The 57,671-nt window shown below is 41.2% G+C and carries 41 protein-coding genes (1 of these 41 running past the window's edge); 11 read left to right on the forward strand and 30 right to left on the reverse strand.

All coding sequences use genetic code 11. The features are described from left to right. Window positions 1–121: 121 nt before the first annotated feature. From KN811_RS18205 to KN811_RS18255, 11 genes are all read right to left on the reverse strand, one after another. Window positions 122–403 (reverse strand): hypothetical protein, encoded by a 282-nt coding sequence (locus KN811_RS18205; protein ID WP_187964980.1) that lies wholly within the window; start codon window positions 401–403, stop codon window positions 122–124. Then, complete coding sequence (locus KN811_RS18210) at window positions 400–1,479, reverse strand: hypothetical protein (protein WP_187964981.1); 1,080 nt, start codon at window positions 1,477–1,479, stop codon at window positions 400–402. The genes KN811_RS18205 and KN811_RS18210 overlap by 4 nt, the downstream gene beginning before the upstream one ends. Before the next feature lie 380 nt (window positions 1,480–1,859). Further along, window positions 1,860–2,312, reverse strand: coding sequence for a hypothetical protein (locus tag KN811_RS18215; protein WP_187964982.1), 453 nt, complete (start codon window positions 2,310–2,312; stop codon window positions 1,860–1,862). A gap of 5 nt (window positions 2,313–2,317) precedes the next feature. Next, window positions 2,318–2,938 (reverse strand): hypothetical protein, encoded by a 621-nt coding sequence (locus KN811_RS18220; protein WP_187964983.1) that lies wholly within the window; start codon window positions 2,936–2,938, stop codon window positions 2,318–2,320. A 72-nt stretch (window positions 2,939–3,010) separates the two neighbouring features. Next, window positions 3,011–3,457 (reverse strand): hypothetical protein, encoded by a 447-nt coding sequence (locus KN811_RS18225; RefSeq protein WP_187964984.1) that lies wholly within the window; start codon window positions 3,455–3,457, stop codon window positions 3,011–3,013. Between the two features lies 1 nt (window position 3,458). After that, window positions 3,459–7,430, reverse strand: a complete 3,972-nt coding sequence (locus KN811_RS18230; RefSeq protein ID WP_187964985.1) for a DUF6443 domain-containing protein — start codon at window positions 7,428–7,430, stop codon at window positions 3,459–3,461. A gap of 853 nt (window positions 7,431–8,283) precedes the next feature. Further along, window positions 8,284–11,655, reverse strand: a complete 3,372-nt coding sequence (locus tag KN811_RS18235; RefSeq protein ID WP_187964986.1) for a hypothetical protein — start codon at window positions 11,653–11,655, stop codon at window positions 8,284–8,286. A gap of 1 nt (window position 11,656) precedes the next feature. Further along, window positions 11,657–11,872 carry a hypothetical protein gene (locus KN811_RS18240; RefSeq protein WP_187964987.1) on the reverse strand — a complete coding sequence of 72 codons (216 nt, stop codon included), beginning with the start codon at window positions 11,870–11,872 and terminating at the stop codon, window positions 11,657–11,659. Between the two features lie 139 nt (window positions 11,873–12,011). Beyond that, window positions 12,012–12,530, reverse strand: a complete 519-nt coding sequence (locus tag KN811_RS18245; protein ID WP_187964988.1) for a hypothetical protein — start codon at window positions 12,528–12,530, stop codon at window positions 12,012–12,014. Then, window positions 12,531–13,418, reverse strand: a complete 888-nt coding sequence (locus tag KN811_RS18250; RefSeq protein WP_187964989.1) for a hypothetical protein — start codon at window positions 13,416–13,418, stop codon at window positions 12,531–12,533. Beyond that, window positions 13,415–14,413 carry a hypothetical protein gene (locus tag KN811_RS18255; protein ID WP_187964990.1) on the reverse strand — a complete coding sequence of 333 codons (999 nt, stop codon included), beginning with the start codon at window positions 14,411–14,413 and terminating at the stop codon, window positions 13,415–13,417. Before KN811_RS18255 ends, KN811_RS18250 begins: the two co-directional genes overlap by 4 nt. Before the next feature lie 537 nt (window positions 14,414–14,950). Between KN811_RS18255 and KN811_RS18260 the strand changes: the two genes are divergently transcribed. The 7 genes from KN811_RS18260 to KN811_RS18290 all read left to right on the forward strand — a co-directional run bounded on the left by KN811_RS18260 (window position 14,951) and on the right by KN811_RS18290 (window position 22,342). After that, complete coding sequence (locus KN811_RS18260) at window positions 14,951–15,364, forward strand: type IV pilin-like G/H family protein (protein WP_187964991.1); 414 nt, start codon at window positions 14,951–14,953, stop codon at window positions 15,362–15,364. Window positions 15,365–15,528: 164 nt separating this feature from the next. After that, on the forward strand, window positions 15,529–16,083 hold the full coding sequence (locus KN811_RS18265; RefSeq protein WP_216334945.1) for a hypothetical protein: 555 nt from the start codon (window positions 15,529–15,531) through the stop codon (window positions 16,081–16,083). Window positions 16,084–16,087: 4 nt separating this feature from the next. After that, window positions 16,088–17,500 carry a GspE/PulE family protein gene (locus KN811_RS18270; RefSeq protein WP_187964994.1) on the forward strand — a complete coding sequence of 471 codons (1,413 nt, stop codon included), beginning with the start codon at window positions 16,088–16,090 and terminating at the stop codon, window positions 17,498–17,500. A gap of 12 nt (window positions 17,501–17,512) precedes the next feature. Further along, a complete protein-coding gene (locus tag KN811_RS18275) occupies window positions 17,513–19,744 on the forward strand; it encodes a type II secretion system protein GspD (protein WP_187964995.1) in 2,232 nt (743 codons plus the stop codon). Between the two features lie 90 nt (window positions 19,745–19,834). After that, on the forward strand, window positions 19,835–21,037 hold the full coding sequence (locus KN811_RS18280; protein WP_187964996.1) for a hypothetical protein: 1,203 nt from the start codon (window positions 19,835–19,837) through the stop codon (window positions 21,035–21,037). Next, on the forward strand, window positions 21,034–21,546 hold the full coding sequence (locus KN811_RS18285) for a hypothetical protein (protein ID WP_187964997.1): 513 nt from the start codon (window positions 21,034–21,036) through the stop codon (window positions 21,544–21,546). Before KN811_RS18280 ends, KN811_RS18285 begins: the two co-directional genes overlap by 4 nt. A gap of 229 nt (window positions 21,547–21,775) precedes the next feature. Further along, window positions 21,776–22,342, forward strand: coding sequence for a hypothetical protein (locus tag KN811_RS18290; RefSeq protein WP_187964998.1), 567 nt, complete (start codon window positions 21,776–21,778; stop codon window positions 22,340–22,342). A gap of 13 nt (window positions 22,343–22,355) precedes the next feature. On the opposite strand, the gene KN811_RS18295 is transcribed toward KN811_RS18290, so the two are convergent. The 17 genes from KN811_RS18295 to KN811_RS18375 form a co-directional block, all read right to left on the reverse strand. After that, window positions 22,356–22,715 (reverse strand): DUF3592 domain-containing protein, encoded by a 360-nt coding sequence (locus KN811_RS18295; RefSeq protein ID WP_187964999.1) that lies wholly within the window; start codon window positions 22,713–22,715, stop codon window positions 22,356–22,358. Window positions 22,716–22,717: 2 nt separating this feature from the next. Next, window positions 22,718–26,950 carry an RHS repeat domain-containing protein gene (locus KN811_RS22050; RefSeq protein WP_187965000.1) on the reverse strand — a complete coding sequence of 1,411 codons (4,233 nt, stop codon included), beginning with the start codon at window positions 26,948–26,950 and terminating at the stop codon, window positions 22,718–22,720. A gap of 388 nt (window positions 26,951–27,338) precedes the next feature. After that, the gene (locus KN811_RS18305; RefSeq protein ID WP_187965001.1) at window positions 27,339–32,366 is read right to left on the reverse strand and encodes a hypothetical protein; all 5,028 of its coding nucleotides are present in this window, start codon (window positions 32,364–32,366) and stop codon (window positions 27,339–27,341) included. A 19-nt stretch (window positions 32,367–32,385) separates the two neighbouring features. Next, the gene (locus KN811_RS18310; RefSeq protein ID WP_187965002.1) at window positions 32,386–33,021 is read right to left on the reverse strand and encodes a hypothetical protein; all 636 of its coding nucleotides are present in this window, start codon (window positions 33,019–33,021) and stop codon (window positions 32,386–32,388) included. Then, on the reverse strand, window positions 33,008–33,544 hold the full coding sequence (locus KN811_RS18315; RefSeq protein WP_187965003.1) for an OmpH/Skp family outer membrane protein: 537 nt from the start codon (window positions 33,542–33,544) through the stop codon (window positions 33,008–33,010). Before KN811_RS18315 ends, KN811_RS18310 begins: the two co-directional genes overlap by 14 nt. 7 nt (window positions 33,545–33,551) lie before the next feature. Continuing rightward, the gene (locus tag KN811_RS18320) at window positions 33,552–34,412 is read right to left on the reverse strand and encodes a tail fiber protein (protein WP_187965004.1); all 861 of its coding nucleotides are present in this window, start codon (window positions 34,410–34,412) and stop codon (window positions 33,552–33,554) included. A gap of 83 nt (window positions 34,413–34,495) precedes the next feature. Continuing rightward, the gene (locus KN811_RS18325) at window positions 34,496–35,527 is read right to left on the reverse strand and encodes a hypothetical protein (protein ID WP_187965005.1); all 1,032 of its coding nucleotides are present in this window, start codon (window positions 35,525–35,527) and stop codon (window positions 34,496–34,498) included. Between the two features lie 481 nt (window positions 35,528–36,008). After that, a complete protein-coding gene (locus KN811_RS18330) occupies window positions 36,009–36,521 on the reverse strand; it encodes a hypothetical protein (protein ID WP_216334946.1) in 513 nt (170 codons plus the stop codon). 1 nt (window position 36,522) lies between these two features. After that, window positions 36,523–40,839 (reverse strand): DUF6443 domain-containing protein, encoded by a 4,317-nt coding sequence (locus KN811_RS18335; RefSeq protein WP_187965007.1) that lies wholly within the window; start codon window positions 40,837–40,839, stop codon window positions 36,523–36,525. Between the two features lie 21 nt (window positions 40,840–40,860). After that, window positions 40,861–41,589, reverse strand: coding sequence for a hypothetical protein (locus tag KN811_RS18340; protein WP_187965008.1), 729 nt, complete (start codon window positions 41,587–41,589; stop codon window positions 40,861–40,863). A 6-nt stretch (window positions 41,590–41,595) separates the two neighbouring features. Continuing rightward, window positions 41,596–44,919, reverse strand: a complete 3,324-nt coding sequence (locus KN811_RS18345) for an RHS repeat domain-containing protein (protein WP_187965009.1) — start codon at window positions 44,917–44,919, stop codon at window positions 41,596–41,598. Then, complete coding sequence (locus KN811_RS18350; RefSeq protein ID WP_187965010.1) at window positions 44,916–45,515, reverse strand: hypothetical protein; 600 nt, start codon at window positions 45,513–45,515, stop codon at window positions 44,916–44,918. The genes KN811_RS18345 and KN811_RS18350 overlap by 4 nt, the downstream gene beginning before the upstream one ends. Further along, window positions 45,512–46,327: a FliH/SctL family protein gene (locus KN811_RS18355; protein WP_187965011.1), complete on the reverse strand. Its 816-nt coding sequence runs from the start codon at window positions 46,325–46,327 to the stop codon at window positions 45,512–45,514. The genes KN811_RS18350 and KN811_RS18355 overlap by 4 nt, the downstream gene beginning before the upstream one ends. Window positions 46,328–48,280: 1,953 nt before the next feature. Then, window positions 48,281–48,499, reverse strand: a complete 219-nt coding sequence (locus tag KN811_RS18360) for a hypothetical protein (protein ID WP_187965012.1) — start codon at window positions 48,497–48,499, stop codon at window positions 48,281–48,283. A gap of 58 nt (window positions 48,500–48,557) precedes the next feature. Further along, a complete protein-coding gene (locus tag KN811_RS18365; RefSeq protein ID WP_187965013.1) occupies window positions 48,558–48,848 on the reverse strand; it encodes a type II toxin-antitoxin system RelE/ParE family toxin in 291 nt (96 codons plus the stop codon). Continuing rightward, window positions 48,848–49,087 carry a hypothetical protein gene (locus KN811_RS18370; protein ID WP_187965014.1) on the reverse strand — a complete coding sequence of 80 codons (240 nt, stop codon included), beginning with the start codon at window positions 49,085–49,087 and terminating at the stop codon, window positions 48,848–48,850. Before KN811_RS18370 ends, KN811_RS18365 begins: the two co-directional genes overlap by 1 nt. 255 nt (window positions 49,088–49,342) lie before the next feature. Next, a complete protein-coding gene (locus KN811_RS18375) occupies window positions 49,343–49,843 on the reverse strand; it encodes a hypothetical protein (protein ID WP_187965015.1) in 501 nt (166 codons plus the stop codon). A 701-nt stretch (window positions 49,844–50,544) separates the two neighbouring features. On the opposite strand from KN811_RS18375, the gene KN811_RS18380 reads away from it, so the two are divergent. The 4 genes from KN811_RS18380 to KN811_RS18395 all read left to right on the forward strand — a co-directional run bounded on the left by KN811_RS18380 (window position 50,545) and on the right by KN811_RS18395 (window position 57,065). Then, window positions 50,545–50,742 carry a hypothetical protein gene (locus KN811_RS18380; RefSeq protein ID WP_187965016.1) on the forward strand — a complete coding sequence of 66 codons (198 nt, stop codon included), beginning with the start codon at window positions 50,545–50,547 and terminating at the stop codon, window positions 50,740–50,742. A 55-nt stretch (window positions 50,743–50,797) separates the two neighbouring features. Then, a complete protein-coding gene (locus tag KN811_RS18385) occupies window positions 50,798–54,088 on the forward strand; it encodes a SusC/RagA family TonB-linked outer membrane protein (protein ID WP_187965017.1) in 3,291 nt (1,096 codons plus the stop codon). 66 nt (window positions 54,089–54,154) lie between these two features. Next, on the forward strand, window positions 54,155–55,519 hold the full coding sequence (locus KN811_RS18390; RefSeq protein WP_216334947.1) for a RagB/SusD family nutrient uptake outer membrane protein: 1,365 nt from the start codon (window positions 54,155–54,157) through the stop codon (window positions 55,517–55,519). After that, window positions 55,509–57,065: a TlpA family protein disulfide reductase gene (locus KN811_RS18395; RefSeq protein ID WP_187965019.1), complete on the forward strand. Its 1,557-nt coding sequence runs from the start codon at window positions 55,509–55,511 to the stop codon at window positions 57,063–57,065. The genes KN811_RS18390 and KN811_RS18395 overlap by 11 nt, the downstream gene beginning before the upstream one ends. Window positions 57,066–57,138: 73 nt before the next feature. Here KN811_RS18395 and KN811_RS18400 read toward each other — a convergent pair whose 3' ends face one another. Both KN811_RS18400 and KN811_RS18405 read right to left on the reverse strand, forming a co-directional pair. Further along, a complete protein-coding gene (locus KN811_RS18400; protein ID WP_187965020.1) occupies window positions 57,139–57,468 on the reverse strand; it encodes a hypothetical protein in 330 nt (109 codons plus the stop codon). Between the two features lie 194 nt (window positions 57,469–57,662). Beyond that, a protein-coding gene (locus tag KN811_RS18405) for an AraC family transcriptional regulator (protein ID WP_187965021.1) crosses the window boundary here: on the reverse strand, window positions 57,663–57,671 show its 3' end. 963 nt of this gene lie beyond the right edge of the window; 9 of the gene's 972 nt are visible here — the last part of the coding sequence; the start codon falls outside the window, past its right edge; it ends in the stop codon at window positions 57,663–57,665.

The following is a 57,671-nucleotide window of genomic DNA, read 5'->3' on the forward strand; positions in this document are numbered from 1 at the left end:
TCAAACTCTTTTAAAATCCTGGCGATTTGCTGGGGTGAAAATTTACTCTTTTTCATTTTTTGAACTGAGGTTTAAAATTAATCATTTTTATAATTTTAAACAGTTCAGTTTTTAGGGAAGCTTACAGATCCGTATAAATCTTCTCAGAAAAAACTTTATCTCCATTTAAATAGACCTCTACTAAATCTCCATCAAACCCATCTTCAAAAAGCAGGACAGCAATATCCTTTTTGTTGTCTGTACAATTCGATTTTTCAATCTCTAAATCATAAAGCACTGAATCAATAGAACTTTGTTGTATGGAATCTTTAATGGTTTTCTTTTTTTCCTTGCAACACACCAATATGATTACTCCCACTAAAACTAAGAGACCTTTTTTCAATACTGACTTTAAAATAATCATAGTTTTGGGTTTAATATTTTGTTCATAGTATTTTTAAGTCTCTGTTTCGAGAGCCTTATTTGACGTTTAAAATCGACTATAGACGGGGTATTGACTGTATTCTGTAATATGGATAACTGCCCTCCATTAATTCCCCCTCTTTGTCTATTCTCACTATTCGAACGTCTCATTAGATTATTAGGTCCCACAGTAAGACCTCTTGGTGATTTAGTCGAACTTTCGACTTGGTGTTTTAACCCGACCGTATGTCCAAATTCATGTGCCCCAGTAAATGGCAATCTACCTTCAGTTACGGGTTCTCCGTAGGACGCCCCTGATTTACCTGGTATCAAAATTTGCATTCTGTTTACTTCTGCATCTCCAATAACATCTGTACGGCCTTCAGCGGAAGTTGGCTTGCCCGTTTCCGGCTTAATAACTTGGTCTGTAAATTCTATAAAGAAGTCATTTTCGGGGTCTGCTTCTGCTAAAAATTCTAAGGATACGGATGTACTTACCTTATTACCATCACTGTCCGTACCACTAAAATCATTTTCTATTTGACCGGCAATATTATTAGCATAGTCTATTACTTTGTCTATTGAAGCGTTTGAACTATTTAAAACTTTAATTTGGGCATCATATCTTATATTGTTCTGACCGTTCTTGTCTAACCATTCATGCCTACTTACCTCTAACCCTTCAAGTTCAATTCCTATACCTAGCTTGTTTTCCTGAAAGGCATACGTTGAGTTATAAACATAATCCTCGGCCAATGGGTCTATTTGCCAAAACCTACCTATGGCCGGATCACTCATACGGTATTCCCATTCATGAGTATTTAAGCCTAAGTCTTCAGTAAATTCCTGTCCCTGGTAGGTTTTCAGATTGTTTTTTACCCCGGACATAACTCCATTATATCCCCGGTGTTCTAATCCAAAAGGATAGTAGTTCTGTTCCCTTCTGATCTCCGAAGCTCCTACCACACCCTCTCCATTATCATCGGGCTCTACATAACCTTCAGGAATAAAGAACAGTTTGAGTTGGCTGTTCTCATAGATATAATTCCCTGCATACTCCGTGGTAGTGGTCTTCATGCAGGCCGATTATCCCAATCTCTAAAGGCTCTGTTGTTGTCCTTTGAAACTGGTTATTGACGGAAACGCTTTTACAGCCTGTTAATACTACGATAAGGAAAAGAGAGTAGAATATTCTATGCATACACCTGTATTTTGTTGAACCTAAAACCTGTGAAGTAAAAATAGGAAATTTCAGTGAGCTTTCCATGGTCAAAAAGCCTATAAATAAGGAACAAAACCTTCTTTAAATTGGTTCCCAAAAACAACGCAAATATAATCATTTTGTTGGTTCCAAAATTAGTCAGGAGAGAGCTACCAGGCGTTACAAACGCTCAGAAAACAGGCACTCGTTATCGCTTTGCTCAAACGAGCGCCAGTGGGAGGTTTTACTATAACGCTTATTTTATTAGCTCATATTCCTTTTCAGGCTTAAATACGGTTATAATATCATCAAAACCTTCAATATTTACGTAATATTCTTTACGGAATAAATATCGCCATCTACTAATACCCAAATTCTTCTTTGTCTTGTTGCCAAAAATTCTATTGTCATAGTAAATTTTTATGTAATCTGATTCCCTATAATAATAAACTGGAAAAACAATCCTATGCTTTCCTTTTATTGCCATTAAAGGGATTCCTTCTGTTGTCAGAGTATCTTTTAATATTATTCTACCATTCTCTGTCGGAAGCAAATAAGCCTTGCCATCGTTCTTGATAAAGTAGTATTGCACACCGTTGACAGGCTCATTGTTTATGTAGAGAGTTGTTTTAATCTTTATCTCATCATTTTGCGCCAATATCTTAAATGACGCCAAAAGTGCTATTATTTGCAACAAAGCATTTTTCATAATCATTATTTTAATTTTTTAAACGCTTTATATTTAATAGACGTAACACTTCCCGAACCAGTATAGAAGTTTACCCTATCTGTGCCACGTGTATCAACTTGAATGGCTGTCGCACTATATCCTGCACTTTCCATTCCTTTTTGATATTTCACATCAGCAGGAGAAGTCCCTCTCTTTGCACTTGTTGTTGTGGGCTGTCCTGTTGTAGGGTCAGTTCCTTTTACTTCTCCACTTGTATGTACGTGCCAGTAGTCTGCCAACTCACTTGCATTAGGTTTAGAGACCCCATTAAATAGGGTAATCGAAGCATTGTTAGTACCTGTCTTTTTTGCGCCAGAGTCCCAAGCAACCGCCGTGACTTTACCATTAGCATCTATTTCTGTGTGTCCGCCTTCTTCGTGTAAGCCTGCATCTCCTGCTCCCTTAGAAGTATCTTTACTTTGTGCATCAACAGAGGTAATTACGCCCCCAACCGTTTCTTCACCTCCATTAAGGGTGACTTTATCTACACTTGATAAATCAATTGCTGTATTTCCAGCTTCAGTTTGCTTTTCTATGGACTTTGCTTGTTTTCTATCTATAACTATGTGTATTTTTCCGTCAGTTTTTCCGTCATCACCTATCAAATCACCTTTTTTGTTATAAATAGGGTCGTCTAAAACCGCAACGGGGTATTAACAACATTTTATGTCATGGTTTTATTCCTCTTCATAGATCCTAATCAATTCATCTTTCTTTACTAAATACGTCCATACAACAGGGTTAAAACCTGTTTCTGCCGCTTTAGAATTTTCGTCTGGGACACCAAGTAATTCAGCAGTATCCAAACATTTTACATCAACTAAAGAGTCAAAAGAATTATAAAAGAAAACTTTATTTTCTTCGATTGTTATATATCCATCCATATACTCTTTATTATAATAACATTCTTGAAAAATGTCCACAAATTTTTTATCTTCCTTAATTGAAAAGTTAACATAATATATGTCGGTTTCAGTCGCAATTTCCAAGCTGTCTGCTCTTTTTTCACAGTATTCAATATATTTTTTTATTTCTATCATTAAATCTTCTCTGATGGTATTACAATCATTCATACAATTAACCATCATTAAACTAACTAAGAATATAATTAAATATTTCCTCATTTTATTTGTATTTTCCTGTATAAAAATCACTTGATTTCTTTATATTCTTGATAAATCTATCTCCATAGGTTGGGGTGTACCTGTACATATTACGAGAAGGCTTATGATAGATATAATAAAGAGGAAGAGGCAACCCTTTTTTATCAAGTTCTTCTTTGTGATTATATTGACGATTTTTATCCCCAGTAAAGGGGAATCCTTTGCTTTTATATCCTGATGCTCCTTTGGTTTTTGGATGACTATGTATATCAAAGAGCAAATTTTCAATCTCATATCCTCCGAACAATCCAAGATGATAACCATTACCTGCATAATTTTCAGCATGTGAGGTTAGTACAGCATAAGAATGCGCATCGTTGTCTAACTGATAACCTTGTACACTCCATTCAACATCCGAATTATCAGCAGCAAACTTAAAAACATCAAATGCATCGCTTATACTTTGAGTGACTCCATAATCTACTCCAGTATTGTCAGAGGCCAATTCCGATAAAAAACTTTTTCCAGATTCTTCGTCAACTTTTGCAGTTGCGTATTCTTGATCGGTACTTGATTCAACTATATTTTTATCATCGTCTATGGCATACAACCTATCCACCTCATTTCCATTCTCATCATAATAAGTAGTAGCATCCAACCAAACCACATTTCCATCCTTTTCTAAACCATATGTATCCAATAATCCCAAAGGATCAATCCTTAAAACAGGATTGTTCTGTGTAAAGTTATATGGTGTAAGACTGATTCGTTCCTCCGCTAACGGATCAACATTCATAAACCTCCCTATTGTAGCATCATAATTCCTAAATTCCATCTCATATAAATTCAATCCCAAAGATTCTTCTAATTCTATTCCATTAAACTTCCATCTTTGAGCTACACTGTTTCCAAGAGGTGATGTTTGAGGATTATATCCTCTATGTTTTAATCCGAAAGGATAATAGTTATTTTCCTCTATGACTTCCAGTTGCGGAGCACTGGTAGTACCCATATTAGCATAGGATAGTCGAATGTTTCCCAAGTGGTCTTTATACTGGTACATATACTTGAACGTATTGTTCTCCTTGGTCACATACCCCTCCGGATGACTGAAAAATGCCAAAGAACCATTTTCGTAAATGTAACCATTTGCATACTCAATAGACGTGGTCTTTCCATTGTCTACCGCTACCTTTTTGAGTTTGACGCCATCCGCCCCGTAAATATACTCAATATTCCCCGTATGTTCCGGGTTGTTTACCGTAACCTTAGTTGGCAGGTTTAAATGGTTGTAGGCAATCCCGGTGATCCCCTTATTGGCATCCGATGTTAAGTTGCCATTGGCGTCATAGGTATAATCATTATTGGTATTGGTGCCATCTTTAAAACCATAGCTCTTGTTTCCCGTATCTATTACCCTGGATAATCTGTTGGTAGAGTTATAGCGATAGTCCAATACATCCATATCCGTATAGCTATCACTGTTCTGCCAGCCTGCCCGGGTCAGATCCGTAATATTACCGTTCTTGTCATAGGCTATGTCCTTCACCGTATAATGGTTCTTCGCTGTACTTCCTGCATTATTAAACAAACCTGAAGTAATTCGGTTCAACGCATCATAGGTATAAGCATACCGCCTCAGGGTATTGTCGTTTTTGGTCTTCCAATACGTCTCCGCGATATTGCCGTTATACAAAGGAGAAACTGCCCCACTGCGACTGGTGTTGTAGTTGATCTGAAAACCGAACAAACTATTCCCCAGGTTATCCACATCATTGATCTCCTTTAACCAACCTCTTACATTGTAGGTGTATTTTACCGTCTGTAAAGGTTTACCCGGAGTATTCCCCACCTTCTTTTCCTTTAATTGCCCCAGATCATCATAAATGTTCTCCGCAATAAGTTCTCCCGATGGGCTGATCGATGCACTGAAACTCACACTACTGGTAGCCTTAATATGAAAACCAGGGGTTAACCTAATACTTTTACCCGCCACTTTATCGGTTGTGCCGGTAACTGCACTGTTCAACACCAGGTCCTCTCCTGAGGTACTCCCCCCACAATCCCCGTTAATACACTGTAATTGCCGTATCAAACGCCCCGCATGGTCGTATTCAAACTTATCTATGGTCACTATAGGTTCATTGCTGCCCTTGGTATGGGTCGTTTTGCTCTCCAATACTTTACCGGTAAAATCCAGCTTGTATTCCACAATGTCCGTGGTGTTCAGGTAAGGGTTCTTACTGGCCGTATAGATCACCCTGCCCTTGTTATCATATCCCGTAATGCTCGTGATCCAATGGTCCGTACCCAATACCCTGACCTTGCTTACCGTAGCTAGCCCCTTGGTATTGGTGGCCCTGGGCTTGCCGTAGATTGTAGCAGGAACACTCAATCCCGCCGTCCCCACATAGGTGTCATAATAATTGATCGTATGGAGCTCATCCATCGTCTTGGGAATGGCTTTATTACTATAAAATACGGGTACTTCCGCATATTCGGTAGCTGTGGGCTCCTGGATCTCGTATTGCGTAAAGGTCTTGTTATTGGCAGCATGCTGTAAGGCTTTCCTTCCGTTTGAATATTTCTTTACTCCTGTATAAGCTACCCGGCCAAAAGCATCGTATTTCGTGAACAGCCATTTATCATCGAATCTTAATAAAGAGTCCTGGGTCAACACCGGTTGATCCAGCTTGTTGTAAACAATATACTCCCAGGCCTTGCCGGGAATTTTCTTTTCTACCAAACGATTCCTCCCGTCATAAACATATTGGTAGCACAACTCTTTTAGTTTTGTAGCATTGGGCTTGGCCGAATGGGCTTCTGCCTTGGGCGGTAACACATAAGTCAGGTTGCCGTAAGCGTCATATACATAATACGTATCATGTCGCTGGGCATTGTTATATGTCCGTTTCAGCACTACCCGGCCCTGTTTGTCCTTGAATTCCTCTGTGCTGTAGTCCTTGCCCGTCCCGCTATGGTTTTCATCGTAGGTAATCGTTTTATACAATTTGCCGGCTTTATAATCCCCGTTATCAATATCAGTATTTAGTACCAATGAGGGTATATAGGTTATAGCTGTATTGCTTTCAAACACTGTAAGATCCACCTCATAGCGTCTAACTTCGGTAGCAGTGTTGGTCCCATAGTCAAATTCAATCTCATGACCACTGCTCAGCTTCCAGGCCTTGCCCGGGGCGGCCTGCTTCTTTACACGATTTAAAGGCGAAGCTTCAAACTCCTTTTGGGAGTAAGCATTGACCTCGGAAATATCCATCCCCAGGAAGTCGGGGGCATAGTGGGACTGGTAATATCCCCCGGTACTATCGGCAATATTCCCATTCCGGAAAGTACCATAATTCCCCTTCCTCCCCAGTACAAAAGGTAAATATTCCTTATCCTTCCGACCAAAGCCATCATAACCGATATGGTGCACCACATCCTGCATCCTGGGAGACTGACGAACGGAAACTTCCTGCTTGGGACGGCCCAAGCCGTCGTAATAGACTACGGATTCCAGGACATCCTCATTCTTCTTAATTCCCCCGGGGCTGGTCATTCCCTTTTGATAACTGCGCGTATAAATGTAGTTCTCGTTACTAAACACGATAAGTTTATAATCTTCATCCAGGCAACCATTAACTTCTCCCCATACATCCGGGCAGTTATCCCCGGCCTCTTTCACATAATTATCCGGCGGTGTACAGGATTCCTTCATATCTGACAAATCCCCGAAACCATCTCCGTCAAAATCTGCATACCAGGTTTGTTTTTGATTGATCGTATAGTTTATAGTCCGTGCAGCACTCCAGCAACCCGAACTGTTGTTACGGGCTCTCAGGTAATATACCGTTCCACTGGTCCGAATGATGCTCGCAGAGGAATTCGAAGTACTGGTCCCGCCGGAACTGCTCTGCCAATACCACGTTACTCCACCGGGTGGTGTGCTTCGAGTTAGGGTTGTCTCTTCACAACTTTTTACTATAGTTGGCATACCAGGAGGAGCAAGTTTATTTACCGTATAATTAATCGTTCGTGCAGCACTCCAGCAACCCGAGGTATTATGCCTTGCCCTTAGGTAATATACTGTGCCACTGGTCCGGGTTATACTGGTCATATTATTAGAAGTGCTCTCCCCTCCCGGAGAGCTTTGCCAGTACCAGGTTATCCCACTGGGTGGTGTGCTTCTTGTTAATATAGTCTTTTCACAAGTGTTGGTTATATTGGGGGCAGAAGGTACTGCCGGTATATCCGGGACCGTTACTTTTACCGACGCCAAATCAGTACTCCAGCCCCCACTATTATGAGCCCTAATGTAATATGTGCCGGAACTGGTAGCCTCAAAGGTAAGGCCAGATCCTAAATTTGTACTTTTACCATCCGGACTGGTTCCCTGCCAATACCAGGTGACTCCACTGGGAGGAGATCCAACCCGGGATAATTTTACTTTTCCACAATTCGTATCGCTTACACGTGGACTTGAAGGCTTCGCAGGTTTTGCTCCATTTACAACAACCCGTAGTATCTCCACAAAAGCATCCCCGTTTACATAAAATTCCACACGTGCATAACTTATGTAAATATCCTTGTCCCAAGTAATCCGAGTTGATGTTCCTCCCGAAGAATTAACAGTACCCCCATCAGCTGACCATACAATATCAGTAGGATATCCTCCCGGATCCGTGTTATTATCTCCAATGAGATAATATGAATATGTCGAGCCCTTACTTACACTAGATGTCCCTTCTAACTTATATTGTCCATGTAATGAACATATTCCGGAAATAAGAATAAAATATATCAGGAAATAAAATTTAAACTTTTTCATAATTTACAAGGTGACATAGTTAATTCTTATAGTGATACTTATATTCTTCCAATAACCTATTCGTTTCGTCTTTGATAAATTCCAGGCGGTTAAATGTATCGTAAGTGTAAGTTGTCTTTTTACCTCGCAGATCGGTAATGGTACTCACTCCTATTAAAGGTTTATAGGTGTAAGTCGTGACCCGAGCCTTAGGTAAGGCTTCCCGAAGATCATTTAAAGCTTCTATTAAATTTTCCTCTATACCGCTATTGGAAGCATTCTTTGCTGCGCTTATCAAAGCGGGAGGAATATTGCTGTAAGAGGTTACATTTTCTATCTTAGCAATAGGATACCGGCCATTATAACCCCATAAATAAACAATATGAGGAGCTCCGATTAAGGAAAGTTCTTCAGGGTTGCCATATTTATCGTATTTGTGATACACCATACGGGGTTTTAGCTTTGTTGTTCCCTTAGAGGTGAATATCGTATCTGGCACGATCAATTCATTTCCCAAATCCTTATATGTTATCCGACTGGTAGAAAGTTTTTTGCCATTCTGCCAGGTTTCCTCCTGTATAGGTTCTGCAATACGATGTAAGTTACCCTCTTTTAATTTGTTAATGGCATTGTATTCCTCAGGGGTTAAATTGTCTCCATCCAATGAAGAATTGCTAGTAACATCATCAGGATAAAAAGTTTTGGAAATAAGTGTCTTACCTCTACTGTTTTTTTCTTCCCTACGAGTTAGTTGTGCGTGTTTTGCATTATCAAAATAATTTGTCATTGTAACATTTACAGGGTTTTCACCGTTCTCATCAAAATTCTCTTCAATTGATTTTTCCAAATAATACCACGAGGATATAAGTTTATAAGAAGATATTTCAAATCTTGCAGCCCATCTGGAATACGATCCCGCTGTCACAACCATTTCTGGCAGAACACATTGTATACGCCGTCCCAAGGCATGTTTTTCATTGGGATGAACAGGAGGAGTATAGTGCCCTCCGGATTCCGAAGGATTTTGAACATAATCCGGTGGGGTATAAAGAAATTTATACTTGTTTTCTACCCTTTTTCGTTTAATATATTTTTCTTTTTCGGAATTATATTCATAATAATTTTTTTCCCGGAGTAATCCCCTTCGCCAGTCATAGCTGGTTGGTGGAGTCGCAGGATAAGTAACATAAGATTTTAAATCTCCCACAAAAGAAAATCTGTAATCTGTATATCCCATGTCCTCCGGACCTTCCCGGATTTCCCTGACATGAGAGTACATTACATGATACCCTTGAAGTCCCATCAGAGGTTGGATACTTTGTGAGTGTTGTACCCAGTAACGTGCAGATCTTTCTACAACAGACTGAGTACTCTGATTAAATTCCCTTTTCCGTTTGGTATAACTAAAAGAATACTCTGGTTTATTCGATATCTTACCGCTGGAAATAGTATTATTTTCAGGTAAAGTATACCGATAACTTCTTTTCATGGCTGGCTCATCACTTCCATTTTCTCCATATTCTATAATACTCTTTATCCGTAGTCCTCCAAGTTTAACGTTTTTGTATTCCGTAGACGGCGGGTTAACTGTTGTTTCGGTCCAACTAACAAAAATATGCCCTAAATCAAAATCTCCTATCTGTTCTACGTGAAGTGTATAATTTCCCGGAGATAAATTAAGTGGTTGCATTTCAGAATCTCCGTCATGCGATTGGAAAGTAAGAAATGTATCAGGCCCTGTAATCCACACATCAAACCTTTTATCTGCCACCGCAGGAGGAGGAGTGGTCTGATATCTTACAGCCATACTTGCCGGGTCTACATTGCTGGGAATTGTAAAATCACGTGTTCTATGTGAAACCGAGCTTTCAGGATCATAATACAAAGAAGCACTTCTATGAACAGTTTCATCATTATCAATTTTTAATGTATCCCGGGCTTCATTGAGTTCATAATCAAAAACGGTACTCCCTCCGGTTGGGTAAATAATTTTTTTAAGGACTCCGTCTTTGGTATATTCCAAATTGGGATCTCTTTCCCCTCCCGTATCAAAACCTATTTGCGGTTCTTTGAAGTAGCGCCCTCCCGATGAGGAGTAATACCCCCAATGATCTCCTGATTCGCTTAACCTGTTTGGCAATCTATTAGTTCCATAATATTCAAAAACGTGTGCCGGCTCCCCATCTCTTTTAACCGAATTCAACTTCAAACGATAACGATTGGCACTGGGAGATTTGGTACAAGGGTCCCCATCTTCATTCAGGTTAAAGTATCCGTGATTAAGGGTAATATCTTCCGTTTTGCCAGACCGGGTAATCCGGATCTTTTTCAGGGCATTCCCTCCGGTGAGGTTAACCGAGCCCCAAGTTGCTGCTGGTTGATCCAATCTGGGACACGATTCATATATAAAATCAATTCTATCCATATTACTGGATGTAATTGATTTTATGGATTTTTCATGCACTATGGAAGTACTTTCTAACCTAGTCTCTAAACTTGCGGGAAACCCGTAATTCTGATTTGACATGGCCCGATATCTCACATATGAAACGGGATTTTGATAGGTATACCCTATATCGCGATATGTGAAAGTAATGGTTTCTCCTCTTGTTGTTTTTATAGAAGACAAGTAATACGAATAATTTCTTATTGTATACCCTCCCCCTCCGAAGTCGGGATAACCTGAATAACCAGCATAAATGGTATTAGTCAACTCTGAAACATCATAAACAAAAGTATTCCCCTTCTCATCTTTAATGGTAAAAGAAGATCGGGAGTTCTGAATTTCAATAGGTTCAAATGGAACCGGGTTAGCTTTTCCGTCCCTTGAAAAAAAGAACTTTCCATTTCTATTTCCAAAACTGTAATAAAAAATATCTGGTTGTGTATCCAATGCTGTGGATGAAGGATTAGGACTCCCATCCGAATTTACTATAGGATTTCCCATCAATTCCATACACAAAATATAATCTTCATTGGGTTCGTAAGTCCCAGCGCCGGTATGAACTAATTCCGGATTCAACATCCTGTCTTCCGGGAAAGAAAATCCACCGCTTAAATATCCATAAGAATCCAAATCAGGAAGGCCTACCACTGAACTGGATATCATCCCTCCCGCTTCCAATGACCATCCCAACCCTACACTACTCGCCATCTCATTTACTCTTATCCCTGAAGAATTATACTTTAACAGGATGGGTAAAGTATAATCTTTTAATTTAATCTCATATATCGGGATGCTGATAGCAGGAATTCCAGTCGTCAAACTAACAGGAATTTCCGTAGACTTAAATAACGCTGAAGCTTCTGGAGAGGGTGGAGTTATTTGAGGATCTATTCTTTCAATTATTTGCGCAGTCATAAAAAATGGTAAACAAAAGCACAATAAGTTATTCAATAGTAGTTTTCTCATTTTATTTTTTTAATTTCTTTATTTCTGTTTTCAACTCAATAACATATAATGTCAACTCCTCTACCTTCTCCAACAATTTCAAATTCATTTCTTTAAGATTAATCCCTTCCTCTTCCATTTCCTTTGCCGAAGGAATCCCCGGCAAATGCCTTTTTTCCTTAATATGAGCTTGTACTTCTTCCAGGGAACGTAAATTTATTGTCTTCTTTAAACACATAATCCGGAGCTATGGCACCAGCCAGGTCTACCTTAACTTCCTAGGTGTGTATTTTGCCTTTCACAGTAAGTTCGGAATCCTAAGAAGTGGTTCCTATACCCAATTGTCCGCCTTCTGGCGACAAATAAATTTTGTTAGCCTAAGCAGTGTTACTGGTAAAGAAAGTCGCATTATTAATACCTTCGGTGGATTGTATTCTGAAAGATTTACTATTAATCATTGATCTTAGAGCCAATCCTGAAGTTCCATCAGTCCCGGTTTGTATAAATTCCCAGGGACGTTCGGTATCGAATTTTAACAAAGAGGCTCCTTCTCCCCTTTGGTATATATCCAGTTTGCTTTGAGGGCTTATAATCCCTATTCCTACATTTCCTCCGGTACTCGGAAATACAATAAAGTTCCCGGTCCCAGTACGAATATTAATGTCCCGGTTATCATAGATGAATATAGAAAAATCATTCCCGTTCCCATAAGCCGCATTAGTATTATTCCACATAAAACCGGCATAGTATTCGCCGGAAGTTCCAAACCGAAGATGTTTATGCGGATCCCCTGTTCCAAACTTCGGATTTAAATATTGGGCGTCTACAGTCTGTCCCCTGGAAACTGAAACCGTTATTGTTATCAAGAAAAAGGTGAGTGTAAACCTCTTCATCATCTATTGTGTTTTAAGCTGGTCTATTTCCTGTTGTTGTTTTATGTTTTGTTCTCTTAATCCCTTTACCTGTTTTTGTAATTGAATCGTATATAAGGTGAGTTCTTCAATCTTCTGTAACAGTTTGGCATCCATCTCTCCCAAACGAATACCGTTTTCTTTTACTTCTTTTGCACTTGGGATATCCTTCAAATGACCTTTTTCATTAATATGCTGTTCTACTTCTTCTATAGTTGGTAAGGGATAATCTTCATCAAACACAAAATCACTCCAGCCATTGAGGTCTACTTTAACTTCCTTGCTGTGGACCACACCATTTACTGCCAGTTTTGCATCTGGACTGGAAGTCCCAATACCTACATTACCATTATACCCCAGGAAGAAATTGTCCTCACCATAATTTACCCGGCCCACGGTAGCCGAAGCCACAACATTGCCTCCTCCGTCGGGTAATGTTCCACCTATAATTTCCCCTCCGTTCCACGCAGACTTATTCAGGTATACGGATAACACGGGAATATCTTTGGTAAAATTGACTTCGAGATAGGATTGGGTACCATCGTAGGTGATCCGGGCTTTGGACCAAAGGCCTCCGTTACTCAGTGAAACGACATTAAGCCCGCCATAATTGGTAGACCAGCCTTTAAACCAGGAGATCTTGACGACTCTCGGGGTTGTGGCTCCTCCCCTGGTGTATAACACGATTTCGTGGTATCCCCGACCTGCTGACGCATCCAGTGTGGCCACCCTTTTCCAGCCTGCAGCATCTACGATAACATTTTTAGTGACTTCCGTCTGGGCATTTCCATTTAAAAAGGGAATAAACAATAGCCCTATCAATAATATCCTGTTTATCACTATTTTGGACATAAAATGTACTTGTCTTTTCATTCTTTTTTCTTTTTAAGTTGATCAATTTCTGCTTGTTGTTTCCTGTTTTCTTCTGCTAAACGGTCAATCCTGGTATACTGCAGCTGGTTTTCCTTTTTTAATTCAAGGACATATAAGGTCAGCTCCTCGATCTTCCGCAGTAACCTGGCATCCATGTCTCCAAGGAGGATCCCGTTTTCTTTTACTTCCCCGGCACTCGGAATATTTTTTAAATGCCCTTTTTCCTTAATATGCTGTTCCACCTCTTCCAGAGTAGGCAGGTCATATCCTTGTTCAAAAACGAAGTCGCTCCACCCATCCAGGTCCACTTTGACCTCTTTACTGTGTACCGTTCCGTTTACGGCCAGCTTAGTGTCGGGATTGGCCGTCCCTATACCTACATTACCCTTTTCGTAATATAGTTTGCTGCTCCCCGATTGCCAGGAATTGGCAGATACCTGCTGATACAGTCCGGCATAAGGAATTGTCGCTTCCGGATGAATAAAATACAACTCCGAAACCCCTAATCTTCCATTGTTTCCGGTTGCTGTGTAAAAGGTAAAACGCAGTTTGGTATACCTACCTGGGACAGGGATCTTGACCAGGAATTTATAACCGGAATAATCCATACCGGAATAATCGGCAATAATCCGCCAGGTGTTAGCCGTATTGTGGGTATCATATCCCTCGATCTTAAACCTATTGGCGTTCCAGTAACGTGTAGACCATCCTATCCACCCTCCCTGCTGGGTGTGTGTCGGAGGTAATCCTTCTATAAGTATAACCGTAGGGTCTGACATTTGAAGAGGAGCAGCAGTGTATGAAGGTGCAAATCTCCCGTCAAATAACATATTGAGATCAAGAGAAGCACTTCCGGTCTGTGTCACCATATAACGGTCCCGGGCATTAAATAAAAGATTGTGTTCCAGCCCTACAGGATTTCGGTTGGTGGTAATAACCTGGGCATAAGACGCCAATACCCCGAAAAACAATAACAACAATGTAATTTTCTTCATTAGGTCAATGGTTTTAAATGTTTTTAGTCAGGACATAACAGCCTGGCCCTCCCGGAATGCCCGGAAAGTCATATCGTATCGGTAGAAGTAAGTTTGTGTTTTCGGGGCTATACAGCTCTAAGGGGGAAAGAGGTAATTTTCACTTCATAGGCTTTTGGAACTTAAATAATTGAGTGCGGTTGCTTTTCCCTGCAAGGGATCAAAGGTTAAGATTATTTTTTGATTAAAAAGTCATAGTAATATTATAGAAAAATTAAAGCAAAAACAAAAACTTGTACTCTATATTTATAAATCGTAAATATTACTTTTCCGAAAACCACTACATCAACACAAGAATTAAATAACTGAAAAACAGTAATTTAATAAACATGAAAATTACATCATTTTTAAAATCACCCAATGGTTCATACTGGTCAAAACTTCCTTAAATAACACCCTGCATTTATAAATCTGGACTACTACTGCCGATTTTTCAGTTTCTTCATAGGCTGTGCTATATAAATTTTAGTATTTTTAACCCAAAACACTTTTGTTGTTATGCATGCATCCAGGCTAACCAGAAAGATCCCCGCTTTTAATCTCCAGGAAATGTTGATCGTTCTGGCTATTATCGGTATTTTATTGCTTATAGCCCTGCCCAACCTGATGCCACTTATCACCAAAGCCAAAAGTGTGGAAGCGCAAACCCAGCTGAAAGCCCTCTACAACGCACAGACCACCTACAGGTATATGTACTCCAAATTCACAACCGATTTTAACGAACTGGATTTTGAGCCGCCGAAAACAGTCAATAACAATGGTACTGCCAATTATAAATACGAGATCATAGAGGCCACGAACTCCACCTTTAAAGCCAGGGCTGAAGCAATTACTGATTTTAACGGTAACGGGGTTTTTAACGTCTGGGAAATCGACGAGAACGGTGTCCCCAAACAAACCGTCAAAGATTAGGTTTCAGGGGTTAACCTGAAAGGAATTATATACAAAAGCAGTATATCCCTAAATTTTATTTTTCAAAGCCACTACTTCCCCCTTCCCCGGATTTTGAAAAAATGGGATATCCTGACAAAAAATGCACACGGGACTGCATTCGTTCCGCTTAAGGTATATTTACGATGCTTTTTATCAAATTAATTCTTATTGCTACGCTTGCCGCGATCTTTTACCAGGACTACAGGTCGCGGATGGTCTCTGCGTTTTTATTCCCGCTAGCGGCATCGCTGTTTGGCACGTTACATTTCCTGCATACGGACCGGTATGTATTTTTAATATCCTGCGGGATCAACATGATGTTTATCGCCGTCATTTTACTCATACTTTACCTTTATACCACCTTGAAGCTAAAAAAGCGTTTTATCAATACCAGTTTTGGCATTGGCGACCTGTGGTTTTTTGTTGCCGTGGGTGTGGGATTCCCCACTGTTACATTTGCCATTCTGTTTGTATTTTCCGTTTTGTTCGCCCTGGTGTTGCATCTCTTGTTTAAACAAAAAACACAAAGCCCTGCTCTCCCTGGTATAGAAAATACATATACATTTACGGATGAGAAAATGAATACAAACAAGCATTTAAAGAAAAGTGTTCCGTTAGCCGGCTATATGTCACTGTTTTTTGCGTTAATTTTGAGTGTCTCTGCTTTTTCTAATTTCCCTTCTCTATATTTGATGTGAGCTTATGGATATAAAATCGTATCATATAGAAACCCGCCTGCAACAACTTATCAGTTCAGACCAGGCCTTTCATTACCGGATAGTCCCTGTGGAAAAACAGAATGGGCATATTACCTTTAAAACGGATGAAAGTGACCTATCACAACTCAGGGAGGAACTGCAGGTCATCCTGGGAAGCCAGGTTCAACTCCTGGAAGATACCACGGAACACATAGACCGGTACCTGACGGCCAACTACAGGAAAGCAGAGCAAAAATCGGGAGGAAGCCTTCATTATACCCCTGATTTCCTCGAAAAAATACTCATCACGGCCAAGGAGATCGGAAGCAGCGATATTCACTTCGAACCCTATGAAGAAAATTGCAGGGTTCGCTACCGCCTGGACGGGAAGCTCATAGAACAGTTTCATATTCCCATCAGGGAATACCCGGTGATCATCAACAAAATAAAGATCCGGGCCAATCTGGATATCAGTGAAAAAAGACTACCGCAGGACGGACGGATCACCATGACCTCCGACACAGACGAATTCGATATCCGGGTATCTTCCTTACCAACACTTCACGGGGAAAAGATCGTATTGCGTATCCTCAGCAAGGATGCGAGCAGGTTTGAACTGAGCGGGCTCGGATTTACCGGGCGGGAGTTGAAGATGTTTATGGAGAATATTAAAAAGCCCAACGGCATTATCCTCATCTCAGGGCCAACCGGCTCCGGGAAAACAACCACACTCTATGCCACCCTGAAGCTTCTCAACGATCCCAGGACCAATATCCTCACTATCGAGGATCCTATTGAATATACCCTGGAAGGAGTAAACCAGGTACAGCTCAGGGAAAAGATCGGGCTGGACTTTGCTTCGGCCATGCGTACCTTTCTCCGGCAGGATCCCGATGTGATCATGGTAGGAGAGATCCGCGACGTAAAAACGGCCAATATGGCCATCCGGGCGGCGCTTACCGGTCACCTGGTACTTTCCACCATTCATACCAACTCGGCATGGGCCACGGTCTCCCGGCTGGTAGATATGGGGGTCCCTTCCTTTCTGATCGCCAGCACGCTCAATGTCAGTGTCGCCCAGCGCCTGGTGCGAAAACTGTGCCCGCATTGCAAGGAGGAAGCCCCTGTAGACAAGAGTATATTCCCGGAAAACTTCCGGGTCCCGGAAAACCTGACCTTTCATTTCAGGGCCGTAGGATGTAATACGTGTTACCATACCGGTTACAGCGGGAGAAAAGCCGTCTATGAGATCGTCCCTATTACGGCTGCATTGGCTCAGCATATTAAAAACAATACCCTGGACATTGAAACCTACCTCAAGGAAAATAATATTAACACCTTAAAGAGCAATGCCATACAACTCGTACGGGACGGGATCACTTCCGTGGAAGAGGTGTATGCCCTGCTCATGGACTGATAACGATATCGTATGGCAAAAAAAATTACGCTGTTTCTGTTTTTATGTATCGCAACCTCGCTCCTGGCCCAGGATAAAAATACGGCACGTATTGAGAGCATCCGCAATCACCTGGAAGCCCTCTCTGTGGACAACCCCGGGCTGGCCGAAAATTTTAAAACAGATATCAATGTCAACAATGTTTCCCTGTCCGGCTTCCTTATGGCGGTCTCCAGGGTGCACAAGGTCAATATAAATGTGGCCCCGGAATTGCAGAACACCACTATTGTCAACAATTTTTCGGATGTTACGGTGGCAGACCTGTTGGTATTTTTATGTAAAGAATACGAGCTGGATATTGATTTTACGGGGAATATTCTTTCCATTCATAAATACATCTACCCGGAAGAGCCCCCGGTAGAAAAAGAGGTCCGTGTCAACTACGACCCGGCCAATAACCTCATCTCCATGGACCTGGACAACGATCCGCTGGGAAAGGTATTTCGCAAGATCATTGACATATCCGGGCACAACCTGCTGTATAGCTCCGAACTGGAAAACACCCCGCTCAGAATGTACCTCAAGGATGTGGAATTTGACAAGGCCATGGAAAACCTGGCTACGACCAATAACCTGATCTACTCCAAATCCAGGGACGGTTTTTACCTCTTTGACCGGGACCATGTTCAGCCGGGACCGGACGGGGAAATAGCGGGAAATATTCCCCCTCAGCAGAGCAGGCCCGTACGGGCACCGAGAGGAGCCAATTTTTATTATGAAATTCTGGACACTGCTTCCATGACGCTGAAAGTGGATTTCAACAATACTCCCATAGCCAATATTATCAATGAGATTGGCTACGACCTGAAGCTGGACATGTATACGGCTTCTCCGCTGGAAAATGCGGGGAGTGTGACCTTTAAGGCCAAACAGATCACTTTTGATGAATTGCTCGAAAAAATATTTGAGAACGGTCAGACAGCCTCCCCGGGAAATTCGGGTAGAAACCCCGGCAACAACGCTAATAATATTCCTCCGCAAAATACCTCATCTTCATCGGGAAACCACTTTACCTATAAAAAAGAAGAAGGCATTTATTTTTTCGGCATGGCTAACCAGCTTAGTGTTCGCAACGTCGAGATCGTACGAATGATGCACAGGTCGGTGGAACTCCTCGGTGATCCGTCAGGTAACGCCGGCTCTGCAAGAACTTCAGGAAGAACGGTCCCCGGAGGTATAAACTATATGGGAGGGCAGGGTATGTATGGCAATAATACCTCATCCAACTATAACAACAGGAATACGGGGTTTAACAATCGTTCCAATTCTTCACTGAATACCCGTTCTGAGAGCTTCAGTTCCCATGACAGTAAAGCAGAAGCCCTGGTCAATATCTTACCGGAAGAGGTTATTGCAGACCTGGACATCAGGATCGATTCGGAGCTGAACAGTTTTCTGGTCAGTGGCCCTGCTGCAAATATCAACCGTTTTAAATCCTTTATCAAACAGATCGACAAACCCGTACCGGTTATCCTTATAGAAGTCATGCTCCTGGAAGTAAGCCGGTCGGCCACCGTGGAAACCGGCATCAGCTGGGGTATCGGAGAAAAGCCTGTCAAAACCCAGGGCGGAATTTTCCCCAACACCGATATTACCCTGGGGGCCGAGACCGTAAACCGGGTCATTGGCGGGTTTGACGGTTTTGGTTCGCTCAATGTGGGGAAAGTGGTCCCGGAATTCTTTGCCACAATCAAAGCCATGGAAGCCAATGGCAATGTAAAAATAAGGTCCACGCCCAAACTATCTACATTAAACGGCCACCGGGCCCATTTATCTATCGGGGAAACCACCTATTATGTAGTGACCAACCAGAACTACTACGGTTCCCAGATCCCACAGTCTTCGGAGATACGCAATTATATGCCTATTGACGCCGAACTGGCCGTAAGTATTAAACCCCTGGTGTCCGGTGACGGGCAGATTACCCTGGATATCAATGTTATTCAATCCGATTTCAGCGGGGAACGCATTGAAGAGGATGCCCCTCCCGGGCTTACCTCAAGAGAATTCAGCTCCATCATCCGGGTACAGGACCAGGACCTGGTGGTTTTGGGAGGGCTGGAAGAAAAGGTGAAAAACGATTCGGGCAGCGGGGTCCCCCTGCTGTCCAGGATCCCCATCATAAAATGGTTGTTCAGCAGCAGAAAACGGGAAGATTCCAAGAAGAAGCTGACCGTGCTGATCAAACCCACGGTGATCTATTAAAAGTACGAGGTACAAAGTTAGAATCGATGCCCTGAGCCCTTCGGTAAACTCAGGATAAACCAAGGCCGAAGGGTACGAAGTAAATAGCACATGATCCGAAAAGCACTTACATATCTTAAGGAAGGACATACGTTTCACGCCCTGGAACTTACCGAAAGATCCGGTGAATCGCAATGGCTTTTTACCTCGGTAAAGCGGCATAAAGACGAGATCAGCATCACCGAAAGCAGCGAACGGAATCCGGATGTCCTGGCAGAAAAGATCTCCGGAAGCAGCCCTCTTTTTGTCCTTATCAATACGGGCCATGTACTTAGCAGGGTACAAAAAGCGGTAGAAGGAGATGAAACCGCTATGGTAAACAGGGCGTTTCCCAACCTCAAAATGGAAGATTTTTATTATGAGGTCGCCAGGTCGGGAACACATGCTTTTATCGCGATATGTCGCAAAGAATACGTGGATAACATACTTTCGGAACTTACAAACCAGAAAATAAATCCTTCCGGGTTTTCCCTGGGCGCACTACAAATACACGTTCTTTCCGGCTTTGCCGAAGACGGGGAAATGATGACCTCCAACACTGTAGTGACATTTCGGGATCATAATCTGGAAGGTATCCGCAAAGAAGAAAACCTTCCGGAAAAAACATACAGTATCAACGGCCTGGAGATCCCGGGAATTCACCTTCCGGGATTTTCGGGGGTGCTGGGGTTAATCACGGGAAGTAATGCCACTACATCCAACTTTAAGGCTAAAAATGCTTCTTTTCGCAGCGAATTTTATCACAGGCGTTTCTTCCGGCTTTTTGTAAGAGGGGGCCTTGCCTTTTTGCTTGTTTTGCTGCTGGTCAACTTTATGGTATTTAATTATTATTTCGGAAAGACCGAAGATCTGAAACAAGCCTCGGAGGTGAACCGCCTCAACAAACAAAATTTTATGGAACTCAAGGATGAAGTGATGCGGAAAGAAAATATCATTAACGACATTCAGGCCACTTCAGGCTCCAGGAGCTCCTTTTATACCGATCGTATCATAACCAAACTGCCACCTTCCATTTTACTCAGGGAAATTCTATATCAACCGCTGCAAAAACAGATCAGGGAAGGCGAAGAGATCCTTTTGGAAGAGGACCGGATCATGGTTTCCGGGGAGTCTGCAGACAGCCGGCTTTTCTCCGAATGGGTAGAGGCCCTGGAGACTTATAAATGGACAGAAAGTGTTTCGATACTGGAATACGGTTCCGCATCTTCCGGTTCGGCTTTTTCCATACTGTTAACCCTAAAAACGGACCAATGACAGCCAGAAACAAAAATATCGCTGCCGTAGCAGGATTTATCCTGGCACTTATATTGTGTTATGTGCTGGCCATCTCCAACACCATCCGGACCAAAGAAGAATATAGCGCATTAAAAGCCGAAGAAGCGCTTTTTAACAACATTCCCAGGCAACTGTCCGTACTGAACGAAAAAAACGCCTATTACGATTCCCTGCTCCGTAAATTCAAGATCGGGGGGACTTCCATGCAGCATAACCTGCTGAAAGCGGTCAACCAAAATGCCGAAGAGCTTAAGTTGAAAGTCATTGCTTTTAATGAACCCCATATTTTTGAAAAGGACGGGTTACAGGTACACACCTATAACCTTACCGTAGAAGGTGGCTTTAACGATATCCTGGCTTTTGTGTACCGCCTTGAGCAGCAAACGGGGTATGGAGAAGTCGTTAACTTCTACCTGGAGAAAAAGAAAAATTTCCGTACCGGAAAGGAATACCTGCAGGCGCAACTTCTGATCCGGAATTTTGATTGAATGTTTTCTCTATGATTTCTTGCCCGGCGTTACTGTAAGGCTCCCTAAAGAAAAATAAATCCATAGTCCGCGATGAACGTACCCTTTTTCACCTGAGTTCGTTGTTTATTTTTTGGGAAATTAACTTACTTCTGAAAGCGCCTAAGTGTACCTTTGTATAATATAATCTATTACCTATTCAGGTTCTTTTAAAAAAATTGCTCGCATTAAATCAAAACATACTTATAGTATGAAAAACTTTTTTGTTATAGGGTTCATTTTATTTTTCTCAACTTTATTAAGAGGTCAAAAAATTACACAAGCTGAATTCGAACAAATCTTAAATAGTACCCACGAAATCATTAATGCTATTCAATTTTCTAATTTCGAGCAATTAAATAAAAAACTTCAAATAGATAAATTACAGAATGTTAACGATCTGAAAAATATTTTAAACAATCCTGATATTTCTTTAAATAACAAAAACAAGTCAACATATTCAGTTCCTCATTTTAAAACTACAAATGTTTCAAACCAACTATTGTTGATTATACCTGCTTTTAAAATTCTTCCCAAAAGATCTGGCGAAGATTTTGAAAGAGGTGAATACTATTTTGTATTAAAAACTATAGTAGAATACGATTTTCATAAAAAACTTGTTGTTTTTAAAGATACTGATCTTATAACAATTGAATATAAAATACAAAACTGGTGGTTATCTCAATTTGAAAATTATGTAAAAGAAACTAAAATTATTTATAATGAATATGGATTTATCCCTCCACCTCCGCCAAGTCCTCCAAAAAATTTAAAATAACTTATTTTTTATATTATTTTACAAATTCTACTGTTGCTTTATATTTTTCATATTTACCTAAGTCTATTTTACTGTATTTAGGATTCTTTGAGGAATAATATACTTTAAATTTTTCTCCTACACATCCCCATTTACCATTCCCGCATTTAAACTTGTTAATCCCTACTTGACCAGTATATTTTTTCCCATTCACAACATATTCATACAGTATACCAGACCTACCAGCAGAATGATTTTGAAACTCTACAACAGTTCCAATTGTCTCCTGCTTATATTTAATAATATTTTTCTGTTGATAGTATTGATAAAACACTCCTAAAATTACGGTTAGTGCAATTATTGTAAGCGCAATATGCCCTAATTTATCCTTCATATTTAAAATTGATTTCCTATTAATTTTAATCCTGATTGTCCGGCTATTGATAATGCTGGTAAATAAGCCTTTCCAAAACCACTATTGAACGGGAATGAACCACCAAGTTTAGTCACCGAGTGTATCTTTGCATTAGCACTCCCTACAGCAAAATTAACAACGGTCCTGTCTAAATTATAAGAAACAAATCCTTCATTAAAACTATAACTAAATTTTGCTCCCGCACCTCTTGCCAGTATATTAGACCCAAAGGCTGAAGCCCCAATGCCTATTAAATTTACATTTCCTAAATTCCCTCTGTTTCCTATAATTTCGGTGACTCCTTCGGTCAACATTCTTCTTCCAGCCCCTTTCATTGACATTGACAAAAGATTACTTCCCCGAAAAGCTAACCCTGCACCTTTTAAAGCTACTCCTCCAGCCACAATAGTACCAACATCGAAAATTACTTGAGCAGCCTCACCTGTAGCTGTATGTATAGCTCTTATATGATCTAAATGTTCAGGTAAATAAGTAAAAGCATAGACCCAATCTCCATAAGCCTCGTTATGGGAGGTATAACGTGTTCCCCAAGCTCGATTGTAATCTTCCAAATTACCTTTGAAAGAAGAACTCCAACGCCCCCAATCTGCATTCAACAACCATTGAGGAAATGAATCCCATCCAGGGTTGAATCGTTCTCCAAAATTTTTAGCATTGCCATAGACTACTACTTCATCCAATTTAATAGTTGGACACCCCTCACAATCTGTCATCCCCCCGGTCGGGTCTGTGGTGCTTCCCCAATTATTTCCCATAGCCAGATAAGGGGAATAGAACTCGCCCATGGGATCAGGACTCAACCACCGGTTAATCCTCGGGTCATATAATCGCAACTCAAAAACAGGCTTTCCGGTTTCAACATCAGTTTCGGCGAACTCTCCCTGGTAACCGTATCGGTAACCTTCAGCGTCGGTTAACTTTCTTCCGGGCATAGACATACCTCCCGGATAAAAGTCCGTAGCTCCGGCCAGGTTCCCATCATCTTGTATCAATGCCCTTACATTCCCCAAATGGTCAGCCACCTGGTAAAGCGCAGAACCTCCCTGTTTAAAATATACTCCGAGACGGCCACTGCCATAAATAGGATATTCTTTTGCCGAAGTGCCCTGGTAAATGGCCATGGCATTCCCCGATGCATCCCTTACATAATAATCGGTTTTGGAGAGGGAACCGTTGACATAACTTTCCTTTTTGACCCGCTGCCCGCGGTCGTTGTAAAAGAACTTCACCAAAGGTACATTATTTTTTTGCACCTGGGTAACCAAACCAGCCGTGTTATAGGTGTACTTTATGCCTTCTTTTTTGTTTTCTACAAGTTGGCCTATGGCATTGTATACATAGTTTCCGGCATTCTGGCTTTCTATATCATCTGCCCCGGCTACTGTACCTACGGCATCCCCTACATGATCCAGGCGGTTGGGTTTTCCGCTTTTATAGGTATAGGAGAGCTTATCCATGGCATTGCTGCCGCTTACCGTATTTTTATTGCGATTCAGGGTCTTTATGTTTCCGTTGGCATCATAGGTTAATGCCACATTGTAATCGCCTTTGCCATTTTCTTTAAAACCATCTGCCCGGACGATCTTAGCCGTAAAAGTGCTTCCTGACCTGGCGTGAAAACCGGGTTTTAAAACAATACTGTTGGTTGCCTCCAGGGAAAGCGTGCTTCCGCTTTCGGTAACGGCAGTAGAGGCAATATCCGCATCTGTATCCGAACCGGAAGATTCAGAATACTGCCCGTAGGTAGCGGCTGCCAGCCAGTTATTACGGTCGTAGGTATAGCTATAGGCATTTTCGGCATTGGCTAAAGGTTGGTGTTTGTTGTTCCAACGGATACCTTTAATGTTGCCGTCCAGCCGGTCGGTGCCATATGTAGTGGGACTTAACGCACTTATATTACGCATATAGTCGTTTTGGTGGTAATCCACAGCCATTCCAAAGACATCATTAACATCGCTACCAGGGTCTTGGGCAGCGTTCAGGGCAGGGTGGTTTATGCTCTTTAACTGCCCGGCCAGGTTATACACGTAGTCTATGCCTTGCAGGTTATTGCCCAACTCGGTACGTTTCAGACTGCCGTTTTCATAATAGGTATAAGCAGCCCTTGTCGCATAACTGCTATCATCCGTAGAGGTTTCCACCTTGATAAGCTGGTCGGCTTCGTTATACGTATACCTGTGGATAAAACGTTCGGTAGCTACATCTTTCTGGTACAATGCCCGGCTTACCAGGCCGCTAACAGGATGGTATTCATAATCTATGGTCTTTTTGCCTACTCCGGCGATATCCTGCACTATCCAGGTAACCCTGCCGTAAATATCATAGCTGTACCAGGTGGTGGTATGAGCATTTCGGGTCTTAGCCACATTGCCGGCCACAAAACTCTGTGTCCTGGAACTACTTCCTGCAGAAACACTTTCTCCGGTGTCGTAGACCGTAAACTGCTGCTCTTTTCTGGTACCGGAGGGCAAGGCTGTATCAGGGTTGGCTGTGCTAAAAGTTGTACTTACCAACACCCCGCTTTCTACCGGCCGGCCCAGCTTGTCGTAATTTGTATAGGAAAACTCTCCCTTTGCTTTTTGTATGCTGTTCTGCGAATAGCGTATCTGCCCGTCCTTGCGATATTTAAACCAGGCTTCACCTTCGTCCGGGCTGTTGGTATATACCAGTTGTCCCAGGGTATTATATTGATAGGTAGTTTTAGGCTTGCTCGCCCTGGTATTTCCATATGGCTGATAGGACATCACCAGGTTTCCAGCCTTGTCGTATTCGTACAGGGCATAATCGTAATAGTTTTCTTTATAAGTTATTTTTACAGGGTTCACGGGATTGTAATTTCCCGGGTTGGCCACCGCTACCCGGTAGAATCCATTGGGCAGTGAAGTGGTCGCTGTGGTGGTTTTGGCCTCTGTAATCAAATTATAAACAACTGTCTGTATTCCCGAAGGTTTAGTAATAGAAAAACCTATGGTTCCGGAAGGGATATGAATATCTACATAACCCTGTTCCCCTATGTTTACAGCCATACTTCGGGTGGTGCTGCCCCCGCTTCGGGCTACGGCCAGGGTTTTGCCATCGGTATCGGTAAATACTACATTCTCTATCCCTTGAACGTCACGGCTTATGGTCTTTACTGTTTTTGTTGTATTATATTTCGTTTCTCCAAAGGCCACGGTTTGCGCCAGTTCCCCGGAAGCGGGCATGGTAAAGACGTAGCTTTGTGGCCAGACACCATTGACCTTGTTCCCTCCAATAGTCTTTAGTATGCTTCCCGGGTTAAGGTCACTGTATACCTGCCTTACAAAGGGATAAGAGGTAATATCCTGGTAGGGTTCGGCCGTATTGTTATTGCTGTAATACCATCCCAGGGTACCGGCCTGGGCACCCACTGTTGCAGGGCTATTGGGGTTGGTATCAAAATCTGCCGTGGTGTATATAGTACCATTCCCTTTTTTTATAAAATCACTTCTATACTTAAATGTATTGGGAGTTACGGCATCCACAGCAGATCCCAGTGTTTGAAATGCCGGCCTGCCCTGCTGGTCGCACAGGGTTTGTGCAGCCCAGATTTTACCGGTTTTCACATCTACGCTTTGTACCTGGTCGGGTTTCCCTAAAGCATTAGCATAAGATACGCTGTTTGCTTTCATATTTCCATCAATGTCATACGCCACCGTAGAAACCCAGTTCCTGTCTTCATCAGCAACTGTAAAGGGTGGCAGATTGGGTTCGTCTATAGTATAATTTATAACCCTTGCCGGACCCCAGCAGTCCACATTGTTCAGGCGGGCCTTAAGATAATATACCGTTCCGCTGGTTAACGTTATACTCGGATCACTGTTGGAAGTACTCTCCCCTGTTTCTGTTTCCTGCCAGTACCAGGTTACCCCACTGGGTGGTGTTCCCCGGGTTAAAACTGTACTCCCATCGTTATTGGTAATAGTGGGAGCATCCGGCCTGACTGGGGGAGAGGGGATATCTGCATAAACAGATCCGGAAGTTGTACTCCAGCCACTGTTGTTTCTCGCTCGCAGATAATACGTATCGCTACCTTCATTCGCTTTAAATGTAGTCCCAGATCCTTTAGTGGTACTGGTCCCGTTTGCATTTTTCCCCTGCCAGTACCAGGTTACCCCGGAAGGAGGCGTACCAGAGTAACTCAATGTAACTTCTCCACATGCTCTCGACGACACACGGGGGTTTGGTGGAGCACTTGGAAGAATTCCATTAACCTTAACTTGCAGAAACGCTGAATAAGGCCCTTCTCCATCAACTAAAAAATCAGCCGCTATAGTACTATTATACCGTTCGCCATCCCAGACTATTATATTGACCGGTCTGTTATGCGGTTCCCCTGTACCTCCCTGAATATTCCAGGAAACATCGGTAATCCTGGCTCTACCTGGAACCTGACCCGAAGGAACTATTGTATAAGTATGCGTTGTACCGTGATTTACCGTAGTCGGGCCATCAATCCTATATTGTGCATATATTTCTTGGTTTATAATTATGGACAATAGAAGCAATATGAATATTGTTTTTTTCATAATTCTATTTTTTTCATTTTGACACAAAAAGTTTTTAATTGGACGACGGTTTTGTATCTTCCAGAATATAACTACGGGAAGTGGTTTTAGTCTCTCCCGTCGTGAGATCTTTTACCTGGCAACGTACATAAACTCTATTATTTGGACACATTGACAAGAGTCCCTCCTGGTTAACATGAGTCCATTCCCCGTAATTGTCTGAATATTCATTACAACTGATCGCCCAACGATATTCAAACTCTCCGCTTCCCCCCGTGGTATAGGCTACAACACGGTAGGGATTAGTATCATACTGACTTTGAGATAATATTAAAGGATCATACGGACTTTCATTGACATCCCGCATATATCTATACCCCATTTCTTTTACCAGTTCAAATCCTCCTGGATTATTTGTGGTGCCAGCGACTTCTGCATAGGTTTTTATCAACCTCCCCCCTGCATCATATTCATATCTTGTTCCCATATTATTAGGTCCCAAAATATAGGTAAGTTCATCATATTCATTATAGATATATGAATTCATGGATGAAGAAACCGGGTGTAAACGGAAATCGTCATAATAGGCAGTACCCGAGGTAGTAGTTAAAGACACTTCTTTTCCGGAAATCACATCTACAATAAAGTTAAGCTGTACCCAATTCCCAGCAGCAACAGTTTCCTCCTGGTTATAACTAAAATTTTTCCCATTTGAAATAACACGGGTATTTTTATAATTGGATTTATGTGCCCAAACCGAGAGGCGATAGGGGCCTGTAGTCCCAGGTGTAGCCTTAAATGCCCTGACATTGGCCGCTACCTGTATGGATTTACTACCGGTATGGGCCCTGGACGAGATCACTGAAGCTGAGGCATCTTTGGTAACACCACCGCTGAATGTATTACCACTGACATCTTCTGCCCCGGAATAAAACATGGTGTTATAGGCTGCGTTGGAGGTGGAAAACACCTTGTTATTTCCCCATTTCGTAGATGCCAAATTACCATTGACATCTTTAATTTCCAGAGGATTGGAATAAAGATCGTAACGGGTAACTTCAGACAACATTTGCCACCCTGTGGGTTGGGAATCCGTGGTGGCAGACCAATCAAAATTATCCGTGAAATTTTTAAGGGTTCCGTCTGCATTTAGCTCTCCTTTCCAGGTATAAGCTCTATGTTTTCGCCATACATTATTATTCCAGGCTTTCCAGGTTGTAATCCCGACTCCCGTAGTTCTCCAATTACCATTATTATTCATAATTTGGTTGTAATTCGCGGCAGGTTGTACCAGCATATTCTTATATGCTACATTGGCCACTTTACTTCCCATTTTCGGATATTTCTTATAAGCAAATACCGTTTTGGACCGGATACGATCTCCTGTACTAGAAACCATTTCTACCTCACTGGCCCGGCCTGTAATAGCATCAAGATTTCTAAAATCCGTTTTAAAAACATGCCCTTCCTTATACTCAGATGAAGAACGTAACAGACTAGGATATTTTATTCGTGATGACGAATTGACTAACCATTTGTCATTTTTAGAATCATCACTATAAATGATCCATTTATAACTTTGATATGACTCTTGAATTTGTCCCAATTTGTTTGGAGTTGAACCAGGCGGATAATAATCATTTACTATTTTACTTAAAAGTTGCCCCTCTCTGTTATACGTCCCAACTTCCAATAATTGTCCAATAGCTGCTATATTATCTTTTACCGTATAGCTACTAATATCCACCGTTGTACCGTCATTTCTCACCAAATTCTGTTTCGTCTGGGATATTTCATAAATATCTCCGTACTTTATAGCATCAGGAGATTTTTCTTTCATTACATTAAACTTATAGCGGATTTTCTCTCCTGTTTCTGATTCCACAGTAGTGTATTCATACATCACTTTAGGGGCTGGAAGTTCCTCACTATACGGAAGTTCTTGCTGTAATTCCGGGGCAAACGGCAGATAAGAAACATAACCTACTCCGTTTTCATTTTTCCCATATTTGTACTGAGTGGTATAGGAATTTCCCATTCCATCTTTAACTGTGATCCCCGAAGTTCGTATACCCCCTATATTGGTTAGTGCGTTATGAATTTTGTAGGACGCAGAGAATTTTTCTGAAGAAGAAATACAATACAGTTGATCTAGGTGACTACATTCAAAATCGGGAATCTTTATAAGAAATTTATTTCCTCCTTCATGGGTGATTACCTTAGCAGTAGCTTCAAAATCACAATTTTCCACTCCACCACCGCAAGGTCCTCCGCAATTTCCAGGTTCTTCCCAAACACATCTTCGATCATATTCAAAAGAAAGGGACTCTCCTACCTGTATTCCCAAATTACGACTGGAGTTTATCCTATACGTGACATTATCGACCCTGGAAATTGTATAATCACCAGTTCCTTTAACGAAAGAAACGGAGGAATTAAATACAGGTTTTAGTGAATGAGTTTCATAATTTATAAGTATTTCTGCTCCTTGAGGTGTTGTAATGCCATTTAGTGACCATGCACTATTATTTTGTCTATTATAACCGAAGTCATCTTTGTATTCTTTGTGATAATCAAACTCTTCATTGTAATTAAATTTATAAGGCGGTATCATGGAAGCTCCGCCTTTTCCCTTAAAATGAGCTCCCACCAAAGTTGACCTCCCTAAATCTTCCATGGTATTGGGCGTCCCCCTAACCAAATCATAAGCATAAGCAAAATCTATAGATTTTATTGATCTATCTAAAGTTTGGGACCAGTTATCACTATCGTCCAGAACATTATTTCTCATATTATATCCAGCCGCTTCTCTTTTGGATCCTACCACTCCATTATAATATATTTCTACACTTCCCGTATCTCCAACTCCTCCAGAGTTTTTAGCAACATCATCTGTTTCCTTTACTAATACAATTTTCTTTAGTCGTAGTGGTTTTTGCATCGGTATCCTAAACCGCTCTTTATAATCGCTACTGCTCTGTACTCTTTCTCCATGCTCTACGGATTTATAACTCCAGGCAATAGATTGCCCATCGTCCCTTTCCTCTTTTATAAAAAGGGCTTTATGTGTACGTGTGATAACTTTGTCCAAATAATATACTTCTTTTCTTCCTCGAATTTGGGTCTTTATGTCGCTATTACTTTCATCAATAAAGTAATCCTCATCATAAGGAGCTTTCCATACAAATGCATCTGACCATTTCCCATATTCAAAATTTACCCAATATCCATAATCCTCTTTATCTACCTTACCATTAGCATTTTTATCCACATAATCCGGCCCGGTGACCGCTGTAAGTAACCAATGTGTGGCATAGGGATCTAATTGACGCCTCTCAAAATAAGATTTTGCTTCTTCCGTCCGCTCTTGAATAGCGCCAAAGGTTCGAGTAACAATTTCATGGTTGTATACGGGAAGAGAATAATGGTAGGTTTTACCATCCGGCGCGGTAATTTTAAATCCGCCTATACCATCGCTTGGGGCATTTTCCCTGTTAAATCCAGTTGCGATGGGAGACAAAAAGCCTTTAGACCTCACTATTGCTGTTTCATTGATAATTTGGTCATTAGTAAAATGCTCTATATAATTGCCATTCGCTCTTCTCGGTTTCAACGTATTATCAACTCCATCTGTATAATGATCATAAATATTGGCGTTTGTCGCAGAAGTATTAAAATTTGCCTTTTTTATGCCAAGGTAGGTACTTATTTCATTGTCCATACTAAAATAGGGAGCCGCCTTAAACTTAACATGTTCCGGAACATATCTAATAACACTATTATCCGCATCCATAAGAGAAGGGTAAACCAGCTTATAGCCACTGTCATCATCTCGCTTCGATGCCCCGTAAAGTGCCCCATTCTCAAATAAACGGGAAGACATTCCACCAGATAACCCCTGAGCTTGCACATTATAATTATCATAGGCAGGAAATACAGGATTGTTAAATTCAGGGATATTCTCCGAAGCTATACCATTTCCCTCTAAGGGAATTTCATAAAAATCCATAAATATCTTTCCTACTTTAAAATCCCTTTGAGAAGCTGGATCGTATGGTTCACGATAATAATTTAAAGGACCTGTGACCGATATTCCTCCAATATGACTCAAGCTATATTTCATACGCTGTTTACCAAAGGTCAGGCTAAATACCCCTATCTTGGTAGCAACTACAAGGGGGGTTATCTTCTTACTCATCCTGGTGACATAGTTTCCCATGTTTACTGTAGTATTAAAAGCCATCTGTGTTCCTATCCCTGCACCTTGTACTACATCATTAGTACTATTTTCAGAACTCATATGAAATCCTCCGATACCATCGGATGAGAAGCTGATTCCCATCGAATTATTATTTATCGTTCCCGAAATACTTATTGTTCCTGAAGATGAAAGACCTATGCCAAAACCCTCCCCGTTATTATTAAATCCAATTGAAGCACCATGATTTCCAGAAGAATGAGCATTGACACCAAGGGAAAGCCCTGAATTGGTAGTAATACCAACACCTACCCCTACCCCATTACTGCCCGCTGATAAACGTCCGCCCAAATTACCTACTCCTTCCAGATTGATACCATATCCCACACTTACTGCTCCTCCCAGACTTCGGTTACTGCCCCAAGAAAAACTTTGTCCGACAGAAAATAATCCCGTAGAATAGCCAAGGGATAAAAAATACATTTCCTCGGTCCCTCCTTCATCATAGAAATATTCCCATATGCGCGCATGATTATAGCCATCTGGATATCCATTCACGGATCGGTTTATCGCCCCCGGGTTTAAACTCCATCCCAATCCCACCCAGGAAGCCTCTTGATCCATAGCTATTCCCGCATGATAAGCCAATGCCAAGGGATAACCTCCTTCAGGAGAAGGTATATTTAACAAAGGGAGCACATATGAAAAATCTGCCGTTACCAAATTGACCATATCGGTGGCATCCACTGGTTCAAAACCTGTGGCTTCGGGAGCAGTAGGGCCATTGTTGGAGGCCTGTAACATATTATAAGGCAATAAAGATTGTAAAAAGCTGACCGTCAAAAAAACAGCAATAACTTTGTGTGAGAATTTTGTCTTTATCATGGGTTGTTTGATTTTATCTTTATTTTTTTACACTTTTGAATGCAACAACATTAAATGTTAATTCCGGTTCGTTCTGTATGCCCTTTGTAGGAATTTTAAATCTTACCTCCCCGGTATAAAACCCCAGGTCTTCAACAGTTACATTGATGTATTCGTCTCTTAGATATTTTTCTTCCCGGGAGTATACCAACATAATATCCGTACTCCGGCTCATTCCGTACATTCGGGGGTAAATAAAATCTGCCATCGGCAAAGTATCCTTTTTCGGTGTGTACAGGTGTACTTTTTGATCCATTTCAAAAGCTAATTCATTGATCATTCCTCCAAAACGGCCACGATCTCCGGCCACGTTATTCAAGAGCTCCTGGTTGTTTTTAGACATCGACAAAATGAAGTACATATACTTGTTGTACTTTTGCCTGAGCGAATCAATCGTTTTTTGGTCTGCTTTATCATATAATTCCTGATTGACCAGGAGGTCAGTAGGCTTGTACAATAGGGAAAAGCCCACACCGTTTACCCTTTTGTGATGCATATAGCCATTTCTTTCCTCCCGGATATAAGCCAGCAGGCTTTCTTCCGTATCAAATGTCCGGGAAGAGCAGGCTACCAAAAGGCATAGTACACTACAATACCAGAGGCTACCTTTTGTCATATTCCGCATTTAGTCCGTCTAAAACTTCTTCGGTAAGGTTTGCCGCATCTGCTGCATACATGATGTTCCCGCCGCCGCTGGCCCCGAAAATAATACGATGCCCTTTTTTCTTACCGTATTCCTTCACGTAATCATTAATATCATTAATGACCGTCTGTGTCATCTTCTGATCTTCTTCCCGGATCTGCCGTTGAATGGCCTGCTGATAATTATTGACCTGCTGCTGTTTATTAGACAGGAGTTCCTGTTGTAGCTCCAGCTCCTTTTTGCTCATGGAAGCCCGTTCTTTCTCGTATTTTTTTAGTTCCTTTTGCCAGTCGGTCACCAAGCTGTCTATATTGGCTTTCAGAGCTGTTGCCTTCTGGTTGAATTTTTCGCGTTCTACCTTGGAACGTTTGTAGCCTTCCATTAATTTATTTACATCCACATAAACGAGGTCCGGTTTAGAAAACACAGACCATCCCAATGAAACTATACTGATAATAAGGGCCAAAACAGAAACAGGAAATAGTAATTTTTTCATCAAATAATTATTGTTTTTTGTTTGTAATTGATTGTTCTAATGTTCTTATTCGATTCTCCAGATTGCTTATTTGTTCGTTTTTGTACTTGAACTTTTCTTCCTGTTGCAATGTATATAAGGTTAATTCCTCCACCTTTTCCAGCAACTTTAAGTTCATTTCCTTAAGATTAATCCCCTCTTTCTCCATTTCTTTAGCAGAGGGAATTCCCGGTAAATGCCCTTTTTCCTTTATATGGTTTTGTACCTCTTCCAGGGAACGCAAATAATAATCTTTTTTAAACACGTAATCCGGTGCTACTGCTCCTGCCAGGTCTACCTTGACTTCCTGGCTATGTATCTTTCCTTTTACCGTAAGCTCAGCATCCGGAGAAACAGTCCCGATGCCCAATCGCCCTCCTTGTGTTAACAAAAATATCCTGTTGTCCGCCGGTGTATCACTTACCCTGAAACTGGCATTATCCACTCCTCCGGGAGACTGTATCTTAAAATACTTTAACCCGGCACTGGCTCTCAATGCCAGGCTAGTTGCAGCGCCTGTCCCCACCTGCATAAACTCCCAGGGACGTTCTGTATTAAGTTTGAGCAAAGAAACACCATCTCCCCGGGCGTAAATATCCAGTTTACTTTCCGGGGATGTAATTCCCATTCCGGTACTTCCATCGGGAAGTATATAAATTCCCTTACCATTCCTGTATGCATAACGTTCATGCCCCATATACAAATATTTGGGAGTTTCTCCACTGCCATATACCCCTATACCGGCAAATGTGCTCTCTGCATTATTGTCATGCCTGTATATAAATCCACGTGCCCAGCCTGTCGTTGTTTGAGGCCTTATTACTTCTATATACCCTCCATCCAACTTCACATTTGATCCCTTTAATGTTGGAAATTGATTTTGGGAAAAACCAAAATAGCTTGAGAATAGAACTAAAAGAATGTATATTTTTTTCATCTCCGATTATTATTCATTTTTTGAATTTCATTTTTTAATTCCTGTATCATCTGCCCCTGAACTCTTATCATTTTTTGTTGTTCAATTGCATATAATGTAAGTTCTTCGATCTTTTGCAATAATCTGGCATCCATCTCTCCAAGGAATATCCCATTTTGCTCTACTTCTTTAGCACTGGGAATATCCTTTAAATGGCCTTTTTCTTTAATGTGCAATTCTACATCTTCCAAAGTAGGTAGCTCATAATTTTCCTCAAACACAAAATCACTCCAGCCATTCAGGTCTACTCTAACTTCTTTACTATGTACAACCCCATTTACAGCAAGTTTGGCATCAGGCGATGTTGTGCCTATACCTACACTTCCTTTAAAATAATTCCCTTTACTCCCCCCAAACCAGGCGGAATTATCCCTACTTCCCGTCCAGCCGTCGTGCTCTACAAAAAAACGAACCGCCTCACCCTGGCTTCTTATCTGAAAAATAGGGTCTCCCGAAGCCGGATTGTCCATACGATATACCAAGCCTGTGACATTCTGGGTACCATTACCCCGATGATTCCCGGTAGATGGAGCTTCCATATATATTTTTCTTTCTCCTGAGGTATTATATTTTGCCCGGAAAGCACCATTGACATCCAGTTTTGCTCCTGGATTATTTGTTCCGATCCCTATGTTTCCATCACCTCTTATTACCATCCTGCTTATTAAATCCCCTGCTATGGTCTTCCCGGCACGGAAATAAAGATGCCTGTCCATTTTGCCGGAACCTGTTGGAGATACCTGAATATACATGCTTTTTTGATTGATACCCGGGTCATCGCTGGTGATATAATTTCCGCCGGCGTCATGGTCAATTTTTATATAATTCTGCCCTCCCGATTGCCGGATAAATTTTGTATTCCCCCGGACTTCCAGTTTCTCCGAGGGAGAAGAAATTCCGATCCCCACATTCCCCGATGTAGGAAAAGTATTGGACTGGCCATATGAAATTAAGGGAATTGCGAAAAACAGTAGTAATACTTTTTTCATAGATGTCTGGATTTTATGTTAACTCTTAAAAATTTTGTTTGCGGAAACTACAAACCAGCCTCTGCCTTTTTTACGCAAGGAGAGTTCTGTTTTTTAGGGGGAAAGGGGATAATAGGACCTGACGACCGTCAGGATTTCAGGTTTAGGGGGGAGATGTAATTTTAGTTCATTGGCTTTTTGGAGTTTTTGTATTATTAGGCTAAAAGTACTATATTTTTTTATTATTGAAAATTCCGAACGTTACCTTTCCTTTAAATTGTGGATAAACAGAACAGAAAAAATACAAAACCAAAAGATTTGGCGTCTATGATCGGTACATCTTCCGTTGTTATTGGCAGCTTCTTTTCCGGGCGTTGTAAGCACATAGAAAATAGGCGCTCGTTTCCGCTTTGTTCCTTTAGAGCGCCAGTGGGGTTTTCTCTATCTCTAATTTAATAAAATAGCCATTGTATCTTATCACAAGAATACTTATTTAAGCAGATTATGTGACAATATTGACAACCCAAAAACTCCTGTTATCAGGATTAATAATTAATAACTCAATAGAATAAGGCTCTTCAATTGAACCCTTGTAAAATAAGGAATAATAATTATTGGGGGTTCCTATATTATCCTTTAAGCCCTCTAATTGATTTTGTAAATCTTCGTTGCTTGTGTCTCCTTCAAAAACAGATAACATATTTATGATATTATCATTTAAAACAAGACCTTTTTTCCAATTAATAAGCTCCCATTTTGATTTATACTCATCCTTTTTCGGGAAAGTGTCTTTAGAAGTAGATTTTAAGAAATTGGAAACAGTTTCCTCTGTTAAAATGTATTCATTGAATATATATCCTTCCCCTTGAAACCCTGCAAATTCACTATAACTATATACCTTATCCTCGACCGCCGATTCAACACCAAAAACGTTTTCTAAATCTATCTCATCGTAGATATATGATTCGCAAGAAACCATAAAAATAACAACCAATATAAAATAACCTCTTTTCATATTAATATCCACCTAAATTAGTTAAATATGCTTTACCGTAACCATATATACTAAAGTCAGTTATATTATAACGCCCGTTAACGGTGGCCTTATATTTTCCGTATTTAGTTAATTGATTCCTCGTCCATATTTTGGCTCCACCTCCTCTATGTTGCTCAAAATTATAAACATCTATCAATCCATTAGCTCCTCCTAACTGGACTTCTCCGGAGTTATTTAAAACGGATATTTTTATACTTCCATATACTTCCCCAACTGATTTGTTGAAGTAGTCCGGTTGCAATGGGTTAATGAAATTAAAATACCCCGAAGTTCTATAAAACCCATTTTTATTTCTGAAATCTCCCATATCAATAGTAGATAAATCTATTTTTCCTGCGTCTACAAATAAAGGTTCTCCATTTCCATTTCTTGCCCACGCATTAGCTTCTGACAGAGTTAAAACCCCATCATAATCAGGTCTATCTTTCAAGTCGTAACTATGTGAAAAAACTTTATTCCAAGTGGGGTCATCAAATTTGGCAAATTGGTCTCCCGGTAAGTTAGAAGCGTAATCAGATAAAAATTGTCCTCCTTCTTCTAAAATATCTAACTGGTTCATCCCTTGGGTAAACTCTCCCCCATAAATAATAGCTTCTCCTTTCAACCCATATTCATCCGTTCCTAAGAAGCTACCGTCCTCGCCATATATTGGATTGAATGCTGCCCTTCCGTCCGGGTCGATAAAGTTCGGCGGCGAGTTGTTCAAAAAACTGTAAGGCGAGACGCTGTAAAACTCTTCAGCCAACGGGTCTTGTGTAGTTGTCCTGACAATATCGGCCATATAGTGCCTTGCCCCGAAGTCGTGCCAGTCTAAACCGAGCTCCTTTTCGTGTTCTTTGCTCTGATACGTCTGATAGTTGTTTTCCGGGCCATTGAGGATATTATTGTACCCTTTATGTTCCAGCCCGAAGGGGTAATAATTCTGTTCCCTCCGAATCTCCGAGGTTCCGACTGTACCATCTCCATTATCATCGGCAAAGGTGATCCTCACATTATTTAAATGATCTTTCAGATAATAAACATACTGATAGCCTCCCCCAGCTTTCGGCTCAAAATACCCTTCCGGGTGGCTTACCTGCTTGAGTTGGCTATTCTCATAAATGTAATTCCCTGCATACTCGGTAGTAGTGGTCTGTCCATTAGCTACCGCCACCTTTTTGAGTTTGCTACCATCCGCCCCATAAATATACTGAATATTCCCCGTATGTTCCGGGTTGTTTACCGTAACCTTAGTTGGCAGGTTTAAATAGTTATACGTAATTCCCGTAATGCCCTTATTCGCATCTGTTTTCAGATTCCCATTAGGGTCATAAGTGTACTCATTATTGGTATTGGCACCATCTTTAAACCCATCATCCTTATAGATTGATGTCGCAGTCTCGGTTACTTTCAATAGCTTATTCCCGATATTACCAGCATTATAGACATAGCGAATATCGTCCATAGCTTCACCGGGGGCCTGGCTGTTCCGGTACAGGCTCGTGATATTTCCGTTCTTGTCATAATTGTCCACCCGCAAGTCATAGCCCGTACTTAAGTTAAACCCTCCCGTAGTCTTTATCCCATAATCGGCATAGGTGATCCGGTTCAGGGCGTCATAGGTATAGGCATAACCCCTGGTTCTTTCTCCTCCAACTAAATCGTTGGCAGTCTTCCAGATCGTCTCACTGATATTACCATTATACAGCGGCGTGTTGGAGGCCCCCATTTCTTTGGTATTGTAATTGATCTTAAACGCAAATAGCTTATTGCTTAGATTGGTCACATCATTGATCTCCTTTAACCAACCCCGTACATTATAAGCATAATTTAGTGTTTGTAAAGGTTTATCCGGCGTATTTCCCACCTTCTTTTCCTTTAACTGCCCCAGGTCGTCATAGCCATTCTCTGCAATAAGTTCACCTGCAGGGCTGATCGATGCACTGAAACTCACACTGCTGGTGGCCTTAATATGAAAACCAGGGGTTAACCTAATACTCTTACCCGCCACTTTATCGGTTGTGCCGGTAACTGCACTGTTCAACACCAGGTCCTCTCCTGAGGTACTTCCTCCACAATCCCCGTTAATACACTGTAATTGCCGTATCAACCGCCCCGCATGGTCGTATTCAAACTGGTCTGTGGTCACTATAGGAGCATTACTGCCCTTGGTATGGGTCGTTTTAGTTTCAAGTATCTTCCCTACAAAATCCAGCTTGTATTCTAAGATATCCGTGGTATTCAGGTAAGGGTTCTTACTGGCCGTATAGATCACCCTGCCCTTGTTGTCATATCCCGTAATGGTCGTGATCCAATGAGCCGTGCCCAGTACCCTGACCTTGCTTACCGTGGGTAGCCCCTTGGTATTGGTGGCCTTGGGCCTATCATATACCCTGGCAGGTACACTCAATCCGGCCGTCCCCACATAGGTGTCATAATAGTTGATCGTATGGATCTCATCCATCGCCTTGGGAATGGCTTTACTACTATAAAACACGGGGACTCCTGCATATGCAACGGCTGTAGATTCCTGGGCTTCATATTGCGTGAAAATACTGTTATTGGCTGCATATTGCAAGGCCTTCCTCCCGTTGGAATATTTTTTTATTCCCGTATAAGCTACCCGCCCGAAAGCATCATACTTGGTAAACAGCCATTGACCGTCGGCCCTTAACAATGAGTCCTGGGTCAATACAGGTTGGTCCAACTTATTATATACGATATAATCCCAGGCCTTACCGGGAATCTTCTTTTCTACCAAACGATTCCTCCCGTCATAAACATATTGGTAGCACAACTCTTTTAGTTTTGTAGCATTGGGCTTGGCCGAATGGGCTTCTGCCTTGGGCGGTAACACATAAGTCAGGTTGCCGTAATTGTCATATACATAATACGTATCGTGGGGCTGTTCATTGTTATAAGTCCGCTTCAGCACTACCCGGCCCTGTTTGTCTTTAAACTCCTCTGTGCTGTGGTCCTTGCCCGTCCCGTTATGGTTCTCATCATACGTGATCGTTTTGTACAATTCTCCCGCCTTATAATAGCCCCCGTTAGCCGTGGATAAACTTAAAGAAGGTTCATATGTGTATACATCTCCAGCTGTTTCTGTTGCCGTCGTGGTCGCTTTGTAAAGACGGACTTCCTGGGAACTATTTGTATCGTAGGAAAATTCTATTTCATGACCACTCCCCAGCTTCCACGCCTTCCCAGGGGCTGCCTGTTTCTGTACACGGTTTAAAGGAGAAGGCTCAAACTGTTTTTGAGAATAGGCATTAACATCCACATTTTCCAGACCTGGAAAATCTTCCGGATAATGGTCCATGTAATAATTCTTCGTGGCAATTTCCTGGTCCGTATCCCGGTAACTGCCATCATCTCCCCCTGACTTATAAGACAGCCATTCCTTTGCCTGGCGACCATAGGCGTCATATCCGATATGGGTGATAATGTCTTTCTTATCCGGGGAAGCCCGGATAGCCACCCTTTGCATGGGCCGCCCCAAACCGTCATAATAAACCTTTGTTTCTATGACATCTCCGCTGTATAATGCACTATCGGGAACACTCATCCCCCTTTGATAGATCCGGGTATGGATGTAGTTCTCGTCATTAGGCACCGGGGTTGTTGGCTTACAGCCATTATCGGTTCCATATTCCCCAGGGCACTCATCCGTATTATCCTCTACATAGCCTTCAGGGGCTTTGCTATAATACACCTTATTATTCGGGTCACCAAAACCATCCCCATCGGCATCCCTGTAAAAATAGCGGGGGGCAATATTGGTGATCTTTGAGGTACTGTCGTCATAATCATCCCCATTCAGCACATAACCCGAGGGGCGGCTACAACCCTTCTTTGTCACCGAAGCATTACCATATCCATCGCCGTCAACATCCGAATACCACACCGTAGCCGGGTTAATACTTGCATTGGAATCATTACAATCATCCGCATTCCCGACATAGCCCATTGGGGGAAAACAAGCCTTTTTCCGCGTAAGGGTAGAACCATATCCATCCCCATCGGCATCCTCGAACCAGTTCTGGGCATAGCGAATAGTTGGGTCGCTATCATCACAATCATCTTTGTTCGCAACATATCCCGACGGCTTGGTCTCCGAGATTTTGCCGTAAAAAGGGTCTCCCAATCCATCCTGGTCCGAATCCCGGAACCATGTTGTGTTCTCTCCCGGGTCCGGGTCATCTATTGCGGTCGGTGTTACAACCTGGGAATAACCATGCCGTACCAAAATGAAAAATAAAAAAAGTATACCGTAGGTCGTGTAATTTGTTTTCATAAACAAAAATATCTTAAAAGGTTACTGGCCATTATTCGCATTAATTTGATCCTCATGGCGTATAAGGTTGGTTAACATGGTCTCCAATTGTTCAATCCTGACTTCCATCGCTGACAACCGCGATTCCCTCTCTTTTAATTTTTCCTTTTGGAATTGCAATTGCTTTTCCTGGGCTATCGTATACAAAGTCAGTTCTTCGATCTTTTGCAATAGTTTAGCATCCATCGCCCCAAGGTGTATCCCTTCCTTTCCTACTTCTTTGGCACTGGGAATATCCTTTAAATGACCTTTCTCCTGAATATGTCGTTCTACTTCTTCCAGTGTGGGCAGGGTGTAGCCCGATTCAAACACAAAATCACTCCAGCCACTCAGATCTACCTTGACCTCCTTACTGTGCACTACACCATTTACTGCCAGTTTAGCATCGGGAGAAGTCGTGCCTATACCTACATACCCATTGGGCAACATAAATAAACCATTACCTTTCCATGGCGTTTCTCCGTGAGTTATATATATGTAATGAGGAGTTTCTCCTCCTCCATACATCCCTATTCCCCCATAGCGGATATCACCTTTAGCCTTAAAGTAGCTTATTCCTCGGGCCCAGCCTCCTGTAGTAGCAGGCCTCATCACGTTTATACCGCCTCCATCAATCAATATACTGGATCCCGTTGCAGTTGGATACTGGTTCTGCGATATACCTAAATGGCTTAAGCTAAGAAATACAAAAAGGATATATAGTTTTTTCATCTTTCCTTAATTTTTATAGTGATATTTATATTCTTCCAATAATTTGTTGGTTTCATCCTTGATAAATTCCAGACGGTTAAAATCGTCATAAGTATACGTCGTCTCCTCGCCCATGGGATCCGTTATCGTTGTTATTCCCACCAAGGGTTTATAGGTATAAGTCGTTACATGAGATTTCGGCAGGGCTTTCCGAATATCATTTAAGGCAGCTATCAGACTGGTTTCCGTACCCGTATTGGATGCGTTTTTCGCAGCGGTTACCAAACCGGAAGGAATACTACTATAAGAAGTGACATTTTCTATCTTGGCTATGAGTTGTTGCCCATTATAACCCCATAAGTAAACAATATGCGGACCGCTTACCAAGGAAACCTCCTCCGGGTTGCCATAACTATCATATTTGTGATATTGCACATGGGGGCTTAAAGGTGCTGTTCCCTTGGAAGTAAGTATTTCATCGGGGAATACCTGGTTGCCCTGGATTTTATATTTCGTCCTTAAAGAAACCAGCGGGACTTCATTAGCGTTTGTCGTTTCTTTTATTTTTGTTGTTTCCCTGGTCACTGTGTGTATTTCATTGTTATCTATCAGCTTTTGGTGTGCTCCGCCAGGATCGTTTGTCGTTCCTAATTCATCATAAGCATAGGTAAAATACCGGTTTAAAATCTTTCCTTCACTGGTTATGGTATTTTGAGTTTTCAGGGAAAAATAATTGGGGGTATATGTATAATTTTTTTCCACCACAACAGGTGTCCCTCCTGAAAAAGTGCTATCTATAGTTTGTTTAAGATCTACCCGACTTGTTTTCGGATTAAAACTTCTGCTCAGAAAATATATTGGCATACCCAATGGAGGTGTCTCACTAGACCTGGGTTCATATGCGCCGGTAAAAAATTTAACCGGGCTTATGGTTATGGATCTGAAATTTTCGCGACGGATAGGGTCTTGAAAATAAGAACCCTGTGAATATCCATATGTGTTTACCGTTTTTTTTAATAAATTACCCTGTTTGTCATATATCAAATGCTTTTTCAACAAACCGTAGTTCCAGGCATCGACCTGGATAGGTACAAAAGGGAAAGAAGTAGTTCTTACCGGCCTAAAGTCAGCAAAACTGGTAAAATATTTAGCTTCTTTTCCTTGTGAAATTCCGTCAGCGACAGTCTTAATAACAACTCTTTTATAAACTACCGGGCTACCATTTATTGTAGAGAGGTCAAATAACGGAGAACTGGTTCGTACAATCACATTACTCTCAGTCCACAAATAGATTTCAGGTGGAGTAATAGGTGGTGTATAGGCCCCATTATTAGGATTACTCAAATTATCATAGAATGCAGCATAACTGTATTGCGGATAGACTCCTAAAGTTCCTGAAGAAGTTTCCCCATCTTCCATAACATATTCATAGGTCCTGGTTTTAGCAGGGGTAGAATGAACTCCGTCATAGTCCGTGATCTTTTTTACACGCAGTCCCCCTACATAGGGCTGTTTATGCCTATAGGTTTCCTGGTGAGTATCTCCCGGCATTTGCTCCCGCCAATTGATCATCACATAAGTGGAATAATCGGTCAACCCGGTTGTGTATAAAACAGCTTTATAGTTATTTCCCTTTATAAGATTGCTAAGTGAAAAACTTTTGCTGGAACCATATGAGTTATAAGGCACTTCTTGTACTGATACAAGATTGGCTATGGAAAGGTCAGAAGATTTGTATATTTCGGCTACTATCTTACAATCGCCATGACACTCCAAGGCGGTTCCTGAGGATACGGTCATTTCCATAGTGGTGATTGTATTGTTTTCGCCTTCAAAAGGAATATCCGCTATAATGGATTTGTATGGTGCATCACTACTTACATAAGCCGAAGCACTTTTATTTCTATAAGCAGGCCCCGGAACGGTTACGGTAAAATCCTGGTCTAACCAATTGTCCTCTGCCTCATTAGCTTCCATATCAAAAATGGTATATCCTCCGGTAGGATAAGTCATTTTCCGCAAAACCCCTTTTTTGACATGATCAGGATCCGTATCCCTGTCCCCTCCTGATAATTCATATATTCCCTTGCCAAATCCTCCACGAACTATTTCCCTTGGAATCCAGCTGCCGCCGCTTCCTCTATAATATCCCCAATGGTCCGGGATACTGCTATATCGATCCGGCAAACTTCCTGTATATTCAAAAGTATAAGGCGTGTCTGTATTGGTTTCCGATCCTCCAAAGGAAGTCACCTTTTTTAAAGTAGAACGATTTAAAGAGTAATCCTGCTCCAGTAAAAATCCTTGGGTGTTCTCTCCATCTGTTACGGTAATTTTCTTTAGATGCCGTCCTATGGCATTATCAACTCCGTTGGTCTCGTAATCAAAGGTCATAATAACCCCATTCGGAAACGTTATTTTTTTCAAAAACCGGGTTATCAGATTTTGCGAAGCGGTACCACCGGACATTATTTCGTTTCCGGTACCATCAATCCTCCTGTGGGTAGACTTATATTGACTGGTATTATAATTATTGATGCCATCAGATTCATATTCAAAATTTATACTGGTCGCAGAAGCACTTGCCTTTGGAGATATGATCTTTGTCAGATACCAGGAAGAGGTATATTTATTACTGACTCCATCACCCAAATTAACAGTGGATTCGTAGGCGGAAAAAACGTACTTCATACCATCTTCATCAGTAATGGTAAAACTTTTTATTAATTGGACATTACTACCATATATCGTGACTGTTCCTATCGTTTTTTCAATCCTTATCTTGCTTCGGTTTAACACTAAAATATCATTATTCTTGCCCAACATAAATTTGCCACTCTTTCCCCCAAAAGAATAGCTAAATATATCGGATTGATTATCCAAAACATTACCATACATATTATTATAAGGTCTCAGACTTACGGTTCCGGGTGAGTTTCCGTCAATCTCATCGGGCAATTCGTCCTGATAAATAAATCCTACATTGGGCTTTTCGTCATAAATTCCCCTAACCATCCTGGAAACAACACCGCCTGCAGTTAATGCCCATCCTATTCCAACACTAGAAGAAGGTTCGTTCAATTTAATCCCTCCCGCATGATAGCTCAACGACACATCCAGCTTTAAACCATTCGAAGGATGGTTATAAGAGTAAACCGGTATACTTATGTCAGGAATGCCTGTGGCTTCACCAACCGGAATGTCCCCGAATTTCATCATCGCACTTACTTCAGGAGATGGGGGTAAATAATTTTGCAGAGTGGGATTTAATGAAGTTATTTCTGAAGAAGACTGTGCTAATGCCAAATAATTAGGTATAAATACTACTAAGATTAGTAATAGCTTTTTCATTCTTTATTTCTTTTTTTTAACTGTTCAATTTGTTGTTGTTGGATTTCTATTTTTTTGTTCAACTGAAGAATATACAGCGTCAATTCCTCTATCTTCTGCAGTAATTTAGCATCCATCTCTCCCAGGAACACTCCTTCTTTTTCGACTTCTTTTGCACTTGGTATGTCTTTTAAATGACCTTTTTCTTTTATATGTTCTTCTACCTCTTTTAACGAGGAAAGTTCATAACCTTCATCAAACACAAAGTCACTCCAGCCAGTTTCTACTTTAACCTCTTTGGCACGAATGTTACCATTCACTGCGAGTTTCCAGGCACCTGTATTCGTGGTACCAATCCCCATACTTCCATCATTTTCTACGGTTAATTTCACCCCTTTATTAGCGGCATTTTCCCCACTTGATAACCTTAGTATAGGCCCCGTACTAACCTGATTGATATATACGGCGGCACCTCCTGAGTTATTTCTGGTAAAATGGTGATAATCTGTATTCCCGGATGGCGTTCTCCAAACTCCTGTCTGTACCTGCGCTTCTGTACTCAGTGAGAATAACACGGACAATACAGTCAATAAATAAGTAAATATTTCTTTCATCATTGGTTCTTCTTTAATTGTTCTATTTCTTTTTTTAATTCCTGTATCGCTTCTCCCTGGATTTTCATAACTTTCTGTTGCTTTATGATATACAGGGTCAGTTCCTCTATCTTCTGCAATAGTTTGGCATCCATCTCCCCAAGGAATATCCCGTTTTCTTCAACTTCTTTGGCACTGGGGATATCCTTTAGGTGACCCTTCTTTATAATATGCTGTTCTACTTCTTCCAAAGTGGGCAGAGGATAGTTCTCCTCAAACACAAAATCACTCCAGCCCGTTTCTACTTTGACTTCCTTGGCCCGGATATTACCGTTTACAGCAAGCTTCCAATTACTGGAATCAGTAGTGCCTATACCTACCCTTCCATCGGTATAGAAGAGCCCGTTTCCCTTTCTCTGCCAATGATATGAAGGTCCAAAAACATCAGGTTCCACATCTGATTCCCCCATTTGCAGTTCCTGTATAAAAACACGAATCCTATAATTATTGCTATGGTTTGTCTTTACTTTCACGACATTATTATCAATGGTCAGCAACGGATGGTTGGAAATATCCCCTGCTAAAGTCACCGCCCTGAGGTTCCATACAGACGCATCGGGGTTGTACCATACCAGGTATTCAGCGCCGGTATTAGTCCCTGTTCCCCTGGTCACTAGGCGCACTTTGTAAATACTTCCTACATTTAACGGATTTCCTGTTTCGTCTGTCAGTTCTACCATGACCGTATTATTCACGGTAATTTCCTTTGCAAAAGAATTTGTATGCGTTGTTTGTGCCTTGCTTAAAAAACCCAACAGGGCAAAAGCGAAAAGCAAAATTTTTTTTTCATTTGTATTGATTTGGTATATTAGTTTGAAATAAATTAACATTGCTTGATTCCTGGTCATAATAATCAGAGAGTCTGCCTCATTTATATTTGACATAAAATCCCCACTTTCCCTGTTTATCAGTGAAAATTAAATCCATCTATTCCTGTGAAAAAGTGCGTATTTTTAAATTTTATACAAACCAGCCTCTGCCTTTTCTACTCAAGGAGAGTTATACTTTTTAGGGGGGATAATAAGACCTGGCGACTGCCAGGGTTTCAGGTTTAGGGGGAAAGATGTAATTTTAGTTCATTGGCTTTTTGAGTTTTTATAAAAAACGACATTTAAATATAATCCTTTTTTCCCTGTACAAAAGACATCAAATGTTACTTTTTGATGAAAAGTATATTATTTTTCTGATATAATAATATGGCAAAATAAGATAAAAAGCAAAAACTTATACCCTGGATTTATAAATCAAGAGTAATACTTTTCCAATTTTACACTACATCAATAATCTCATAAATAGTTGATTATATACCACATAGATATATATTCATATGCATCATATAGCTAAGCTGAGATTTTCGAAGGGAAGTGACAAGAATTACCCATACGCCCTCTTAAAACCTCTTTGCCCAGACAGCAAAAGAAATAAACATCAGGTCAAATGCCTTACGGAAATCCGTAATTCGCTTTCAGAAATTTTATAGCTTCTCTTATTAGACCACAATAAATAGAAAGCAGCCGGTTACTTCCCTCTAAAATAGTGAAGTTTTACAAAGAAAGGACGGAACTCGCATCCGTATGCCACCGCTTTCTGTCGCGTGAAGTAAAATTACCTTCTCATATCATCAGTGTCCGCCAAAAATGAATCTGCGTTCTTTGCCCCCTTGTCATGCATCGCTTTCAACACTTTTTTACGGGGTGACGATTTGATTTGGTCCCGATACTTATCGGGATCATGGTATCTCCCTTGTTGCGCCACCGGATACCTCCGCGTATCTTCAGAAGACCGGGGAACTCACGATAAGCGCATTCTTTTCCGCTTTAAAGCCCGGAAACAGCCATTTAAGGGATTGCGTATACGCCGGAAGGGGCCCGGTATGCGGCTTACCCGTTCCTGTTAGCCGTTTACTGGGTTACTTATGAATTCATATACAATTGCTTATGCGGCAAACCGGGTTGTGTTTGCGGCATAAGCAGTACTGTTGACCGCTTACCGGGTTGCTTATGAAATCATACGTAATTGCTTATGCGGCGAACCGGATTACGTTGGCGGCCCAAGGTAATGGGTAAACTGCATAAGCAGTTCTGTTAACTGCTTACCGGGTTGCTTATGCAGCAAACCGGGTAACGTTTACGGCTCAAGGGAATGGGTAAGCTGCATAAGCAGTTCTGTTGACTGCTTACCGGGTTGCTTATGAATTCATATGCAATTCCCTATGCGGCGAACCGGGTTACGTTAACGGCTTAAGGGAACGGGTAAGCTGCATAAGCAGTTCTGTTAAAGGCTTAGCAGGCTACTGATGAAATTATACGTAATTGCTTATACGACAAACCGGGTTATGTTAGCGGCGTAAGGAGATGGGAATGCGGCAAACCCAACCCGGTTCGGTGTATACGCATGCCCTTATATGGGGCTATTCGGGTTTGTCCGGGAATAAAAACCCCAGTAGTTTCCACAACCGGGAGCGCTTCCGGATGACCCGGGCAGGATTATAAGAACGATAACCGCTATGACGACCAATTGCAGGTTTCTCTAACAAAGTAAGAGCGTTACACCCGTACTGAGTTTATCGAAGTAAACGCTTTTTTAAGATACGCCCTCGTTTTCGTTGCGCTTAAACGTGGGCCAGTTGGTTATTACTCTGTTTTGTTATATTGACATCATTAAAAAATAGCGACTCAGAGTAGCATGTATGGTGGGGGCTATAAGGGTGGCACTCGTTTCCGTTGCACTCAAACGAGCGCCAGGTAAAGTTTCTTTACCGAATATTTTTCAACATACGCCTTCATCATTTCACCCGGTTCTTTCCCCACGGCTTTTTCAATGAGCAGAAATTCATAGGGCTCAGGCGCACCGGTATTGAAATAGATATCGGTTAATCGTTGTTTATCTATCCCTGTTTTGGCCTGGATATCCTCAAAAGTGTTATCCCCTTCGAAGTTTTCTCGCATAAACAGGCCAGAATCGGTTCGTTTCTATGGTTCAAATGAGGACTGGTTGGGAAAAAAATTATGAAGTTTCGGTATTGGCTTTAGTACATATTACATTAAGAATATATACAACCCCTTTTTGTTCTTTGTAAAGTATTTTATAGTCCCGAACGATTATCCTTCGATATTCTTGGAATATTTCATCCCGTTGGTACTGTTCGGCAAATACAATTTCTTTAGAAGCGCCAATAATATCTTTTCTAACAATCCTTCTTGCCGTAGGAATGTCTTTATACCTATAGTCTAAAATAGCGTTGAGAGATTCCCTGGCTTGCCTTGTCCAGACCACCTGGGTTATTTTACGGGCCATTAACTTTCTTCTTGTTCAAATTCATCAGCAGATATGTAATCCCCTTGATCTATCTGGCTTTCTGCAATATCCAATGCCATTTTGTACTCCTGGCGTGTCATCGGAGACCCATCCGGATGGTAAGCAACAACCTCATTCTTGAAATAGCCTTCATAAAGTGCATCCACCATCTGTAAAAACCGTATATCTACAGTCTTTATGGATCGTTTCCACTTTTCTCTTAACTCTAATGCTCCCATAATAGTAGTATTATATATCAAATATACGGTATTTTTAAGGACCTCTCTTTATATACTTTCTTTTTTGATATGTTGCCGTAAATCACAAAAAGAAAACGTGTGTCAATAAGGTGCTAAAACAGTATTTTACAAACTATTTTTACAATAGCCCCTCATTTCCACAGTGTTCAAACGAGGACCAGTTGGGATAATCTCTTTTAGGAGTAAGTCATTTTCATTCATATTCATATTATAGTGACTTCTTGAAGGCTTGCCTTATCTGCTCTTATCTTTATTAAATTTTTCAAACAACTCCCCTGAGTTTTTACCGACTGCCTTTTCGATTAGCAAGAGTTCATAGGCTTCCGGTGATCCGGTTCTGAAATAGATTTGTTTGATACGACTTAACGGGATTCCTGTTTTGGCAGCAATTTCTTCGGGTAAGTTTTCACTTTTTTCAAATTGATTCATAAGACTTCCAAACTCGTTCCTTTTAGGTGGGGTATACTTAGTCAGCGTTAAATCTAAATCGGGGTAAATAATTGTTGTTGCGTTGAGAGCAGTATCGCCAAAACCTTTGTAGAGTTTGTAAAACTTTTTATAAGTTAATCCTTCCCTTTCCCCGTTTTTTAATTTGATCAACTCAGATCTTGAAATTATCGACTTGTCAAATAGAAATTTTTCGGAAATATTTAATTCTTTTATTTTTTGTTTGATATACGCGTATGCGTAATGTTTAGGCACCTCAATCTCACCCTTTTTATCTTTCGTAAGCATTTAAGTAGTTTTCTTTTATTAAAATTTTGATATTTGGAACAAGTGTTCTATATTTGTTTTATATTTACTGAAACATGAAGTCTTAAGGACTAAAAAGACATAAAAGAGTCTCCAATATTTCGATTGGTACCCGAAGAGGAGGCGGTGAATGAAAGGCCTTTCCTTTCAAATAGCTTATATTTGCTTTTTGAGTGGGGATGGCCTCACTGCTGATCGCTTTCGGGTACCAAATTCGAGAAATGAGTGGTTGGTTTGTGAGGAATCTTCCCCACTTTTTTATTCCACTTTGGAGATTCGTTTTTAAAACCTTCAAGTATGGAAACGAGAATATCAAGCTACCAAACCCATTATCCCCGCAACATCGTTGTTGAGATTAAGCGATCATGGGTGTGCACCGTTTTATTCCTATCAATCATAAAGAACATAATTTGTCCACCGGACTAAATGACCAAGAAACCTGTCGGATAGCAAAAAGCAAAGGCATTATGCCATGCCGGCCAATCTTTGGCTGCTGTCCATCAGTACCGGCCCCATGCCCATAGAAACATATAGTTTGCCACAGGATTAAAGACAGCTTAATTTATTAGTTAACTGCAATAGCTATAAAAATACTCTCTTTTGTCCTTCCCTGCAAATAGTATCAATGCTTTCTTATAACATGATGGCCGGTTTTATACTTAACACACACTAACACTATCATTATGAAAATATCAGGGCAAAAGCTACAACAGCTTCAGCAACAGTGGAGCGCCGAAATGACAACCTTTCACGAACTACAACAAACTCATAAAACCCTTAACGAAGAGCTCCGGGAGTGTTTGCAAAAACTTGATGCACTGGCCCTTCGACAGGGCTCAGGAACCACCTCTCCGGTCAGGCTTGGGGGGCAAAACGTATAACCTACAATCTGTAACCCCGCAGGGCTTTTTAGCTAACACTCAAATATAACAAATTATGAAATACGCGACATTAGCGGGGCTCTCCTGCTGGTGCCCCATATATATTGCCTTAATTTTACTTAGCCTGCCATTACCTCTTTGGGCATCGTTCCCTTTACAATCGTCCCCGCAACGCCAAATTACCGGAAAGGTTACAGACGGTAACGGGGAGCCTTTAGGTGGCGTAAATATCATAATACCCGGAAAAGGCAGGGGTACCATTTCTGATTTTGACGGCACTTATACCATTCAAGCTACACCTCAGGACACCCTTACCTTTTCTTATGTAGGGTTTAAGAAGGTGGAAATTCCTGTTTCCAGGCAGGAGATTTTAAATGTACAAATGGAAGAGGATGTGGTTGCTTTGGATGAAGTTGTCTTAAATACAGGTTATCAACAATTACCAAAAGAACGAATCAATGGAAGTTTTGTTGTTTTAGATAGTGCACTGATCCAAAGGTCGGTGGCAACCGATGTACTATCGAGACTCAATGGTACGGTTTCAGGATTATTATACTCGGGAGGATCGCCGGAAATTGTAACCCACAACCCTAACGGAAGAAATCCGGGTATTCTTATCAGGGGCATAAGCACCATAGATCAGAATGTGAGCCGGAGCCCTCTTATCGTTTTGGATAATTTTCCCTACGAAGGAGAGCTAAGCAATATCAATCCTCATGATATAGAAAGTATCACGGTTTTAAAAGATGCTGCCGCTGCATCTATCTGGGGAGCCAGATCAGGAAATGGCGTTATTGTGATTACCACCAAAAAAGGAAGAAAAAAAGAAGCGATGCAACTGGATTTCAGCGTTAACTTTGGCACTGAACAAAAGCCGGACCTATGGTATGATCGTAATTACTTAAGTGCCGGCGATTATATAGATATAGAAACTCATCTTTTTGATCAAGGCTATTTTAATTCTTATTTACAAAATTCAGTAAGTTACCCTGTGGTTACTCCTGCTGTTGAGATTTTAAATGACTTAAAACAGGGGCATATTAGTAAACAGCAAGCAGAACAGTCTTTGGGAGTGTTGCGTCATCGAGATGTGAGAAACGACTATGATAAACATATTTATCAGACCGCCCTCAATCAACAATATCATATTGGTTTAAAGGGGGGAGCAGAGAAAATGACGTATTCTTTTTCTGTGGGGTATGATAAAAACCGGCACAATCTAAAAAGAAACGGATATCAAAGGCTGACCCTCCGTGCACTGAACACCTTTAATCCGGTAAAAAACCTTGAAATAACTTTTGGGGTAAACTACAGCAATAATCGAACAGATCGCAATAATCAGTTGAATTTCGGGAGCGGAATCCAGATTGGAGGATTCACACATTCAGGCATTTATCCTTATGCACAATTTGCAGGTCCGGATGGCACTCATTTGTCTATTGCCAGGGATTACCGAACCGGCTTTAAAGAAGAAATGCAGCAAGCGGGGTTTAAATATTGGCAATACCGCCCGTTGGATGAACTATATTTTAGAGAGAATTCTTCTAAAATCAATGATCTGTTGATTAAAGGTAGCTTGAAATACCGGATCGCACCTTTTTTAAACGCGGAGGTACTGTATCAAAATGAACGACAGAAGATCAGCAACTACGAGTATTTTAGTAATGATGCTTATTATACTCGCAATCTTATCAATAGATTCTCGATCTTAAATGATGGAGGCTCCATCACGTATCAGGTTCCTGAGAATGGAGGTGTTCTAAACGTAGGTGAGTACGACTGGAATTCACATAATTTCCGGGGACAGCTTTCTTTCGACAGTACTTATGGAGATTTACACACTGTTACCACCATTGTCGGAACCGAGGTCAGGGAACTAAAGACACAGGGCTTTCAGCGTACATCTTACGGTTATGAAAAGCAATTTGGAACGGCATCCACAGCCCTTGACTACTCCACGTTCTTACCTACCACACCATCAGGTTCTGCACGGATTCCTGCACCAGACGGAGCTGTACTTGGAAGATTAAATCGTTTTGTGTCGTTGTACGCCAATGTGGGGTATATTTATGACAATCGTTTATCGGTAACCCTTAGCGGACGCAATGACGGAACAAACTTGTTTGGTGTTAATATTAATCAGAAAATTACACCCTTGTGGTCCGCTGGGGCAGGGTGGGTTATTAGTAATGAAAATTTCTTCCGGAGTCCGGCTTTGGACTATTTGAAACTCAGATTAACTTATGGGTATAACGGCAATGTGTATTATGGTTCCGCCTATACCACAGGAGTCTACCGGTCGAGTTACCTGACAGGACTTCCCGCCATATCAAACTTAACAGCACCCAATCCGGACCTGCGATGGGAAAAAGTAAAGAACATTAACCTGGGGATCGATTTTAGAACAGCAAAGAATGTGTTGAGCGGAACTTTCGAGCTATATCAGAAAACAGGCGAAGACTTGGTAGAACCTTATCCGTTGGCACATAATACCGGTTTCAGGGAATCTATGATAAATTCAGCTTCCACAAAGACCCGTGGTATTGATCTTACCCTGAATTCAAAAAACATTAACCGATCCTTTAAGTGGAATACGACCTTAATACTCAGTACTGTTAAAGACGAAGTGACCAGGTATGAAGGAGAAGTTGCCAGGTCTTCCATTCAAACCCGGATGATTGTTGAGGGAAGGCCGTTAAATAGTGTTTTTAGTTACAAATGGATGGGGCTGGACCCGGAAAACGGCGATCCTTTGGGTTTTCTTAATGAGGCTGTCAGTAAGGATTACGAAGGGATCATCAATAATTTCGAGGCTGATAGTTTAGTGTTTAACGGGTCTTCTATGCCTCAATTTCATGGGGCCATTCGCAATGATTTTTCTTATAAAGATTTTTCCTTGTCTGTAAATGTTTTGTTTAAAGGCGGATATGTGTTTAGGCGGGCATCAACGAGCCTGAACTATCCCGACCTTATCGACGGTTATGCGAATTCCGATTACGTCCGCCGATGGCAAAAACCCGGTGATGAAAAAAACACAAATGTACCTTCCATAGTTTACCCGGCTAATTCCAGAAGAAATACTTTTTATAACTACTCGGAAGTCTTAGTTGAAAAAGGGGATCACATCCGGCTTCAGGATATTCGGGTAGCTTATAATCTAAAATCCGGTTTGGGAGCATGGTTGCCCTTCCGCTCGTGTAGCATATACACCTACCTAAGCAATATAGGTATTCTCTGGCGGGCTAATGATCTTGGCATTGATCCGGACAAAGCTCCGAATATCCCACTGTTACATACCTTACCCAATCCCTTTTCGATGTCCTTTGGGATAAGTGCAAGTTTTTAAACAATTATCATTATGAAAAAGCATATGCTAAAAAAAAGCTACAAGTTTTTAATATCATACGCGGTTATGATAGCTTTGATCCTTTTGTCGGCATGCTCCAAAATGGATTCCTGGCTCGATGAAAAAGAAACCCTTTCGGACTCAAGGCCGACTACACTTGAAGATATGCGGGCTATTCTGGACTATGCAGAATGGATGAACTACTGCTTCCCGGACATAGGGAATGTGAGTGCAGATCATATTTATTTGGATATGGTTGCTTTCAACAGTGCTCCGGAAGTGGGAAGGAATGCTTATACCTGGGCAGATATCATATTTGACGAAAATCTGGGTTCTGCCGATTGGACCTATGGTTATCGTACAATAGCCCATGCCAATATTGTGCTGGACGGTTTGACCAGTATCCAGAAAAATAATGCGAATACCCGGGAATACGATGGAGTAAAAGGTACGGCTTTATTTTTTAGGGCATTTGCCTATTATGGTCTTGCACAGCTTTTTTGTAAACCCTATTCCGAAAATGCATCAGATGACCTGGGGCTTCCTATCCGTACAACCTCCGACATTAATATAAATCCCCAACGGTCATCTTTAAAGGCTACCTATGATCGTATGATCAAGGACCTTGAAGAAGCGATTCCCCTGCTTCCCGATATTTCGGACTATCAAACACGCCCTACTAAACTGGCGGCATGGGGACTGTTAGCCAAAATATACTTGTGTATGGAGAATTATGGAAGTGCAGAAAAGTATGCTGATATGACATTGGAATCCTACGACATACTATTAGATTTTAATGATAGTACGTTAGTCAGTACTTCCTCGGTTTATCGCTTCCCTTCGCATCCGGACAACCCCGAGATCTTATTTTGGGCGGCATCAAATCAAAATGTAGTTATTATTCCGTTAACGGTCATGATTGGTTCGGTAGACCAGGGCCTTTATAAATTATATGACGATAATGATTTAAGGAAGAAATATTTTTACTTCGATGAGGGAGATAACAAGGTAAAGTTCAGAGGAACGTATTCTGCCATCAATCGTAATTTCGCGGGCATTGCTACAAATGAAATTTTATTGATCCGGGCAGAATGCCTGGTTAGAAATGGCAATGTCGCAGCCGCGTTGGCAGACCTCAACACGCTTTTGGAAAAGAGATATTTGAAAGGAACTTTTGAGTCCCTTGCTTTTGAGAATCCCGATAACCTGTTAATAAAAATACTGGAAGAAAGGCGAAAGGAATTGCCATATACGGGTCAGGTGCGTTGGGAAGACCTCCGGCGTCTCAATAAGACCCCGCGCTTTGCTAAAACACTGACAAAAGAAATTGACGGTACTACCTACTCATTACCACCCAATTCCCCTCGATACGTTTATCCTATTCCTCCCATAGATGTTCAATTAAGTAATTTACAACAAAATGAAAGATAAGCTAAAACTCTTTTTTATCCTGCTCATACTTCTTGCAAATTTTGCTGCTTGCTCCGAATCTTTGCCAGACAAAAAAATGGTGTCGGTTACTGTTCAATACGATGGAACGACTCCCGCAGATACCCTTATGCTGTTTGTCGCGAATCCCTTATATCCCAGTTTTCCTTCTTTAAAGAACCCTGGAACTAAGATAAGGGCTACTATGAATAGCGATGGTGTATATAAGTTCAAATTCAAAGCGGATCATGAGATCGGATACTACTTGATTGCAAATTTGAATCCAAAAAAAGGCCGATTGTATACCGAAGAAAGATTTGTCAAACGGCGGAGAGAAGTACAATCCTTAGTCCCGTTGCTAATTTATGAAACAGGGGACAAGGTGCAAATACGGATAAGCCCAAAAAAGGTATTGCCAACCTATGAAACCTACGATCCCCTTCGGTTATTTGATTTTTCGTATTCCGGACCTGGGGCTAACAAATTGGAAGTGTTGACCCAAACGCATGATATATATCAAAAGATAGGGGTCAGTGGCCCATCATTTGATACCAACCAAAAGTATAGAGATGGTTACGCCAAATGCGCAAAAGCTATAAGAGCGTATATCGAAGATCAGAAAGATAAAATAAGTCCGGTTGCCTATGAATTGATTATGACAGACGCCCTTTATAGCTTGTACCTCCCTCAATTCAAATCAATTCTGAAGTACTATAAGGAAGTTGAAGGACATCTTTCACCTGAGGAATTGGAGAATATCAAAAATGCGTACTTCAATAATATAAAAGATGCTTTGCCGGGGATAAATCTGTCTAAGACAGCATTAACGCAATCTTATTATTATTATCGTTACTTGATCGAGAAAAATCGGACAGATTGCTATTTTATTGATCATAAAGAAGATCCGTCATTAGTTTTCGAGCGAATGATGTCCCGTTACTCCGGTGAATTGCGGGAAAGAATGCTAACCTTGTTTCTGTATACCTCCTTTGGAACATTGCAATTTAATGACCAGCTCGAAAGAGCTGTCAAAATCACCAATACGGACTATTGCAAAGATATGTTGACAGAACTGGCAAAACGGAAATCAAGTAAGAAAATAGGAAATTTCACCTTGGAGGACCCGGCTGGGAATCCTGTTCCCCTTTCGAAATTTAAAGGGAAAGTCATTGTTATGGATTTCTGGTTTACAGGTTGTGGAGGTTGCAAATGGGTGTATCAGAATGTATTGAAAAAGGCGGAAGCAGCCTATTATAACAACCCGGAGGTAGTGTTTCTGTCCATATCTGTTGACGGTCCTAGAAGTATTTGGGAAAATAGCTTAAAGGAAGAGATATATACGTCGGACATGGCTGTTAACCTCTATACCAGTGGTCAGGGGATGAACCATCCTATTATATCCGACTTTAAAATCAGGGGCTATCCAACCATCATTATTGTCAATCAAGAAGGTAAGATAGACAGTTATGATTTAGCCGAATTTAAGGGAGGTGACGGGTATGCGGCGATTTCTGATCGGATAGACAAGTTGCTTACCGGGATTCAGTAATAGAATAGGCCCTTTCAAATCTTATTAAAAGGGCCTACTCTACAATCATGAAAAAATTAAAACTCGAAGGAGCCTATTTAAATGGGCTGGCTTTAAATTCATCAATTGTTGCCTGAGTTTTAGGGATGCGATTTTCTGCGTCAGGCGGCGTATCACTTGAAATGAGACAAGCATAGGTGCCACCAGGGCATAGTTCACTACCGGTCGGAGGCTGTACAACATAATAGTCAACGCCATTTTCCGTAGTTTCCCCGGTCACAGCCCACTGATCAGCAACTGTTTCAGTCGAGATCTCTACGTTGTCATTCGCATTTTTTGTTGTATTGTCTCCGTGAGCAAAAGAAATAAGGACAACACCCAGCACAAGGGTTAGTGCTGTCAATGAAATTTTAAGATTCTTCATCTTTGAAAATTTTAAGATTAATACATTGTTTTAGACTTTCGTGTCATTGGGCAGATGCCCATATGTTCAGCACCCCCTAATCCCGAAAGGGCTGCCGGATCGGTGGGATTATACATGTAAAATTATGGTGGATGGCGTGGGCCGGAAAGAAAAAAACAACGAAAATGCTGCAAACCTTGCAGAAAACCTTTCGTTTATTTCAA

Origin of the sequence: Sinomicrobium weinanense (genome assembly GCF_018863395.1) — a bacterium.
Lineage (GTDB): Bacteria > Bacteroidota > Bacteroidia > Flavobacteriales > Flavobacteriaceae > Sinomicrobium > Sinomicrobium weinanense.

Bases quoted from the DNA above. Each gene is read 5' to 3' on its own strand.
- KN811_RS18360 (WP_187965012.1), bottom strand. From the start codon at position 48,499: ATGCGAGAAAACTTCGAAGGGGATAACACTTTTGAGGATATCCAGGCC.
- KN811_RS18215 (WP_187964982.1), bottom strand. From the start codon at position 2,312: ATGAAAAATGCTTTGTTGCAAATAATAGCACTTTTGGCGTCATTTAAG.
- KN811_RS18335 (WP_187965007.1), bottom strand. From the start codon at position 40,839: ATGAAAACAAATTACACGACCTACGGTATACTTTTTTTATTTTTCATT.
- KN811_RS18400 (WP_187965020.1), bottom strand. From the start codon at position 57,468: ATGAAGAATCTTAAAATTTCATTGACAGCACTAACCCTTGTGCTGGGT.
- KN811_RS18250 (WP_187964989.1), bottom strand. From the start codon at position 13,418: ATGAAAAGACAAGTACATTTTATGTCCAAAATAGTGATAAACAGGATA.
- KN811_RS18365 (WP_187965013.1), bottom strand. From the start codon at position 48,848: ATGGCCCGTAAAATAACCCAGGTGGTCTGGACAAGGCAAGCCAGGGAA.
- KN811_RS18345 (WP_187965009.1), bottom strand. From the start codon at position 44,919: ATGAAAAAGCTATTACTAATCTTAGTAGTATTTATACCTAATTATTTG.
- KN811_RS18205 (WP_187964980.1), bottom strand. From the start codon at position 403: ATGATTATTTTAAAGTCAGTATTGAAAAAAGGTCTCTTAGTTTTAGTG.
- KN811_RS18230 (WP_187964985.1), bottom strand. From the start codon at position 7,430: ATGCCAACTATAGTAAAAAGTTGTGAAGAGACAACCCTAACTCGAAGC.
- KN811_RS18370 (WP_187965014.1), bottom strand. From the start codon at position 49,087: ATGGGAGCATTAGAGTTAAGAGAAAAGTGGAAACGATCCATAAAGACT.
- KN811_RS18295 (WP_187964999.1), bottom strand. From the start codon at position 22,715: ATGAAGGATAAATTAGGGCATATTGCGCTTACAATAATTGCACTAACC.
- KN811_RS18240 (WP_187964987.1), bottom strand. From the start codon at position 11,872: ATGTGTTTAAAGAAGACAATAAATTTACGTTCCCTGGAAGAAGTACAA.
- KN811_RS18265 (WP_216334945.1), top strand. From the start codon at position 15,529: ATGCTTTTTATCAAATTAATTCTTATTGCTACGCTTGCCGCGATCTTT.
- KN811_RS18325 (WP_187965005.1), bottom strand. From the start codon at position 35,527: ATGAAAAAAGTATTACTACTGTTTTTCGCAATTCCCTTAATTTCATAT.
- KN811_RS18395 (WP_187965019.1), top strand. From the start codon at position 55,509: ATGAAAGATAAGCTAAAACTCTTTTTTATCCTGCTCATACTTCTTGCA.
- KN811_RS18340 (WP_187965008.1), bottom strand. From the start codon at position 41,589: ATGAAAAAACTATATATCCTTTTTGTATTTCTTAGCTTAAGCCATTTA.
- KN811_RS18380 (WP_187965016.1), top strand. From the start codon at position 50,545: ATGAAAATATCAGGGCAAAAGCTACAACAGCTTCAGCAACAGTGGAGC.
- KN811_RS18245 (WP_187964988.1), bottom strand. From the start codon at position 12,530: ATGATGAAGAGGTTTACACTCACCTTTTTCTTGATAACAATAACGGTT.
- KN811_RS18270 (WP_187964994.1), top strand. From the start codon at position 16,088: ATGGATATAAAATCGTATCATATAGAAACCCGCCTGCAACAACTTATC.
- KN811_RS18255 (WP_187964990.1), bottom strand. From the start codon at position 14,413: ATGAAGAAAATTACATTGTTGTTATTGTTTTTCGGGGTATTGGCGTCT.
- KN811_RS18225 (WP_187964984.1), bottom strand. From the start codon at position 3,457: ATGAGGAAATATTTAATTATATTCTTAGTTAGTTTAATGATGGTTAAT.
- KN811_RS18385 (WP_187965017.1), top strand. From the start codon at position 50,798: ATGAAATACGCGACATTAGCGGGGCTCTCCTGCTGGTGCCCCATATAT.
- KN811_RS18305 (WP_187965001.1), bottom strand. From the start codon at position 32,366: ATGATAAAGACAAAATTCTCACACAAAGTTATTGCTGTTTTTTTGACG.
- KN811_RS18235 (WP_187964986.1), bottom strand. From the start codon at position 11,655: ATGAGAAAACTACTATTGAATAACTTATTGTGCTTTTGTTTACCATTT.
- KN811_RS18280 (WP_187964996.1), top strand. From the start codon at position 19,835: ATGATCCGAAAAGCACTTACATATCTTAAGGAAGGACATACGTTTCAC.
- KN811_RS18390 (WP_216334947.1), top strand. From the start codon at position 54,155: ATGATAGCTTTGATCCTTTTGTCGGCATGCTCCAAAATGGATTCCTGG.
- KN811_RS18285 (WP_187964997.1), top strand. From the start codon at position 21,034: ATGACAGCCAGAAACAAAAATATCGCTGCCGTAGCAGGATTTATCCTG.
- KN811_RS18330 (WP_216334946.1), bottom strand. From the start codon at position 36,521: ATGAAAAGAGGTTATTTTATATTGGTTGTTATTTTTATGGTTTCTTGC.
- KN811_RS18210 (WP_187964981.1), bottom strand. From the start codon at position 1,479: ATGAAGACCACTACCACGGAGTATGCAGGGAATTATATCTATGAGAAC.
- KN811_RS18310 (WP_187965002.1), bottom strand. From the start codon at position 33,021: ATGACAAAAGGTAGCCTCTGGTATTGTAGTGTACTATGCCTTTTGGTA.
- KN811_RS18315 (WP_187965003.1), bottom strand. From the start codon at position 33,544: ATGAAAAAATTACTATTTCCTGTTTCTGTTTTGGCCCTTATTATCAGT.
- KN811_RS18260 (WP_187964991.1), top strand. From the start codon at position 14,951: ATGCATGCATCCAGGCTAACCAGAAAGATCCCCGCTTTTAATCTCCAG.
- KN811_RS18290 (WP_187964998.1), top strand. From the start codon at position 21,776: ATGAAAAACTTTTTTGTTATAGGGTTCATTTTATTTTTCTCAACTTTA.
- KN811_RS18375 (WP_187965015.1), bottom strand. From the start codon at position 49,843: ATGCTTACGAAAGATAAAAAGGGTGAGATTGAGGTGCCTAAACATTAC.
- KN811_RS18350 (WP_187965010.1), bottom strand. From the start codon at position 45,515: ATGATGAAAGAAATATTTACTTATTTATTGACTGTATTGTCCGTGTTA.
- KN811_RS18275 (WP_187964995.1), top strand. From the start codon at position 17,513: ATGGCAAAAAAAATTACGCTGTTTCTGTTTTTATGTATCGCAACCTCG.